Genomic DNA, 57,671 nt, shown 5'->3' with positions numbered 1-57,671 from the left:
CTAAAGGTTTCTTCAGCACCAATTGGTAATTGCATCGGCACAGGATTCGCACCTAAACGATCGATTACCATCTGATTTACATTCAAGAAGTTGGCGCCTGCGCGGTCCATCTTGTTCACAAAGCCCATACGTGGCACACCATACTTATCAGCCTGACGCCAAACTGTTTCTGATTGAGGCTCAACACCACTTACAGAACAAAAGCACGTTACAGCACCATCCAATACACGCAATGAACGCTCTACTTCAATGGTAAAGTCAACGTGTCCCGGAGTATCGATGATATTAATACGATGCTGTGGAAACTGTTGAGCCATCCCGCTCCAGTGAGCTGTAGTTGCTGCTGAAGTAATGGTGATACCACGCTCTTGTTCCTGAGCCATCCAATCCATGGTTGCACCACCATCATGTACTTCACCGATTTTATGAGAAACACCGGTATAGTAGAGAATACGCTCTGTCGTTGTTGTCTTACCCGCATCAATGTGCGCCATAATACCGATATTACGATATCTTTCAATTGGGGTCTTACGTGCCACGTTAATCAACCTTTTATGTTTAAGTCTAAAATAACAAAGGCCCTTAACAGGGCCCATTTCAGATTACCAACGAAAATGTGAGAAAGCTTTGTTCGCTTCAGCCATCCGATGCGTATCTTCTTTTTTCTTAATTGCAGAACCACGGTTCTCTAATGCATCAGAAAGCTCACCAGCTAAACGCAACATCATGCCTTTTTCACTGCGCTTACGAGCCGCTTCAACAACCCAGCGCATCGCAAGAGCCATCTTTCTTTCTGAACGAACTTCAACTGGCACCTGATACGTTGCACCACCAACTCGTCGGGATTTAACCTCAACCATAGGTCCAACATTCTCAAGCGCTTCTTTTAGAAGCTCTGCGTGTGCGCCACCTTTTTTACGATCGACTACGACATCCAATGCACCATAAACGATTTTTTCAGCGACTGCTTTTTTTCCGCTAACCATAATCATGTTAACGAACTTTGTTAATGTAGTATCTCCAAACTTAGGATCTGGTAATACTTGTCTTTTAGGTATTTCTCTTCTTCTTGCCATTCTTACTCTTCCGGTATAAATTTACACTAATTAATTGCGAACGTATGTTAAAGACGACTATTAGCCTTTAGGACGCTTCGCACCGTACTTAGAACGACCTTGTTTACGACCATCAACACCAGAACAATCTAATGAACCACGAACTGTGTGATAACGTACACCAGGCAAATCTTTTACACGACCACCGCGAATTAATATCACGGAGTGTTCTTGCAAGTTGTGACCTTCACCACCGATATAACTAGAAACTTCATATCCATTGGTCAAGCGTACACGTGCAACTTTACGTAGGGCAGAGTTAGGCTTTTTAGGGGTTGTTGTATAAACACGCGTACAGACTCCACGTCTTTGAGGGCAAGCCTCTAAGGCAGGAACATTTGATTTTTTAACTTTATCTTTACGCGGCTTACGCACCAACTGGTTAATAGTAGCCATTAATTCTCACTCCATCTTAAGATTAAAATCTTAATTACTAAAAAATCATGGACATAAATCATCCATGTGTAAGGTTGAGGGATTTTAGTGACCCTCATTCACAATGTCAAGCACAAGTTTATGAAATCATTCAACGAAATTCATGCTTATTCAATTTCACTTGCAGGTAAAGTAATCGAATCTTCGATCGATTCCTCATCATTTACATCTGCTGAATTGCGTGACATAAATGTTGCGAGTTCAATTTGTGTTTTTTCAGCTGCGGCTTTGCGTGCTTTATGATAGGCAAACCCTGTTCCAGCCGGAATCAGTCGCCCAACAATAACATTTTCTTTTAAACCGACCAGCTTATCTTGTTTCCCACTTACTGCTGCTTCAGTCAACACTCGTGTTGTTTCTTGGAAAGAAGCGGCAGAAATGAAGGATTCTGTTGCTAATGATGACTTGGTAATACCCAATAAAACGCGTTGATAGGTTGCTTCAACCCCACCTTCTTGAGCGACCTTTTCATTCATTTCAAGCACACGCGCAAACTCAGCTTGCTCACCTCTTATCAGAGGTGTATCACCCGTTGTTTTAACTTCAACTTTACGAAGCATTTGTCGAACAACAGTTTCAATGTGCTTATCATTAATTTTTACACCTTGTAATCGATAAACATCTTGAACTTCGTCTACGATATATTTTGTTAGGCGTTCAACACCAAGCAGTCTCAGGATATCGTGTGGATTTGGATTTCCATCAACAACAACATCCCCTTTCTCAACACGCTCGCCTTCAAACACATCAACAGAACGCCATTTTGGAATAAGAGTTTCATGTTGCTCACCACTATCTTGCGTTATCACAAGACGCTGCTTACCTTTTGTTTCTTTACCAAAGCTAACAACCCCTGAGACTTCTGCCATAATTGCAGGCTCCTTAGGAACTCTGGCCTCAAACAAGTCAGCTACTCTCGGTAAACCACCCGTAATATCTTTTGTTTTCGAAGACTCCTGTGGAATCCTCGCAAGAATATCACCCGCACCGACTTTTTCCTTCGCATTAACAACTACAACTGAGTTTTCAGGCAAGTAATACATGGCTGGCGTTTGCGTTCCCGGGAAAGGAACAATTTCGCCATTTTCATCGATAATTTGAATGGTTGGACGAACTTCTTTAGTTGCTGAAGATCGTTCTTTCGCACTTTTAACAACATGGGTTGTCAACCCGGTTAGTTCATCTGTATGTTCTTCAACTGCTCCTTCAAAATTACCAAATTGAATGATCCCTTCAGCCTCGGTAATAATTGGATGGGTATGTGCATCCCAAGTTGCAAGAATACTACCAGAAGAAACATCAATACCATCTTTCACATTCAACATAGAACCGTATGGAATTTTATAACGTTCCTTTTCACGACCTAGGGAATCTAGGATTGAAATCTCACCAGATCTTGACGTTACAACAACTTGCTCTTCTGAGTTTTTAATGGTTTTTAAGTTATCAAACTTAACCTTGCCATCATGCTTAACTTCAACTTGGCTTTGCGCGGTTGATGCAGATGCGGTACCACCGATATGGAATGTACGCATGGTTAACTGAGTACCAGGCTCACCAATCGACTGTGCAGCCATAACACCTACTGCTTCACCTAGGTTAACCATATGACCTCTAGCTAGGTCGCGTCCGTAACATTTTTTACAAATACCAAATTTTGTTTCACAAGTGATAGGAGAGCGTACTTTTACAGAATCAATCCCCGATTCGTCAATGATATTGACCAAACGTTCGTCTAACAAGGTATCCTTGGCGACAATCAAATCACCATCCAACGTATAAACGTCTTCTGCAACGGCACGACCCAATATACGCTCTTTTAATTCTTCAACAACATCACCACCTTCTACGTGAGAAGACATCGTAATACTGCTTTCTGTACCGCAATCGTCCTCGGTAACAACAACGTCCTGAGCAACATCAACCAAACGACGGGTTAAATACCCCGAGTTCGCAGTTTTCAATGCTGTATCGGCCAACCCTTTACGAGCACCATGTGTTGAAATAAAGTACTGAAGAACGTTCAAACCTTCACGGAAGTTTGCCGTAATTGGCGTTTCGATGATAGATCCGTCTGGCTTCGCCATCAGACCACGCATCCCACCAAGCTGACGCATCTGTGCAACAGACCCCCTTGCACCGGAATCTGCCATCATATAAACAGAGTTAAAGGAAGTTTGCTTAACGTCATTTCCTTCTGCATCTTTAACAGTTTCAAACTGCAATTCTTCCATCATTGACTTAGTAACTAACTCATTGGTATGCGACCAAATATCAACAACTTTGTTATAACGCTCACCTTCTGTAACTAAACCTTGTGCAAACTGTCTTTGAATTTCAGTAACCTGCTCATCCGCTTTTGAAATAATCCCCGGCTTATCATCAGGAATTAACATATCATCAGAACAGAAAGATAGACCTGCAAGGGTTGACCATTTAAAACCAGCGTACATTAACTGATCTGCAAAAATAACCGTTTCCTTAGGACCTAAAATTCGGTAACAAGCATTCAAAGCTTTTGAGATATTTTTCTTTGTCAGGTTAAGATTAATTAAGTCAAACCCTAATCCTTTTGGCAGAATTCTTAGCAATAATGCACGACCGACTGTCGTCTCAACAATTCCTCGGTTGACAGACTCAATACCTGCATCATCAATAACAGTCTCTTCAACTTTAAGTTTGATGCGTGTATGAATGTGGACGATTTTTGCATCAAGTGCTCTTTGCACTTCCATCCAGTTAGAAAAGGCTTTACCTTCACCAATGGCATTAATTTTTTCACGTGTAATATAGTACAAACCCAGTACAACATCTTGAGATGGCACAATAATTGGATCACCATTTGCTGGTGACAATAGGTTATTAGTCGACATCATTAACGTACGTGCTTCAAGTTGTGCTTCTAATGACAATGGCACATGCACAGCCATTTGGTCACCATCGAAGTCAGCGTTAAATGCAGAACAGACTAAAGGATGTAAGTTAATCGCCTTACCTTCAATTAATACTGGCTCAAACGCTTGAATACCCAGTCTATGAAGTGTTGGAGCACGGTTTAATAAAACTGGATGCTCGCGAATGACTTCATCTAAAACATCCCAGACTTCTGGCAAGCCTTGTTCAACCATTTTTTTAGCGGCTTTGATCGTCGTTGCTAATCCCCGCTTTTGAAGCTTACTAAAGATAAAAGGCTTAAACAGTTCCAATGCCATTTTCTTAGGCAAACCACACTGATGTAATCTTAGCGTCGGACCAACAACAATAACAGAACGTCCTGAATAATCGACACGCTTTCCTAACAGGTTCTGACGGAAACGCCCCTGCTTACCTTTAATCATATCGGCCAAGGATTTTAACTGACGTTTATTGGTTCCTGTAACGGCTCTACCACGGCGACCATTATCTAACATTGAGTCAACTGACTCTTGTAACATACGTTTTTCATTACGAACAATGATGTCAGGCGCCATCAAATCTAATAAGCGCTTCAAACGGTTATTTCGATTGATAACACGACGATACAAGTCATTCAAATCAGAAGTTGCAAAACGACCACCATCTAACGGAACCAGAGGACGTAATTCAGGTGGCAGAACTGGCAATACATCTAAAATCATCCATTCAGGCTTATTGCCAGACTGTAAAAATGAATCCACCAACTTCAATCGCTTAGAAATTTTCTTCTGTTTTGTTTCAGAACTTGTCGCTTCCATCTCTTCTCTAAGCTTGGTAGCCTCAGCATCCAAATCGATTGCCTGCAACATTTTCTTAATGGCTTCAGCACCCATTTGTGCTTCAAATTCATCACCATACTCATCCATCGCATCTAAGTATTCTTCTTCACTTAATAGCTGCCATGGTTCTAAGGGCGTTAAACCTGGATCGACGACCATAAAGGCTTCGAAGTACAAGACAGCTTCAATTTCTTTAAGCGTCATGTCCAACATTAACCCAATCCGTGAGGGCAATGACTTTAGGAACCAGATGTGCGCAACGGAGGTTGCTAGATCAATATGACCCATTCTTTCTCGTCTGACTTTGGACTGTGTAACCTCTACACCACATTTTTCACAAATGACGCCACGATGTTTTAAACGCTTATACTTACCACACAAACATTCATAATCACGGATTGGCCCAAAGATTTTGGCGCAAAATAAGCCATCTCTTTCAGGCTTGAACGTACGATAATTAATGGTTTCTGGCTTTTTAACTTCACCAAATGACCAAGAACGAATTTTTTCAGGTGAAGCAAGGGTGACCTTAATCGTGTCAAACTCACTTGAAACGTTTTGTTTTTTTAGAAAACCTAATAAATCTTTCATTATTCTTGCTCCAACTCAATATCAATCCCTAAGGCACGAATTTCTTTGCGTAATACACTGAATGATTCAGGAATACCCGGCTCCATATATTCATTACCATCGACGATATTTTTATACATTCTTGTTCGTCCGTTCAGATCATCAGATTTAACGGTCAACATCTCTTGTAGTGTAAAGGCTGCGCCATAAGCTTCTAAGGCCCACACTTCCATTTCACCGAATCGTTGCCCACCAAACTGTGCTTTACCGCCTAAAGGCTGCTGAGTAACCAAGCTATAAGGTCCTGTCGAACGGGCATGCATCTTGTCATCAACCAAGTGATTTAACTTAAGATAGTACATATATCCAACGGTGACTGGACGATCAAATTGCTCACCTGTCACACCATCAAACAACACCATTTGACCAGACTCAGGTAAATCAGCTAATCTCAACAAGGCTTTGATTTCGGCTTCAGACGCGCCATCAAACACGGGCGATGCCATTGGAACACCTTTTCGCAAGTTGCTCGCAAGTTCTAAAATCTCATTCTCAGTTAAAGAATCAAAATCGACACTTTGTCCTTGTGTCTCATTGTAGATTTTATGTAAAAACCCTTTGATCGTCTTCACATCCGCTTGCTGCTCTAACATAGCATTTATTTTAGAGCCCAAGCCTTCTGCAGCGAGACCCAAGTGTGTTTCTAAAATCTGACCCACGTTCATCCGTGATGGAACCCCTAATGGGTTCAAACAAATATCGACTGGACGACCTGTTTCATCATAAGGCATATCCTCAACAGGACAAATTCTTGAAATAACACCTTTGTTACCATGACGCCCTGCCATCTTATCACCTGGCTGGATTCGACGCTTGACCGCCACATAGACCTTAACCATTTTAGAAACACCCGGCTGTAAGTCGTCACCTTGTGTTAACTTTTTCTTCTTCTCTTCAAAGGCTGCGTTCAGCTCTTCTTTCTTAGCGGCTAATTGCTTTTCTAGCAACTCTAGTGTTTCTGCAACGGTATCATCCGCAACATTTAATCCAAACCACTTCAAAGAATCCATTGAATCCAAGTAGTCACTCGTAATTTCTGTGCCATCAACCAATGACTTACCAACCAGCATTTGTTTGATACGGTCGAGTGTATCTGACAAGAGAATTTTGTATTGCTCATCGATATCTTTACGGACTTTTTGCAACTCATCTTCTTGAATTGACATAGCACGCGCGTCTTTTTTGACACCTTCACGTGTAAAGACCTGGACATCAATAACCGTTCCCTCAACCCCTTTACTAACTCGTAAAGAAGTATCCTTAACGTCTGATGCTTTTTCTCCAAATATGGCTCTTAACAGCTTTTCTTCTGGCGTCAACTGCGTTTCACCCTTAGGCGTTACTTTACCAACCAGAATATCACCCTGCTTGACTTCCGCACCGACATAAACAATACCAGACTCATCTAAACGTGATAATGCTGCTTCACCTACATTCGGGATATCAGCTGTGACTTCCTCAGGCCCTAGCTTGGTATCACGAGCAAGACACGTCAATTCTTCAATATGAATAGAGGTATAACGATCTTCTTGGACCACTCGCTCTGATACTAAAATCGAATCTTCAAAGTTATAGCCATTCCAAGGCATGAAGGCGATGCGCATATTTTGACCAATGGCCAACTCACCTAAATCTGTCGATGGTCCATCAGCCAAGACATCACCACGATTAACGATATCGCCAGCTTTGACAATCGGTTTTTGATTGATACAGGTATTTTGGTTAGAACGCTGATACTTAATCAAGTTGTAGATATCAACACCCGTCTCACCCGTTGCAATCTCATCCTGATTGGCTCTTACAACAATGCGTGACGCATCTGATGAAACCACCTCTCCACCACGCGAAGCGATCACGGTAACACCGGAATCAATTGCAACTGTCTTCTCAATTCCTGTACCGACTAAAGGCTTATCAGCACGCAAAGTGGGCACCGCTTGACGCTGCATGTTCGATCCCATTAGGGCCCGGTTAGCATCATCATGCTCTAGGAATGGAATCAGTGAAGCGGCAACCGAGACAATTTGCTTAGGAGAAACGTCCATATAGTCAACATCTTTTGATGCCGCTAAAACTGTCTCATTTTTATGACGAGCTGTAACCAGCTCATCTAAAAGATTATTATCTGCATCCATCGCCGCGCTTGCTTGTGCGATGACATGCTGCCCTTCATCAATAGCAGAAACATATTCAACTTCTTCTGTCACCTGCCCATTAATAACTTTTCGATAAGGCGTTTCTAAAAATCCATATTGATTGGTTTTAGCATAAATCGCCAAGGTGTTAATCAGACCAATGTTTGGCCCTTCTGGCGTTTCAATTGGACAAACTCGACCATAATGCGTTGGGTGAACATCACGCACCTCAAACCCTGCACGTTCACGCGTCAAACCGCCTGGCCCTAATGCAGAAACACGTCGCTTATGCGTAATCTCAGACAATGGATTAACTTGATCCATAAACTGAGACAGTTGACTCGAACTAAAGAATTCCTTGATCGCAGCAGAAACAGGCTTCGCATTAATCAAGTCTTGTGGTAATAGGCCATCTGTTTCAGCTTGATTCAATCGTTCTTTAACCGCTCTTTCAACTCGAACGAGACCGACACGGAAAGCATTTTCAGCCATTTCGCCAACCGCTCTGATACGACGATTCCCAAGCGTATCAATATCGTCAATCGTGCTATGACCATTACGAATATTTAACAACTCTCTAACGACATCAATAATATCTTCATTTTCTAGAACCAAACTGCCGTCATTTTCCTCACGACCCAATCTTCTATTTAATTTCATCCGGCCGACGGCAGATAAATCATAGCGTGACTCATCAAAGAACAAGCTATTAAATAACGCCTCAGAAGATTCTTTTGTTGGTGGCTCACCCGGACGCATCATACGATAAATCTCAATCTGGGCTTCTAATTGTGAGGTAGCATGATCAAGGTTCAATGTATCCGAAATATAGGAACCGTTTTCAAGGTCATCAATAAATAACACTCTAAATGATAGATCCTTGATCACTTTGATATTTTCAATCAGCTCTGCGGTCATTACTTCATTAGATCGCGCTACTAATTCACCTGTCGCTTCATTTGTAATACCTGATGACAGTACCTTGCCAACGAGATATTCATCCGGAATAACAATCTCTTTCGCTTTAAACTCTTTCAACTGTTTCAAGTGACGAGCGGTAATTTTCTTTCCAGCTTCGACAACAACTTCTTCACCCACTTTAATGTCGAATGCAGCAGACTGCCCTTTAATTTGCTCAGGCACCAATTTCATAACATAGTTTTTTGATTTGGCTTGATAACTGACCTCAGTATGATCAAAGAACGCATCTAAAATCTCTTCAGTGCTATAACCCATCGCTCTTAAAATAATTGAGACAGGTAACTTACGACGACGATCAATACGAACAAACACACAATCGTTATGATCAAACTCGAAATCTAACCAAGAACCACGGTAAGGGATAATTCGTGCATTAAAAAGGACTTTACCAGATGAGTGTGACTTCCCTTTATCACTATCAAAAATAACCCCAGGAGAACGATGCAACTGAGTCACGATAACGCGCTCTGTACCATTAATTACGAAAGTTCCATTCTCCGTCATCAATGGGAGCTCACCAAGATAGACTTCTTGCTCTTTAACATCTTTTACAGGACGCTTACCGGCTGGTGCATCTTTATCATATAGGACCAAACGCATTTTTACGCGCAAAGGGGACGAGTAAGTCACACCTCGTTGCTTACATTCTTTAACATCAAATTCAGGCTGTCCTAGCGTATAGCTAACATACTCAAGATCAGCTGTACCAGCAACACCATGGATCGGAAAGACCGATGTAAATGCTGCATGCAATCCAGCAACATCACGTGATAGTGGTTTTTTATCCTTTTGCAAAAAATCTTTAAAGGATTCTTTCTGTAAAGACAGAAGATAAGGAACTTCAAGAATAGAAGAACGTGTCGCAAAGTCTTTACGAATACGTTTCTTTTCAGTTAAAGAATAGGCCATCAATTACCCCAACATTATTTTAATAACGGAAAATTTTCTTTTCCAAAAATGCATAAAACTGTAATAACAGTTACAAACGATTGATTACACTTTTACACACTACTATAAACAACAAAAGGCCGACGCAAAAAACGTCAGCCATTGTCATGCTTCAAGAGCTGAGTAAGTAATAATTACTTAACTTCAACCTCAATTCCAGCTTCCTTAAGCTCATTAGCAAGGGCTTCAGCTTCTTCTTTAGAAACACCTTCCTTAAGCGTAAATGGTGCACTTTCAACCGCACTTTTAGCTTCTTTCAAGCCTAGGCCAGTCGCGCCACGAACTGCTTTGATTGCTGCAACCTTGTTAGCACCAGCGCCAGTCAAGATAACATCAAATTCAGTTTGCTCTTCAGCAGCACCGCCTGCATCACCTGCAGGACCTGCAACTGCAACTGCAGCCGCAGAAACACCAAATTTCTCTTCCATTGCTTCTACAAGTTCAACAACTTCCATTACTGACATGTTCGCAACGGCTTCTAAAATATCTTCTTTTGTAATTGCCATTTTGTAATTCCTTAAAAATTAAATTGTTACTATTCTGAATTAAGCTGCTTCAGCTTCTTTTTGGTCCTTAACAGCGACCAAACCACGAGCCAACTTGGCAACAGGTTCTTTCATAACATAAAGCAACTTACTAAGCGCTTCATCATATGTAGGTAATGCCGCAACCGCATTAAGCTGACTTGCATCCATTACACCTTCACCAATAGACAAGGACTTAACTACCAAAGCTTCATTGTCTTTCGCAAAATCTTTAAAGACTCTTGCTGCATTCCCAAGCTCTTCACCAGAGAAAGCAAAAACAAGTGGCCCAACAAAAGTGTCAGCCATATCTTCAAACTTAGTTCCAGCAACTGCACGTCGAACCAATGTATTTTTTACAACACGAACGGTTACGTTTGCTGCTCGAGCATTTGCACGAAGCTCAGTTAATTGTGCCACTGTCAACCCGCGATACTCAGCCGCTACCATTGAACCAGCTTCTGAAACAAGCGCAGAAACCTCTTCAACAACGGCTTTCTTATCATTGATATTGAGTGCCATATAACCTCCAATACGGTTTGAAATCAATCAAACCAACCATCTACGTAGGCTTAAATCTATTAAGAATACCACATCAGTATTCGCCTACGGTCTGCGATGGGCGCGCTCACATAAGTACAACTTAATTCAAGGCAACCCGATTCGCACTTTACGGCTTAACCGTAAAATTCAATTTACAATGACGACTGATCTAAAACCAAACCTGGACCCATCGTGCTTGAGATAGAAACTTTTTTCATATAAGTTCCTTTTGCAGCAGATGGTTTTGCTTTATTTAGATCATCAATCAAAGCATTCAAATTTTCTTTTAATTTTTCTGGGTCAAACGACACCTTTCCAATTGACGCATGAACGATGCCCGCTTTATCTGCACGGAAACGAACCTGACCAGATTTTGCTTTTTGGATTGCACCAACAACATCAGGTGTTACAGTCCCTGTCTTAGGGTTTGGCATCAGACCACGAGGACCTAACACTTGACCTAACATACCAACGACTCGCATAGCATCAGGAGACGCGATAACAACATCAAAATCCATCATGCCACCCTTAACTTCAGCAGCAAGCTCATCCATACCAACAAAATCCGCACCAGCTGCCTTAGCTGCTTCTGCATTGGCATCACCTGTAAACACCGCAATACGAACATCTTTACCGGTACCGTTTGGCATAACGCTCGCACCACGCACCACTTGATCCGACTTACGAGGGTCAATACCAAGCTTAATAGCTACATCAACAGACTCTGAAAATTTCGCTGTCGCCAATTCAGATACCAATTTAAACCCTTCAATTGCATCATACGCTTTTAGGGAATCGACTTTCTCGGCAATCATTTTTTGTTTTTTAGTTAATTTCGCCATCTTTATCACCCTTCTACCGTTAGACCCATGCTGCGTGCAGAGCCAGCAATAATATTGACTGCCGCATCTAAATCGTTCGCATTTAAATCCGCCATCTTCACATTCGCAATTTCTTCTAACTGAGCGCGTGTAACGGTTCCAACTTTATTCAAATTAGGAACACCAGAACCTTTTTGAATACCAGCAGCCTTTTTCAGCAAAATTGATGCTGGCGGAGTCTTAGTAATAAAGGTAAAACTACGATCATTAAAAACCGTAATTACAACAGGGATTGGCAAACCTTTTTCCATAGACTGTGTTTGCGCATTAAACGCCTTACAGAATTCCATGATATTAACACCATGCTGACCTAACGCAGGACCAACTGGTGGACTAGGATTTGCATTTCCAGCAGGAACCTGCAACTTAATATAGGCTTGAATCTTCTTTGCCATTGTTTTCTCCTTATGGGTATAACGTCTCGCGACTTCCCAGGGGTTTAAAAACGCTTACTGTCCGTAAGCTCTCATTAACTTTTTTCGACTTGGGTAAACTCTAACTCAACCGGAGTAGATCTACCAAAAATCAATACTGATACTTGTAGCTTGTTTTTATCATAGTCAACTTCTTCAACAACCGCTTCAAAGTCATTAAAGGGACCATCAATAACACGAACCATTTCGCCTGGCTCGTAAATAACTTTAGGCTTAGGCTTATCAACCCCTTCTTCAACCTTCTGCAGAATGCGATCTACTTCACGCTTTGAGATAGGTGCCGGACGATCTGAAGTCCCGCCAATAAACCCCATAACCTGAGGGACACTTTTCACCAAATGCCAAGTATCATCATTCAACTCCATCTCAACCAGGACATAACCAGGAAAAAACTTTCTTTCAGAGGTTCTTTTTTTACCATCACGAATTTCAACAACTTCTTCAGACGGAACTAGGATCTTACCAAAGGCATCTGCTAAACCTGCACGCTCAACATACTCTTCTATCCCCTTCTTGACCTTATTCTCATATCCGGAATAGGCATGAACGACATACCATCTTTGAGCCATACTAACCACCCTGCCCTGTTAATAATTGAACCGCCCACAAAAAGAACATATCAACCAACCATAAAAAGATACTCATAATAATGACGACAACAAACACAATCAACGTCATTTGCACGGTTTCAGGGCGAGTTGGCCAAATAACCTGCTTAACTTCCTTTTTTGCATGAGAGACATACTGAAACCACGCACTACCCTTTTCTGTCTGATAAAACACAAAAGCAGAGACTGCTACACCCGCCAACACACCCAGCACTCTAATGACTGCATGCGCATCTGCGTAATAATAATATCCAATAAAGCTTGCAATCAGGATTGCCACTGCCATAAACAGCTTTAGCGTTTCTAATAAACTGGTACTTGTTGAATTATCTGCTTTATGACTCATAACTACTTAATATCTAAAATAAAAACGACCCGTTTAACAAACGAGCCGTAAAGAATTTGGCAGGGGTAGAGGGACTCGAACCCCCAACACCCGGATTTGGAATCCGGTGCTCTACCAATTGGAGCTATACCCCTAAGAAAGAAACATTTAATGTTTCAGCACTCGAAAAAAAAGGGGATTATACAATCCCCTTTTTTATTTAGCAAGTGCTATTTGAGTTATTCTATTACTCAAGGATTTTTGCAACAACACCCGCACCAACTGTACGACCACCTTCACGAATCGCGAAGCGTAGACCTTCGTTCATGGCGATTGGGTTGATTAGGGTAACTGTCATTTGAACGTTATCACCAGGCATAACCATTTCTGTTCCTGCTGGTAGTTCACATGCACCTGTTACATCCGTTGTACGGAAGTAGAACTGTGGACGGTAACCTTGGAAGAATGGTGTGTGACGACCACCTTCATCTTTTGACAGTACATATACTTCAGCTTCGAACTTGGTATGTGGCGTCACAGTACCTTTATGAGCAAGTACTTGTCCACGTTCGATATCTTCACGCTTAGTACCACGTAATAAGATACCAACGTTATCCCCTGCTTCACCTTGATCTAGAAGCTTACGGAACATTTCTACACCGGTTACAGTTGTCGTAGTCGTTGGACGAATACCGACGATTTCGATTTCTTCACCAACTTTGATCACACCAGTTTCAACACGACCGGTTGCAACCGTACCACGACCTTGGATTGAGAAGATATCTTCTACTGGCATTAGGAATGGCTTGTCAGTTTCACGCTCTGGAGTAGGAATGTACTCATCTAGCGCTTCAATTAGACGACCGATTGCTGGTTCACCAATATCTGACTGATCACCTTCGATAGCTTTTAGAGCTGAGCCCATGATAACTGGCGTATCATCACCTGGGAAGTCATAAGCGTCTAGTAGTTCGCGAACTTCCATTTCAACCAACTCTAGTAACTCTTCATCATCAACCATGTCAGCCTTGTTTAGGAAAACAACGATGTAAGGCACACCAACCTGACGTGATAGTAGGATGTGCTCACGCGTTTGTGGCATTGGGCCATCTGCTGCTGAACATACTAGGATTGCACCATCCATTTGTGCCGCACCGGTAATCATGTTTTTAACATAGTCGGCGTGACCTGGGCAGTCAACGTGTGCATAGTGACGAGTTTCTGATTCATACTCTACGTGTGCTGTAGAGATAGTGATACCACGCTCACGCTCTTCTGGTGCGTTATCAATAGAGGCATAATCTTTAGCTAAACCACCAAATTTCTTGCCTTGTACAATCGTTAATGCCGCTGTAAGAGTTGTTTTACCATGGTCTACGTGACCAATCGTACCAACGTTTACGTGCGGCTTACTACGTTCAAACTTTTCTTTTGCCATGATGCAAACTCCGTTAAAAACAGCGACAGACTTCGATTAGCCACGCCCGCCATGATGAAATAAATGGAGCTCTCAATCGGAATCGAACCGATGACCTCATCCTTACCATGGATGCGCTCTACCTACTGAGCTATGAGAGCAAATATTAAAAAGGCCCTCACTACTAATTTGTCCTAAAACAAAATAACAAAGAGAGCCTAGAATTGGAGCGGGTAGGGGGAATCGAACCCCCCTCATCGGCTTGGAAGGCCGAGGTAATAGCCAATATACGATACCCGCATAATGTAAAACAAATTGAATGGTGGAGGGTAGTAGATTCGAACTACTGAAGGCGTTGCCAGCAGATTTACAGTCTGCCCCCTTTGGCCGCTCGGGAAACCCTCCCAATCAAATTGATGGGCGTATTTTAATTGAAAATCCCTTAGTGTCAAGCAAAAATCCGTTTTTTTATCAATTCCCCTCCCAGACGAATCCAATAAGGATTCAGTTCCCGGATTTCTGTAAATTTCCTTATCCAGCCACCCAACAAATTCACTTTTACCTTACAATGTGTTTTCTTCACATTTACCTGAATTAGAAAGTTCAATATTTTATGCAAACGCATTGTGACCTAACACAACTTCACAATATCTATCAAGACGATGCCATTGTCGCCATTCATAAACCAGCAGGATTGTTGGTTCATCCTTCTGCGATTGATCGACATGAAACCCAATTTGCCGTCAACTTAACGGAAGACCTGATTCAACAGCGTGTTTACCCAGTTCACCGCTTGGACAAAGCCACCTCTGGCATCTTATTATTTGCACTCAGCTCGGCGTATGCACGCCACCTAAGCGAACAATTCCTGTCACACCAGATTCAAAAAAACTATCTGGCAATCTGCCGTGGATGGATAGCCGATTCAGGCGTAATCGATCATGCGTTGAAATATAAAATTGACCCGATTGCCGAACCCAATAAAAAACCCAAGCCACCGCAAATGGCGATCACACATTATCAATGCATGGCCACTTGCGAAGTCGATCATGCAATCGGGCGTTATCCAAGTCAACGCTACAGCCTAGTTAAACTGCGCCCAAAAACCGGTCGAAAGCACCAGCTTCGCCGGCACCTAAACCATATTAACCACCCCATTATTGGCGATGTTCAATACGGCGACCGCCATCACAATCATTTTTTTAATGAATTGCACTCCTACCATCGCCTCTACCTTGCGGCCACAGCGTTAAACTTTACGCACCCAGAAACCCAACACCCCATAGAGTTAACTAGCCCACTAGAAACCTCTTTTCAAAACACCTTAAATGCCTTGGACTGGCAGCCAAAATGACCAGGCCTGGCCATTTTTAACCGAATATCGCCACCTATCGCTAAGCTTGTATAATAAGATGAAACACAACACGAGGAAAGCCATGACAGACTGGACTGCAAACCTTCAATTTGATCAATCTCATATTTGGCATCCTTATGCCAAAATGCCCAACCCGATTCAACCATTGGCCGTCACCAAAACACAAGGCTCAATCATAACGCTTAGTAATGGGCAAGAATTGGTTGATGGCATGAGTTCTTGGTGGGCGGCGCTTCATGGCTATAATCACCCTCGTATTCAAAAAGCCATGATTGAACAAATTGAAACGCTGCCCCATATTATGTTCGGTGGCTTAACCCATGAACCGGCAATTGAGTTAGCAAAACGGTTGATCAAACTGACACCGGAACCATTACAAAAAGTCTTTTTTACTGACTCTGGCTCTGTGGCCATGGAAGTGGCGATTAAAATGGCGCTGCAATATTGGATCAGTTTAAGCCAGCCACAGAAGCATAAGTTACTGGCACTCAAACATGGTTACCACGGTGATACCTTTGCCACTATGGCAATTTGCGATCCTGACAACGGCATGCACACCCTGTTTGCGGACAACCTAACCCCGCATTTTTTTGCCCCTGCCCCTCGGATGGGGTTCGATATTGACTCTGACAATCAAGATATTGATGCGTTTAAAAAGGTGCTTGAACAACATCACCATGAGATCGCTGCTGTCACCTTAGAGCCGATCGTACAAGGCGCTGGAGGCATGCGTTTTTATCGACCGGACTACTTACGTCAAGTTCGACAGCTTTGTGATGACTATGATGTCTTGCTCATTGCGGATGAGATTGCCACCGGATTTGGCCGAACAGGCAAATTATTTGCCTGTGAGTGGGCCAATATCTGCCCAGACATTATGGCACTGGGTAAAACCCTAACGGGTGGCCATATCACCCTAGCCGCGACCTTAGCGACAGAACAGGTCAGTCAAACGATTAGCGAAGGCAACCCGGGGTTGTTAATGCACGGCCCCACCTATATGGCTAATCCGCTGGCTTGCCGAGCAGCCGCGACCAATATTGATGTTCTCCTTGACTCGCCTTGGCAAACCAATATTGCTCAAATCGAACAGCAGCTACAGCAAACACTGTTGCCATTGAAATCGGTTAATGGGGTAAAAGATACACGGGTACTTGGAGCTATTGGCGTGATTGAACTGGAACGATCTGATTTAGGCGAGACCATTCAACGACTGGCTGTCGCCGAAAATATTTGGATTCGTCCTTTTGGCAAGTTAATTTACACCATGCCGGCATACAATATTCCACCGACCCAGCTCAACCAACTCACCACCGGTATCTGCAAAGCCGTCACTCAAGCATTGGCTGACATAAACTAGACAACAGAAACGTGTCAACTGGGTAGCGAATCACATATAAAATGACCAGGCCTGGTCATTTTTGTTGCGCCTGCTCAAGCTCTGCTTCCAAACGCTTACGCTCCTCTATCCAAGCTTTCTCTGCAAAATCCACATTCATACAATCATAACAATGTCGTTTAAATATCCCCAGCTTGGCCAGTAACCAATGCAACTTACAGCCCAAGCACCAGCCAAACGTGGCCTCTAACCACATCAACCCAAAACACACCCACACCAATAGCGGAATGAAAAACGGCATCCAATTCGACGTGGTCGGCAATAATTCCATCCCGCTGACGCCATTTACAAATCGCGCAAAACTATCAGGATTAAAAAAGAGTAAACACGATGAAATCAATAGCGCCCCAATTAGCCAAGCAAACCGTTTGGGTTTTAGCGGTTCCCATTTGGGCGGAATATTTCTTGTTAGATAGGTTGCAAGATGTACTGTCGGTGATAAATAGGCCGTCTTAATAAACATACCGGACAACATTTCAAACAGTCCGTAAAACAGCACCCAAGTCGGCACCGTATAATCGAATGCAGTCTTATAAGCTTGCACAGTAAAAATGACTCGAAGATCTTCAGTCAGCTCAAAGGTTTCTTCCATTGGACCATTCGTAAACACGGTCCATGTCGACGCATTCACGGTTGTCAGTAATACCGTAATCATATAGACCGGTAACAACAACATCAGGCCGGCTCTTAAGCGAACCGCGTGATGGTTAATAAACACCACGTCTTCTGTTCGATCTCTAAACCACAAATACTTAAAGTGATAACGCATCCAACTCTCCTTTTCTGGGTGCATTCTTGCCATTTATTTTTCGACAAACTGCTGCTATTTTAATCGACTCCATTCCTCCGCGCAGCGTGATTGATTCAAATCCACAATTGATTCCCATTTTAGTTTGACTATAGATTCATTCATCTCATCAATATATTCACTTTTCAATCAGCGTTAGGATACACTTTCAATTTCAACAGCCTCAGCATGAGTAACCAATAATGGATGATTTCAGTGACTTCTTAGACTTGCTTAAAGCCTTAATCAGGCAACCCAGCGTTGTCGGAGCGGAACATGCTTTTTTTCGAGTATTGCAACGAGAACTTGAAGAAAGGGGTGCAAAGGTGACCTGGTATGAGGGCTTACTGGTTGCTCAGGGCTCACAACCGGATAGTTGTCATTTTTCTAGTCACATTGATCGTCATGGTTTAGTTTGCACTGGGCCAAATGAGTTTCAATTTGCTGCCTTTGTTGCTGGAAAAGTGACCAACTTGCTCGGCAATGATGTGGGTAACGAACTCAAACTCACTCTAATGAATCGCTTTGAGAATACCCCTGTACTGGCTTATGAACCTTGGTCAGGTGCTTATCGTGGGTCTGGCACCATTAATAATGCCTATATCTGTGAATTTCGCCAAAATCTAATTTTTGAAGTCGATGGCTTGGAACACTTGGTAGCTGGCACCCCGGTTGGCTTTCAGGACCGATTGCGAACTGACGACACCTTCTTATCCGGTCAATTGGATAATGTGTTAACCGCTGCAATGTTGGTACACCTATTTAGTCGAGGCTATCAAGGTACCGCCTTTTTTACCGCTGAAGAAGAGTCCGGTGGCAGTTGGCGCTATTTACTTGAATGGTATCGCCGATTTGGAGAATCCACCAACAACTTGTATGTACTAGACACCAGTCCCTATCGCAACCGAGAAGAAGCTGATAAACAGTCGGTTGTGCTTCGCAATAGAGATGAGCATGCCCATTTTCACCCTGAAACCACCCAAGCGGTGGCACGCATCTGTGCGGAGCAAGGCATTTCTTTTAGCTTTAAAGATCTATACATTGAGCAACTCAATCAACAAAGCCTCAACCCTGACACCCCCAGATTAGGGTTAGGTCGAACAGAACTCGGTCGCATCACAGCCAACGCCGATGGACTGGTTCACGGCACCACCATTCAAATTCCGACCACGGGCTATCACACCATGAATGAAACCGCATCGATCACTTCGGTCAAGGCGTTTATGAAACTGATTGAGCAACTGGCAAACAGGGCGATTGATTAAAGCCAACGTCGCCAGCGAAAATAGCCCAACTGAAGAACCAACAGCAACGCCATACCCGAGACGACGTACCAAAACCCACTGGCATTTTCGGTACCTGGCATCCCGCCGACATTGATTCCAAATAACCCGGTAAAGAATCCCAACGGTAGAAAGATTGCCGTAATCACGGATAACACATATAACCGACTATTTAACTCTTCTGAAATTCGGTTCTGCAGTTCTTCTTGAGCGATTATAGCCCTTTCCCGTAATAGCTCTAAGTCCTCTAAATGTCGTGTTATCCGATCCACCACTTCTCGAAGCTGAACCTTCTCACTGCCGGTTAACCAGGCGAGCTTTTCCATTGAGAATGCCGATAGCGCTTCTTTTTGTGGCGCAATATAGCGCCGCATAGCCATGACATGACGACGGTACTCGCTCAATTCTGATCGCAACGTCACTTGACGAGAATCAATCACCAACTCCTCAAGTTCTGCCATTTGCTCATCAAAATCGCCGAGTACCTTACCTATCTTTGATGTCATATTGGATGCCAATTCCACTAGAATTTCCGCCGTGGTGCGGGGGCCTTGACCTCTCTCTAAGGCCTGCACCATTTCTCTGACAGCCAACAATTGCCGGTTCCTGGTTGAAATCAGTCGATGTTCGTCTCGCCACAAACGCAATGCAACCATATCATCTGGGTCTGATTGCGGGTTCAAGTTCACCCCGCGCCATGCAATAAACACCCCGTTTTCCTGCGGGCTAAATCTAGGGCGTGAACCACCACTTAACAGCGTCTCAATAATAGCCTCATCCAATTGATCTTGGCTTTGAAACCACGTTTTTACATCTGCGGTAGCATAATCAAAGTGCAGCCATAATTCACCGTCTTCAGGGCGCCACTGCTCAACAGCCGACCAAGGCAATGATTGAGCACCCCCTTGACCATCAAGCAATAATGCATGAATCAACCCATTCATAGCGCCTCCTTTGGTGAAGGATTAGAGCGTAATAATCTCGAAATCGTGCGACATCTCAACCGAGGCTTCGAGCATTTTTGAAACCGAGCAATATTTTTCCGCCGACAGATTCACCGCTCGTTCGACTTTCTTCGGATTTAGATCCTGTCCCGTTACTATAAAATGGACATGAATTTTGGTAAAGACTTTCGGCACGGTTTCGGAACGCTTAGATGTAATGTCGACCTGACAGTCTTCAACCGCTTGTTTGGCTTTCTGCAACATCATAATCACATCAATACTGGTACAACCGCCCAACCCCAGCAAGACCAGCTCCATCGGACGAGCGCCTTTATTTTCACCCCCGACCTCCGGCGCTGCATCCATTAAAATGGAATGCCCACTTTCTGTCGTTCCCTCAAATGATAATCCGCCCTGCCATTTTACCTGTGTGGTCATATTCTCTTCCTTATTCGTCTTCTGGGTGTTCGATTAAATCTTCAACGACCACCACCTTAGGCTTTGGATAATAGTTAAATTCCGAAGCAGATGCAATGGTATAAGCCCCCATTTGTTTAGCAATCAATATATCGCCCACCGCCAAATCAGGGAGTTCGATATCTTCATCGACCACGTCAATGCTGTCACAAGTTGGCCCTGCCAAAACACTGGGATAAAAATCACCGGTTGGGTCAAACGGCTTTAAAGGGGCTACCGGATATTTCGCATGATCATACATCTGGCCACTAAAGGCACCATATACCCCATCGTCCAAATAATACCAAGTACGTGCACCGCGTTTAGCTTTGCCAACCACACTAACCACTTCTATCATTGACGGCGCGGAAATAAACCGTCCAGGTTCGGCAAACACCTTGATCGACTTGGGCAAGACAGATAACGCCTCCACAATCGGCGCGCAAAAGTCTTCAATCGGCATGACTGGCCCCTGATAGGACACGGGGAAACTGCCGCCTATGTCCAACCATTTCCAATGGACGTGCCGCATTTCTTTCATCGCCGCCGCTGATGCTTGAATGGCATTGACCTGCGCAAAAGGCGACAATGACTGAGATCCAACATGAAATGACAAGCCAGACACCGTTAAACCATTTTCCACCGCCAAATTGACCAGGCCTGGTAATTCTTCCAGCGCAGAACCAAATTTTCGAGACAAATCCACCGTCGCATCCTGACTTCGGAAACTGACGCGTATCATCAGTTCCACTTCGTCTTTATAAGGAATAAACTTCAACACCTCGTCAGGGTTGTCTACCACAAAACGACGACAGCCAAATTCCAATGCATGACGAATTTCACGGTCTTTCTTAATCGGATGGGTATGAATGCATTGATCTCCCACAATCCCAAGCCCTTTCACCAAGTCTACTTCACCAGAAGTTGCTAGATCGAAACTGCCTCCTAGCTTCTTCAATCGACGAATGACGGCTGGATGGGAAAAAGACTTCACCGCATAAAATAACTCAACCCCTGGCAATGCTTTCTGTAGAGCGCAATATTGATACTCAATTTCCTGCAAATCTAACACCAAAAACGGCGTCTCATGCGCTTTCAATAAATCCCTTAAGGTCGAACGGTCAAATTGCTCTAATTCGTCCGGGTGTGTTTGTTCTGCAAAATGCTGGACAAGTTCTGCTGTATTCAATGTATTTTTTGCTCCAAAAGACGGTTGCCTGAAAGTAAAAGTGTGATTTTAAGACTGCATCGCGTCTTGTACATATTTGGGAAGTGCAAAAGCACCAAGGTGAAGCTCTGGCGTATAAAAGCGCGTTTGAATCCCCGCAGCATCATAACGAGACTGAATCACTGCCAATGGTTGTTGTTTTAATGCCGCCTGATCGGTTGCCCAAGCAAATGTCATTATCCCTCCGACATAGGTGGGTACCGCCGCCGCATAGAAGCTGGCTTGTTGAAATAAAGGCGTCAATCGCTTAAAGGTCGTAAACACTTCATCGGTTTGCATAAAGCTGACCCCATTTTGTGCTACAAACACACCGCCGGGGTTTAAACAGCGCTGAATCCCTTGGTAAAAACGCGACGTAAATAACACTTCTCCAGGGCCAATCGGATCGGTGGAATCTGAAATAATCACGTCAAACTGCTCAGCACAGTCAGTGACAAAGTCAACCCCATCCGCAATCACAATATTGGCTTTTGGATCCTCAAATGCGCCAGCTGAATGATTCGGCAAATACTGAACACACATATCAATCACCTGTTGATCAATTTCTACCTGGGTCACCGACTCGACGCAGGAATGCTTCAGTACCTCTCGTAAAATACCTCCATCGCCTCCGCCAATAATCAGCACCTTTTTGGCATGGCCATGCGCCAGCATCGGCACATGTGTCATCATCTCATGATAGATAAACTCATCTTTTTCAGTCGTTTGAATCACGCCATCCAATGCCATTACAGTGCCCCATTGATCATTTTTAAAAATAACCAAATGCTGGTGCCCTGTATCCACTTCAAACAACACTTCGTCAATAACAAATTGCTGCCCCCAACTAGGGTAAAGTGTTTCTAGATACTTTTTTGCTGTTTGCGTACTAGCTGACATCAACCACTTCTCCTCTCATTAGGTTATCGACTTGAACCTGAGTCGGGGTAAAGGCGGCTTGTAATACAGCAATCGCCTTTTCAGGTTCAGAGTCACCGCACATAAACACATCAAATGCTGCGTAATTGCGTTCAGGCCAACTATGGACACTAATATGAGATTCTGCCAATACCGCCACCCCCGAAATACCACCATTTGGCGTAAAGTGGTGCAAATGAATATGTAATAAAGTGGCTTTGGCACTTTCAACCGCCTCACGTAGGGCTTTTTCCATTCGTGGTAAATCATCTAAATGAGATGCGCCCCAAAAATCGGCAATTAAATGGGTTCCGGCAAAGGTTTTGCCATCACGGCAAATAAAATGGTCCAGGGTTTGATCTTCAACTGCTTGATCATGAGTAGGCCAGCTATCATCAATCACAGTGGTTTTTTCAATCACTTCAAAATGGTCGTTACCCGTGACCAGGACGTTTTCTGAATTAGGCATTAAGAGGTACCTTATAAAACACCCGCAGAAAAGAAATGCATACGGATGAATGATTAATAATAGTTCACAAACAAAGGCATAGTTTGATGAACCCCAACCACCTTTCATTTCATAACGTTAGGTGAGGAAATAACCATTTTTCTTTTGGAAAAAAGGACAGCGTATTATTCCGCTTTTTTTGAACAATGCAAGTCTTTTTTATAAAAATATTTAATCTTTAATTGATTGATATAACAGAATAAATTTAACAATTTCGTAAATGATCTTTGTATTAGACCCCGCGTCCAGGCTTTTCAGTGCTATTGAAATAGCTCAGCCAACTTTTCACCAGGGTTGTCAGCGCGCATAAAGGCTTCACCGACCAGGAAACTGTTGACATGATGGGCGCGCATAGTCGCCACATCTTTTGGCGTTAAAATGCCACTTTCCGTAATCACGATTCGGTCATCATCAATCATATCCAACATTCGAATCGTCGTTTCTAATGAAACATCAAACGTATGGAGGTCACGGTTATTAATGCCAATCATCGGTAATGGCAAACGTAAAGCCCGTTCCATCTCAGCTTCATTATGCACCTCAACCAACACATCCATTCCCAGCTGCATTGAGGTTTCTGTTAGCTCGTACAACTGAGCATCACCAATGGCTGCTGCAATCAATAAGATGCAGTCGGCACCGATGACCCGAGCTTCATACACTTGATAATCATCGACAATAAAGTCTTTACGAATAATCGGTAAGTCCACAGCAGCACGAACCGCTTGTAAGTATTCATTTGACCCCTGAAAGAAGTCCTGGTCAGTCAATACCGATAAACACGCCGCGCCATGGGCTTGATAACTCTGTGCAATTTCAACCGGATTAAAAGGATCACGTAAAACACCCTTACTGGGCGAAGCTTTTTTGATTTCCGCGATCACCGCTGATTGGCCTTGATCCAATTTCGCTTGCAAAGCATCAGCGAAACCACGCGTCGGAGAGGTCGTCATCATCAACGCCTTCTGCTTCATTTCGCGCAAGGGGGTTTTTTCACAGTTTTGCTGTATTTCTTCTAGCTTGCGAAAAATAATCTTCTTAAGAATATCTGGCGTCTGATTCATGGTTTGTCTCTAGTCAAATAAATGCCATAGAAAACACCCAGGCCTGGGCGTTTTGCTATTTAAATTGGTTGGTTAGGTTAATAAAGTCAGCAAAAAGCTGTTTGGCTGAGCCATCAGCAATCACCGCACGAGCCTTGGCGACCCCATCTTGATAGGTTGGTGCTAGGCCTGCCACATAAATGGAAGCACCAGCATTCAAGCTGACAATATCAACTGCTGCAGGGTGTTGATTATCAAAAACAGCTTGAATAATCTCCAAACTGTCTGCCGAAGATTGAATTTGTAAGGCGGTTAAATCCGCATGATGTATCTCAAAGTCTGCCGGATTAATTTGCCATTCGGTAATCTGACCCTCTTTAAGTTCAACAACCTGTGTCACACTGGCAATACTGATCTCATCCAAGCCATCTTCCGCATGTACTACCATCACGTGTCGAGAACCCAGGTTTGATAATACCTCGGCAAAAGGTCTTAGCAAAGCGGCATCATAAACGCCTAACACCTGTGCGGGTGCCTGTGCTGGATTCGTCAAAGGTCCCAACTGATTAAAAATGGTTCTGACGCCGATTTCACGGCGTACACCAATCACATGCTTCATCGCACTGTGATGCGCCGGCGCAAACATAAAACCAACCCCAACTTGTTCCACACATTGGCTAACCTGATCGGGGGTTAAGTTGAGATTGACACCCGCTTGTTCCAGTAAATCGGCACTACCAGACTGACTGGATACCGAACGATTACCATGCTTAGCAACCTTTGCCCCCGCAGCGGCGGAAACAAAAGCCGATGCAGTAGAAATATTAAAGGTATTGGCGCCATCTCCGCCTGTGCCGCAAGTATCAACTAAGTGGGTTTTCTGTTCAATATGAACAGGCGTTGCTAAGGATCGCATCACCGATGCTGCGGCACTGACCTCTGTCACTGTTTCACCTTTCGCTCGAAGCGCAATTAGAATCGCCGCAATTTGTGCCGGCGTGGCAGAACCTGACATAAGTTCTTGCATAACGGCTTGCATTTGTTCAGCGGTAAAATCTTCACGTCTTAATAATTGTTCTAAAGCTTCTCGTAATGACATGTTCAATCCTAACAGTTAGCGAGCGCGCACAGCTTATTGCTCTAAAAAGTTTTTCAACATTGCATGACCCTGTTCGGTCAAAATGGATTCTGGATGAAATTGCACCCCTTCAATCGGCAAGGTTTTATGTCTCACCCCCATAATCTCATCTTGATCGCCGTTTTCAGTTTGCGTCCAAGCGGTCACTTCCAAGCAGTCTGGCAAACTCGATTGTTCTATTACTAACGAATGATAGCGAGTGGTCTCTACAGGGTTCGGCAACCCTTTAAAAACTCCCAAATTGTGATGATATACCGGGGACGTTTTACCATGCATCACTTGTTTGGCGCGAATAATCTGACCGCCAAAAGCCTGGCCGATGCTTTGGTGCCCTAAACACACACCTAAAATCGGAATTTTACCCGCAAAATGCTGGATTGCAGCAATCGATATCCCCGCCTCATTCGGGGTACAAGGGCCGGGTGAAATCACCAAGTAATCTGGTGCAAGCATTTCAATGGTTTCGATATTAATTTGGTCATTGCGATGGACATGGACATCCTGACCCAACTCACCAAAATATTGCACTAAGTTATAGGTAAACGAATCGTAATTATCAATCATTAACAACATGTTATTTTATTTTCCCTTGGCCATTAACGATGTCCGACATCTGGATTGTCGGTCTTTAATCCATTTGTCACAAACTCTGCAGCCTTAAAGATTGCACGGCCTTTATTCATCGTTTCATCCCATTCCAGTTGCGGATTCGAATCTGCAACCACTCCGGCACCGGCCTGAACAAATAAACGACCCTCTTTAATCACGGCGGTACGAATAGCAATTGCCGTATCCATATTGCCATGCCACCCTAAATACCCAACCGCTCCAGCATAAACGCCACGTTTGACCGGTTCCAATTCATCAATAATTTCCATTGCCCGAATTTTTGGCGCGCCGGAAACGGTTCCGGCGGGGAAGGTCGCTCTTAATACATCTAGTGCCGACATTCCAGGCTTGGCTTGACCATTCACATTGGAAACAATGTGCATGACGTGAGAATAGCGTTCAACGATCATCTTCTCCGTCAACTCAACGCTTCCAACTTGGGCTATTCGCCCAACATCATTACGCCCTAAATCAATCAACATCAAATGTTCAGCTAATTCTTTAGGATCTGATAGGAGATCAGCTTCCAACGCTTGATCTTTTTCTGGCGTCAGACCTCGACGACGGGTTCCGGCAATCGGTCGAACCGTCACCTTATTGTCCTCCAGGCGAACGAGTATTTCAGGAGAAGACCCCACGATTTGTAAATCGCCTAAATCTAAAAAGAACATATAAGGGGAAGGATTCAGATAGCGCAAAGCACGGTAAAGATCAATTGGCGAAGCATTAAAATCAACTGCCATTTGCTGTGAAATGACCACCTGCATCGCATCGCCGGCTAAAATATACTCTTTAATTTTTGCCACGGCCGCTTTAAATGCCTCTTCCCCAAAGCTCGATTCAAAATCTTGTTCGGTCAAGGTCTCTTCTTGGGGAAGATCATTAGGCACCAACATCGGTTGATTAATCATTTCTGCAATCTCGGCTACGCGCGCTTCTGCCTTAGCAAGTGCATCCTGCTGCGATAGATCCGCGTGAACAATCACATGAACCTGGCCACTAAGATTATCAAATACCACGATTTCTTCTGATACTAAAAGCTGAATATCAGCGGCCTCTATATCATCCCTTTCAGGTTGCGAATCTTGAAGTCTTGGCTCAATATAGCGAATTGTATCATAACCAAAATAGCCCACTAACCCGCCTGTAAAAGCAGGTAATCCAGGCTGCTGATACACTTTAAACCGAGATTGAAAAGCCGCAACCCACGCCAAAGGATCGTCGGTCATTTGTTGCTCTAATAATTGCTCACCATCAAACAAAGAAACTTGATGACCAATAATTTCTAGTCGCTTTTGACACGGCAATCCAATAATGGAATAACGTCCCCATTTATCACCACCCTGTACCGACTCAAACAAATAACTATTTGGCTGGTTCGCCACCTTATGGTACACACTTAAGGGTGTGTCATAATCGGATAAGATGGTGCGCATGACTGGCGCGGTTTGGTAACCTTGCTGATGAAGTTGGGTAAAGTGCTGCTGTGTCATGGGCGTCTCGTTTTTAACGTGCGCTTAGATTCAACGCGGATATAGCGATTGAGTCGAAAGTATTGATAGACACCGGAGAATGAACACCAAAACGGTCGCGTCAGCACCGTTAAAAAGGCTCTAAGAAACGATATCATTCTGGTGATTCTCCTTACACTCGTGGGATTAGCCGTTTAGGGTTTCGCCACTAAATAGTTTGGCAGTTCCATAAAAGAATCCATGACCGCATCGGGCTCATAGTCACGAATATCTTCACCATGATTATAACCATACGTCATACAAAAGATGTGAAAGCTTGCTGCTCTCGCCGCTTTCACGTCTGAACGAGAATCGCCAATCATTAAGGCATTCTCAGGAGATACACCTAATTGTTCAGCAGCAAATAATAACGGCATTGGATGGGGTTTTTTCTCAGCACAGGTATCGCCCGAAACAACCACTTCGAAATATTCATACAACCCCTTATCTTTTAATAAAGGAACCGTAAAGGCCTCAGCCTTATTGGTGACACAAGCAACGCGATAACCTTGTGCTTTCATCCATTCAATCCCTTCAACCACGCCATCGTATACACGACTTCGTTGTGAGGTATTCTCTTTATATAAATCTAAGAAAATGGGATAGGCTTTTTCCATTAACTGCGGATCAGGCATACCCTCTACTGAGTTGATTAGCGCTCTTTCGGTCAATCGTTGAACGCCATTGCCTACCCAATTTCTGACCGCTGCTTCGCCACGCACTGGCATATCCAGTTGCTTCATCATTTCATCAACGCAATAGGCTAGATCTGGAACACTATCAATCAAGGTTCCATCTAAATCGATTAAAACAAAGCCTGGATGAATTTTTTGCTGAGTCATTACTAATTTCCATATTGTTCGGCTGGTCAGCCATATCAAGGTCATGCCTAGAACGCAAAACGCCAGCTTTGACTGGCGTTTATCGCGTCGCGACTACAATGTCAGATTGAGCTTAAGCCTTAGCCAGCTCTTCACGCATCTGTTGAATAACCGTATCATATCGGTTGGCATCTGCGGCATTAGCCTTACCAAAAATTCCCGAACCAGAAACAAACGTATCACAGCCCGCAGCCGCCACTTCAGCAATATTTTCAACCTTAACACCACCGTCAATTTCCAAACGGATATCGCGTCCAGATGCATCAATCATTTGTCTGACCGCTTTCAGTTTTTCTAATGCCTGTGGAATAAAAGCTTGTCCACCAAAGCCTGGGTTAACTGACATGATTAAAATCATGTCGATCTTATCCATTACATGCTCAAGATAGTTTAAAGAGGTGGCTGGATTAAATACCAAGCCAGCTTTACAGCCTTCAGCCTGAATTAACTGCAAAGAGCGATCAACATGTTCAGATGCTTCCGGATGGAATGTAATATAGTCAGCACCGGCCGAAGCGAAATCGGGAATAATTCGATCAACAGGCTTGACCATCAAGTGAACGTCAATCGGGGCTTTCACACCCTCTTTATCCATGAAGTTTTTTAACGATTCACACACCAAAGGCCCGATGGTTAAGTTCGGAACATAGTGATTATCCATCACATCAAAATGCACAACATCTGCACCAGAAGCTATCACATCTTTTACATCTTTACCTAATTGTGCAAAATCCGCAGACAATATCGAAGGTGCAATCCAATTTTCTTTTTTAGACATTTATAATCCCCATTAAATCAATTCAAAATATTGACAGCATTTTAACAGAGACCTTTGTATAATTGGAAACAAATTATCTGTCCATCATCTTGTTTAGCATCTTGCGTGAGATTGGCCGCAATACAAATTATTACCTTAGGATATGTTTATATGCACCCACTATTCGAATCCAGCCTCACGAGTCTTCCGTTAATCAATAAGGGCAAGGTTCGCGACTTATATGACATTGATGATAACCATCTTCTAATTGTCACGACTGATCGAATCTCTGCTTTTGATGTCGTACTCCCCACACCCATTTCTGGAAAAGGCCGGATCCTTACAGAAACAGCTCAATTTTGGATGCATAAGGCCGAATCCATCCTTCCCAACCAATTAGCAACCGATCTAAAGTTGGCCGATATTTTAACGCCAGAAGAGTTATTACAGCTCGACGGTCGAGGAATGATTGTTAAAAAATTAAAACCCCTTCCCGTTGAGGCCATCGTTCGAGGGTATTTGGTAGGATCTGGTTGGAAGGAATATAAAAAGAAACAAACTGTGTGTGGTATCAATCTTCCTAAAGGGCTTAAAAAAGCCGAAAAATTACCTGAGCCCTTATTTACCCCTTCAACCAAAGCTGAAGTTGGTGAACATGATGAAAACATCTCTTTTGAAGAAGTCGTTTCGCTCATTGGTCAGGAAAGAGCCGAAAAGGTCCGCGATTTAAGTTTGGCCCTCTACAAAATGGCTGCTGATTTTGCTATTGAAAGAGGCATTATCATTGCTGACACTAAATTCGAATTTGGTGAAGATGAAGCCGGTACCATTCACCTGATTGACGAAGCTTTAACCCCCGATAGCTCGAGATTTTGGCCAGTTAGCAGCTATCAAGTGGGGAAAAACCCACCCAGTTTTGACAAGCAATATATTCGTGACTATCTCGAGTCACTAGACTGGGACAAAACGGCACCCGGACCTGAATTACCAGACGAAGTAATTGAAATGACATTCCAAAAGTATCAGGAAGCGCAATCACGACTAATGGACAATCCATAACATGAACACTGCTAGCCCTTTTACCGCTTTATTTGATCAACTAAAAACCACCCTTCCAGGTGGTTTTTTTGTAACCGGAACCGATACCGATATCGGCAAAACCTATGTCAGTTGTCAATTAGCCAATGCCTTGCAACAAAATCAACCAGGCCTGGTTATTTCTGCTCGCAAACCCATCGCTTCTGGAGCTCTAAGAGATCACAACGATACACTGTATTCTGAAGATGCTTTACAGCTTCAACAAGCAACGGGAAACCATGAAACCCTAGTCGAAATCTGTCACTATTTATTTGAAGAGCCAATTTCACCGGCAAGAGCCATTCAACAAGCAATCAACCAAGGTGGTGAACGCATTTGTATCCAGAACTTGGTTAGTGCCTGCCGTGTTCCAACAAATCATTTTGCATTAGTCGAAGGGGCTGGCGGCATTTATTCTCCGCTTGCTATAGATGGGCTTAATATCGATCTTGCCACCGCATTGCAACTACCCGTTATCTTAGTGGTCGGCAATAAGCTCGGGTGTCTGAATCATGCTTTACTGTCAATAAGCGCCATTGAAAATGCTGGGCTGAAGCTACTTCACATTTTTGTTAACAATCTATCTGACCATGCTGACCCTAATACGCTTAACGACTTGCAAAATCTGACCGTCTACCCGATTTCCCAAATCCCTTTTCAAACTCTATAACTTTCTTTAGGCATAAAAAAACCCGAGACAAAGCTCGGGCTCTTCGGTAAGGCTCAGTGTAATTTATCTTACTTTCTGATCCAATGAACCATTAGCATAACGCGCCTGCATTTCTTCAAGTCCTAATGCCTTGATTTTACCAGCATGACCCGCACAACCAAATGCTTCAAAACGTGCTTTACAGATTTCCATCATCGCGTTTTCTGCTGCATTGTAGAATTTACGAGGATCGAAGTTAGAAGTGTTTTCAGCAAGGTGCTTACGGATTGCACCAGTAGATGCCATACGTAAATCAGTATCGATGTTTACTTTACGCACACCGTACTTGATACCTTCAACGATTGCTTCAACAGGTACACCGTAAGTTTGACCCATATCACCACCGTAGTTATTGATGATCTCTAACCACTCTTCTGGAACAGAAGAAGAACCGTGCATTACGATGTGAGTGTCAGGAATACGCTCATGGATTTTCTTGATTTGGTCAATCTTAAGAACATCGTCAGATGGCTTAGAAGTAAACTTATAAGCACCGTGAGAAGTACCAACAGCTACTGCTAGAGCATCAACGTTAGTATCTTTAACGAACTGTGCCGCCTCTTCAGGATCAGTTAATAGAGAAGAGTGATCTAGAACTTCATCAGAACCATGTCCATCTTCTTCACCCATCTTACCAGTTTCAAGAGAACCTAGGCACCCTAGTTCACCTTCAACAGAAACACCACCAGCGTGAGCGATCTTTACAACTTCAGCCGTGATACCAGCATTGTATTCATAAGAAGCTGGAGTTTTCATATCTGCTTCTAAAGAACCATCCATCATTACTGATGTAAAACCAGACTGGATTGCACGTAGACATACGCCAACGTCAGAACCGTGATCCTGGTGCATTACAACAGGAACGTTAGGGAACATTTCAACCGCAGCAGCGATCATGTGACGCAGCATTGGCTCACCAGCGTACTTACGTGCACCAGCAGAACCCTGAAGGATTACTGGAGAATCTACAGCGTCAGCAGCGCGCATGATTGCACGAACTTGTTCCATATTGTTTACGTTAAACGCAGGCATACCAAAATTATTTTCTGCTGCGTAGTCCATTAATTCACGAAGTGTAATCATCGCCATGTGCGTGACTCCTCTATTAGTTTAAAAAATAAAAATCGTTTCAGTTTTGACCAATTCAATGATTGATTTAACTGCTTGCTCAAACATTCTGCAAAGAGTACTGACTATCATCAGTAACTCTTTGGATTCATTATCAACTGTTAAGGGACCTTAACAATTTCCATTTGATTGGTTCCGCCCATCAAGCCACGTGACTGTCCACGTGTTACCACCACCAAGTCGCCAGCTTTAGTCACGCCTTTTGCCTTTAATTCAAGGAGGATTTGGTCTTGAACTTCTTCATCTGATAAGCCGGTATAATCAACCGTTGTCGGATAAACACCGCGATATAGTGTTACTTTCCGACGCGTATCCAGATGGGGTGTCAGGGCAATAATTGGAATGCCGGAACTGATACGCGACATCAATAATGGCGTATTTCCAGATTCAGTCAACGCTGCAATGCAAGTCACGCCAAAATGGTTAGCGGCATACATGGCTGACATCGCAATGGTTTCATCCACCGCAGTAAAGGACTCATCAATACGATGGGTTGATTCACGGGTACTTCTGGATTTTTCAGCTTCTCTCGCTATTTCGGCCATAGTTTTGATGACCAAACTTGGAGAGTGACCTGTTGCAGTTTCGCCGGATAACATGACTGCATCGGTTCCATCCATGACCGCATTCGCAACATCAAACACTTCTGCACGTGTCGGAATCGCATTTTCAATCATGGTTTCCATCATCTGCGTTGCGGTAATAGTAATGCGGTTGAGTTGACGTGCACGCTTAATCATTTTCTTTTGCAGAGCTGGGAGCTGGGCATCCCCAACTTCAACCCCTAAATCTCCGCGTGCAATCATAATGACATCAGATGCAAGGATAATACTGTCGAGCGTGAAATCATCATTCACGGCTTCGGCACGTTCGACTTTTGACACAATGCTACAAACCAATCCGGCTTTTTCCGCTAAGGAACGACAATACTCAACATCTTCCGCACTTCTTGGGAACGAAAGCGCTAAATAGTCACACTGGATTTGGGCGGCCGTTAAGATATCTTCCTTATCTTTCTCTGTCAATGCTGCAGCAGATAAACCACCGCCTTGCAAATTAATACCTTTATTGTTTGATAATTTACCGCCAACAACAACGGTACAAATAACGCGCTCGCCGACAACTTCATCGACATCCAATACCACGCGACCATCATCAAGCAATAAACGATTCCCAGCTTTCACATCATAAGGCAGGCTCTTATAGGTCAACCCGACCTCATTCTGATTTCCCGCTAGTGGATCAACATTATTGTCCAATGCAAATTGATCACCAGGCATCAAGAAAATGCTGTCATCCGCAAAACGTGCGATGCGTATTTTTGGCCCTTGTAAATCAACTAAAACCCCAACCTCTCTATCGAGTTTTGCGGCAATTTCTCTAACTTGACTTGCTCTTGCAATATGTTCTTCTGGGTTGCCATGCGACATATTGATGCGGACAACATCAACGCCAGCCTCAATAATTTTCTTTAGCTCCCCTTCTCTATCGGTAGCGGGACCTAAAGTAGCAACAATTTTTGTTCTTCTTAAACCTGATGGCATGTTATTTTTTTGACCTTTTAAGTTTTAGCGATAGAAAGCAAGACGTCTCGCAAAATAAATTCCAAATCAAATTCATTTACCGAGGCATCCTTTACTCTTTCAAACCGCCCATTTCACATAGTATTAAAAAATTTAAAAGGTCAGGTAATCTAGATTACCTGACCCTCTCATTTGAGTTTTATTTTGTTGCGGCTTTTTCAAGCATCTCAACAGCAGGTAAAGTTTTTCCTTCTAGGAACTCAAGGAAAGCCCCACCACCGGTTGAAATGTAAGAAACCTTATCCGCGATATCATATTTGTCAATTGCAGCAAGGGTATCACCACCGCCTGCAATTGAAAAAGCGTTTGATTCTGCAATCGCCATTGAAATCGCTTTGGTGCCTCCACCAAACTGATCGAATTCAAATACACCGACAGGACCGTTCCAAACAACCGTACCGGCATTCTTAATGATTGCAGCCAATTCCGCCGCAGAATCTGGACCGATATCAAAAATCATATCGTCATCACAAACTTCTGAGACATTCTTCGTTTCTGCAGCAGCAGACTCAGAAAACTCTTTACCACAAACAACATCAGATGCCAGTGGAATCGCTGCACCACGTGCTTCCATGATTTCGTTCAGTTTCTTACAAGTGGGCACCAAGTCTGATTCAGATAACGACTTACCGACATTGTGACCTGCCGCTTCAATAAAGGTATTGGCGATACCACCACCCACAACGAGTTGATCTACTTTTTCAGAAAGCGATTCTAGCACGGTTAGCTTAGTGGAAACTTTAGAACCACCAACAATCGCAACCATTGGGCGAGCAGGATTATTTAAAGCCTTACCTAGTGCATCTAACTCAGCCGCCAATAAAGGACCAGCACAAGCCGTATCAGCAAATGCGCCGGCACCATGAGTTGAAGCCTGTGCACGGTGAGCCGTACCAAATGCATCCATTACATAGACATCACAAAGCGCTGCATATTGCTTAGAAAGAGTCTCGTCATTTTTCTTTTCGCCGACATTGAAACGTACGTTTTCTAATAGAACAACTTCACCTTCTGCGACTTCAAAATTTCCATCTAGGTAATCTTTAATCACACGCACTTCTTTTCCAAGCTTTTCACTTAAGTTTGCTGCAACAGGCGCTAAAGAGAAAACTTCTTCATAGTTCCCTTCAGTTGGACGACCCAGGTGAGACATCAGCATTACCTTAGCACCGGCCTCAGCAGCCATTTTGATAGTTGGTAAGGATGCACGAATACGTGCATCAGACGTTACCTTTCCATCTTTAACAGGCACATTCAAATCTTCACGGATTAGAACGCGCTTACCAGCCAAGTCTAAATCTGACATTTTAATAACAGACATATTGAGTCCTCTTTAAAGTTTAAAAAACACTGAACCAGTGTAGAAAAAATAAAATTTTCTTTTCAGTACTTCATGAAATACGGATAAGAAAATCCATTTGGAGGCTAATACAAGCCTCCAAATGAAAAATTCAGATACTCCTCAAAAATGAGAAGCGACAGAATTATTTACCAACGTGCTCAACAACACGCATCATATTGCAAGTATAACCATATTCATTGTCATACCAAGCAACGACCTTCACAAAAGTTGGATCTAGTGCGATACCGGCTTTTGCATCAAAGATTGATGGGTGAGAATCACCACGGAAGTCAGTTGAAACATTCGCTTCTTCGGTATAGCCTAGAACACCAGCCATTTCGCCTTCAGATGCTGCTTTCATTGCTGCGCAGATTTCATCCATAGAGGCTTCTTTTTCTAGCTCAACAGTCAAATCAACAACAGAAACGTCAGAAGTAGGTACACGGAAAGCCATACCAGTTAATTTGCCATTTAATGCTGGCAGTACTTTACCAACCGCTTTTGCAGCACCGGTTGAAGAAGGAATAATATTCTCAAGAATACCACGACCACCACGCCAATCTTTCATAGAAGGACCATCAACGGTTTTTTGAGTTGCAGTTGCCGCATGAACAGTTGTCATTAGACCACGCTTAATACCGAAGTTGTCGTTTAGAACTTTAGCAACAGGTGCTAAACCGTTCGTGGTACAAGAAGCGGCAGAAACGATGGCTTGACCAGCATATTCGTTATGGTTAACACCATAAACAAACATAGGCGTTGCATCCTTAGAAGGCGCTGATTGAACAACTTTCTTCGCACCTGCGTCTAAATGCGCCTGACAAGATTCTTCAGTCAAGAAGAAACCAGTACATTCGATAACAAGGTCAGCACCTACATCAGACCAAGCTAGGTCAGCAGGGTTACGCTCAGCAGTAATACGGATAGTCTTACCATTAACAATTAAGTTACCGTCTTTAACTTCAACAGTTCCATCAAAACGACCATGAACAGAATCATACTTCAGCATATACGCTAAGTATTCAGGATCAAGCAAGTCATTGATTGCAACAACTTCAATGTTTTTAAAATCTTTTGCTGCAGCACGGAAAGCCATACGTCCGATACGACCAAAACCGTTAATACCTACTTTAATTGTCATATTATTTTCTCCTAAACAATAAAAACCAGCCCCGAAACGACCAGGCCTGGCAATTCATAAAAATTTAATTACTTGCCTAATACTGCGTTTGCAGTTGCAACAACGTTCTCAACGGTAAAGCCGAATTCTTTAAACAATTCGCCAGCAGGTGCGGATTCACCAAAAGAAGACATACAAACAACGTCACCATCGGTTCCAACATACTTATACCATGACTGAGCTACACCCGCTTCAATCGCAACGCGCTTCACGCCTGGGATCAATACGGAATCTTTATAGGCTTGATCTTGAGTATCAAATGCACAACTGGATGGCATTGAAACCACACGCACATTTGCATCCATAGCAGCAGCTGCATCAACAGCCAAGCCAACTTCTGAACCGGTCGCAATTAAGATGATATCTGGCGTGCCATTACAGTCCTTAAGAACATAACCACCTTTCTCGATATTTTTAACTTGCTCAGCCGTTCTTTCCATAGGCGTCAGATTTTGACGAGAAAAGACCAATGCAGTCGGAGCGTTTCCACGCATCATGGCAACTTTCCAAGATACAGCAGACTCAATAGCGTCACAACCACGCCAAGTTTGGAAGTTTGGAATGACACGCATTGTTGCCAACTGCTCAACAGGCTGATGCGTTGGGCCATCTTCACCCAAACCAATTGAATCATGGGTATAAACATAGATAGTGCCGATCTTCATTAAGGCTGACATGCGCAATGCGTTACGCATGAATTCCATAAACATAAAGAAGGTTGCGCCATAAACTTTGAAGCCACCATGAAGAACCATACCGTTCATCATGTGCGCCATACCAAACTCACGAACACCCCATGATAGGTAGTTACCATTTGCATTAGCAGGCGTTACTTTGACCGTTCCTGACCAATTAGTTAGGTTAGAACCGGTTAAGTCAGCTGAACCACCAAACATTTCTGGCAATAATGGACCCATTGCTTCAATGGCATTTTGAGAGGCTTTACGTGAAGCGATATTTGGCATATCCGCTTGCGTTTGAGCAATAAACTTATCCATTTCCACTTCAAAGTTAGCTGGCAAATCACCCGCCATACGACGTTCAAATTCAGCTGCATCTTCAGGGAATTCTGCACGATAAGCTTCAAACTTCTGATTCCAATCCGCTTCATCTTGTGCGCCTTTTGCCTTGTGATCCCAACCTTCATACACTTCTTCAGGAACAACAAACGGCTCATGATTCCAACCCAGATTTTCACGGGTTAGTTTAATTTCTTCATCACCTAATGGAGCACCATGACAGTCATGCGTTCCACACAAGTTAGGTGAACCAAAACCGATAGTCGTACGGGTACAAATCAGCGTTGGCTTATCATTAACAGACTTAGCTTCACGGATCGCTTTATCGACCGCTTCGGCATCGTGACCATCAACATCACGAATAACTTGCCAGTTGTATGACTCAAAACGGCCCGCAACGTCACGCTCCATCCAGTCACCAATGTGACCATCAATCGAAATATCATTATCATCCCAGAAAGCGATCAACTTGCCTAAACCAAGCGTACCAGCCATGGCAGCTGCTTCATGAGACAAACCTTCCATTAAACAACCATCACCCATAAAGACATAAGTGTAGTGGTTTACGATGTCATGATTTTGTTTGTTAAATTGCGCCGCCAAAGTCCGCTCAGCAATCGCCATCCCGACTGCATTGGTAATCCCTTGCCCTAAAGGACCTGTCGTGGTTTCAATCCCATCGGCATACCCATATTCAGGGTGACCTGCTGTCTTAGCATGTAATTGACGGAAACTTTTAATGTCTTCCATGCTGAGATCAAATCCGGTAAGGTGCAACAGTGAATAAATCAACATTGACCCATGGCCATTTGACAATACAAAACGATCACGATCCGCCCATTTTGCATTGGTTGGATTGAACTTCATGTGATCATTCCATAATACTTCAGCAATATCAGCCATTCCCATTGGGGCGCCTGGGTGACCAGATTTGGCTTTTTGGACTGCATCCATGCTCAAAGCACGAATTGCATTTGCAAGTTCTCTACGAGTTGGCATTAGCAACTTCCCTCAAGTTATAAAAAATTCGGATATTTTTTTCTCGTTTTTGGGTCATTTTATTTTTTTTAAAAACGGAAAAAGGTTAAATTTGGACGCTTATTCTCTCTTAAAATCATCAAATCATCAAGTTTTCTTATTCATCCATCATCAACTTAACGGCTTTACATTGTTGCTATTTTCCACTGAAAGCTGATAAAGACCTGCTTTGACCACTTTATTTGTTTAAGATGACAAACAGATAAAATTTTTAAGACGGGCGTTCAACCGTCACCAAAACAGATTGACTCATTCACTAACCATGAGTCGTTTGTGCTTCGCCTCCCTGCCGCCACTTTTCATAAAACGACAAGATCGCAGGGATAACTAATAAAATTAACAAGGTTGAAAAAGCCAAGCCAAAGGCAATAGATGCGGCCATTGGAATTAAAAACTGCGCTTGCAATGATGTCTCAAACAAGAGCGGCAACAGCCCCGCAATCGTTGTCAGTGACGTTAATAGCACAGCGCGAACCCGTTGCACTGAAGCTTCCTCTAATGCCTGGTTTACAGCCATGCCCTCCTCTCGAAGGCGCTTGTAGAAACTCACCAATATAATGGAGTCATTGACCACTATCCCCGCCAGTCCAAAAAAGCCAAACAAGGATAGAATCGTCATATCAATCCCTAACAACCAGTGTCCAGCCAAGGCCCCAACCAGTCCAAATGGAATGGCCAACATCACCACCAATGGCCAAGCGTAAGAAGCGAACACCCAAGCCAAGACAATATAGATAATGGACAACCCAATAAATAATCCAATTTTCATATCCGCCATTGTATCGGCTTGGCGTGCATTTTGGCCCTCTAAACTATATTGAACACCATACTCGTCAACCAACGACTTCAAGGTGGTCGCCTTGAGCTGCTCCAAAATCCGATTCGCATTATTTAAATTCTTATCAACCTCACCCAATACCGTCACTGCCAAACGACCATCCACATGACGCATCACATCAAATCCACGTTGAGTCTTCCAGGTGGCCACTGAACTCAAGGGAAGCCGTTTTCCAGAAGGAGAAACCACTTGCATTCGGCTTAAGCTGGATAAAGTTGCTTGCTCTGAGCGAGGCAACTGCAACCGCACCTCAACCTCATCTTCTTCATCTGTAAAAATTTGGACTAAACGTCCAGAATAAGCATCCGACAATTGTCGAGCTAAACTCGCATAGCTAAACCCTAGCGCTTTGCCTTCTGGCGTTAATTCATATACCAACTGGTCCCGCCCATAAGGCAAATCGTCTCGAACACCGGATACGCCTGGAATTTGTCTCAACACTTCTTGCAATGCCAACGCTGCTTGCTTGAGCACTCTTGGTTCTGCCCCCCAAATCCGCACATCGACATCACTGCCCGGCGGACCCATTCTAGGCGATTCAATGGTTAGCACTTCTAACCCTGGAACGCGCCCTGCCTTCTGCTGCCATAATCGAATAAAGGCTTCATTACGCGTCTGTCGCTCATCAGGCTCCATTAACTCTATGTTAATACTACTAAAACTGGCCCCTTTTTCACGAGCCCCTTCGTTATAATGAACAACCGCTACTTCAACAATACCCGGCTCTAACTCAGCCTCCGTTTCTAGCATGGCTTGATACAAATGTTCAACATAATGCGAACTCACTTCAGAAGGCGTTCCAGCGACAAACCGAGCTTCTGCAACCAGTCGAGTCGATTCCGGTGATGGGAAAAATACAAAAGATAAACGACCACCCGCTAATAGGCCTATCACGACAATCATTGCCGCCATCGTACTTGCCACTGCAATTGCTCTATGGGTTAACACCCACCGAACCACCCGCCGAAACTGCACATTTCGCCAATGATCAATCGCACCATCTAGTCGGTTTCGCAAGCTGCCTTTTTTTGGAGGTTCAACCTTTTTTAGCGCGTTGCGTAAGTGGCCAGGCAAAATAACAAAACTTTCAATCAAAGATGCGAAAATGACCGAAATAATAACCAATGGTATGGCAAACAAAATATTGCCCATTTCATTACCAATCATCATCAAAGGCAGAAAAGCGCCCACCGTCGTAATCGAAGACGCCGTCACTGGCGCAAGCATACGATGCGCGCCGCCTTCTGCTGCTTCCAAAGCTGGCTCACCCATTTCATGATGCGCTAATGCATCTTCTCCCACCACGATCGCATCATCAACAATAATCCCCAGTGCCATAATCAACCCAAACAAGCTGATCATATTAATACTGCCTCCGGCGAGATACATAATCATTAAAGTCGCCATAAACGACACTGGAATACCAACGGCAACCCAAAAGGCAACTCGCCCATTCATGAACAAATACAAAATCAGCACAACTAGGATCAATCCGCTAACCCCATTATTGACCAACAACATAATCCGCTGATTCACCAATGACCAAGTTTCGTTATAGACCTGAAATCGAACCCCTTCAGGCAATTGGGGCTGAGCTTTCGCTAACCAAGCCTGCATGATTTCAGAAGACTCTAAGGTATCACCAGCCTCAGACCGCATCAATTGCATTTCAATTGCTGGATGTCCCTCTACAAACAACTTGGCAGCGTTCTTTTTAGCACGCCTTTCAATGTGAGCGATATCCGCCAGTTCGACCTTTTCTGTATCGGTAACTTGAATGGTTAGGTTGGCAAAGCCCTGCTCATCTCTACCCTGTTGAATCGTGCGCATATCCTGTGCATTGTCCGCATCCCCTACCGTTCCCATCGGCAAATCCCGGCTCATCCCTGCCACCTTAGCGCCAATTTCGTCAAAAGACAGACCTAACGTCTCTAGCTGATATTGTGGTATCTCAATTGCCATTTCCTCGATTGGCAATCCTTTCAAATCGACCTTATCAATTCCAGCATCCAACAACTCCCTTTCAAAATGCCTAGCGAGCGGCCTGAGTTCATCCAGAGTTGCCTGCTCACCGATCAACAAAACCCGCGCTATCGATTCATAACGCACAATCCGTTCAATAACCGGTTTCTCGGCATCTTGCGGTAAGTTTCTTAACTCTCCAACCCGTTGACTAATTTGATCCAATGCCTCAATCATATTGGTGCCTTCTTCAAACTTTAAAGACACGACTGACACCCCCAAAGAGGAAGTTGACGACATTTCGTCCAAATTATCTAGGTTCCGCAATACGCGTTCGACTGGCTCAGTAATGGAGGACTCAACATCTTCAGCATTGGCCGCTGGCCAAACCACTCTAACCGTTGCATAGTCCAATTCAAAATTCGGAAAAAACTGTACATTTAACTTTAGTAAAGCCACCACACCAGCTAAAAGCATGATGAGCATTAACAAGTTAGCTGCAACCTTATGGCGGGCAAACAGACCAATAAACCCTCTCGATTGAAAGCGTTGATGTTGTGGGTGATAACCGGGAAAATCGCCTTGATGAGATTCAGGGCGCAATAAATTCTGATGATCTAATTCCGTATCTTGTTGAGACATTATTCAATCACCATCACACTTAAACCCGTCATGGCATTTGGCAAATGCGTTGTTAATAACTGCTCCCCCGCCTGCAAATCCCCTTGCAACAAAGCATGCATCACACCGTCAATTTTGGTCTCTCCAACCACCTTAATTTGACGTTTTTGCAAATGCCCTTGTTCAATCACATAGACGCGTTCCCGTCCATATACCGCTGTTAATGGGACGGGAAAAACATCTTGAACCGGACTTTGATAAAATTGTACATCTATCATATCTCCAGGCCGTAAAACGCCCAATGCGGCAGGTAACGCAAAAAAGGCATCCACACCACTGGTTTCAGACTCTCCTGCTAAACGATTTAAAGGTAACTGATAGTGATGGCCTTGCATTTCGAACACTGCATACATAGGCCGGCTCGACTGCAAACTATCGTATACTGAACGGCGTTCCGTACTCGGCAATTTAGCGCGTAACTCCAGGCTATCGAGTGGATAAAATCGTAATAAAGCAGCACCTTGAGATACCTGACTGCCCTCAGCCACCAAAACTTCGGCAATACGGCCTTTAAAGTCGGCTTTCAGCTGCCCCCGCTCCAAATTAACTCGGCGCTGCATCAGGGTTGCTTTAGCCTTTGCTAAGCGTGCTTCCAATTGTGATTGTTTTGCTTGATGCTGTGCCACCGTCAACTGCGCCGCAGCAACCACTTGTTCCTGACGGATCAATACCGCCTTAGCCTGATCCAGTACTGCTTGCGAAGCTAAATCTTTTTTTAATAATCGGCTACTACGCTCGACTTCTCGACTGTTTAAGGCCATTAATCGTGTCTCAAATGCAAGTCGTTTCCGATCATTCTCAAATGCCAATTTCTCCAGTTTAAGCTGCTGCGCGATATCATCAACATCGGCTTGCGCAATCGCTAAAGGCAAGTTCAAATCCGTGTCTGCCATCGCCACGATCAGTGCACCGGGTTCAAAGTGCTCACCCGACTTTAGGGGCAATCTTTCAACCACGCCGGAAACCGGAGCCACAACCGCTACCATCTTTGTTGACTCAACCTTGCCATACAAGGTATGCATCGGCGCTAGCGTCTGCAATGTTAGTGTCTGAGCCTGCACCGCCCAACGCTTTTGGGTTATTTCAACCGGAGGCTGAACAGGTTTAGTGGCTTTTAAAAACGCAAAAACCCCCATTGCACCAGCAATAATTAACAGAGGATACAACCATTTTTTTATATTTTTTGGAAAAGCCATTTTTAATTTAACCTTTAAACCCCATTAAACAATGTTGCCAAACAACATAATACCCATCAATAAATAACCACCAGTGCACATTAAAACAACTTTTTTTGCTAACAGTATGACGAAAAAACGAATTTCAATAAGGTCTCATTGCTGTTCAATTCGGTGTTTCACTTTGCTTCGCGTTCATATCCCATTGATGGTGATCTGGATCCCCTTGCAAACTCACCGGTTCTTGATGAATTAAAATATCCGCATTTGGAAATCGCTGTTTGAGTATCTCGGTAACTTCTTCTGAAATCGCATGAGACTGCAATAAGCTAAAATCATCATCCAGTTCCAAATCCAACTGTATAAATATCGTCGGACCGGATTGAAAGGTTCGCAAATCATTAAACCCGGATACCTTCGGGTGCACCATCACCAATTCTGCAATCTCTTGACGAGTCTCATCAGGCAACTCACGATCTAACAGTTGGTTCGCTGACAGCTTTGCCAGCTTAAGTGCCTCCCAGCCGATCCAAAGACCGATCATCATCCCCAGTATCGAATCCAACCAAACAAAGGCGGCCAGCAACAAGCCGACCATTACCGCAAAATTCGCCCCCAAATCCGACAAATAATGTAACGAATCCGCTTTGATTGCCGTTGATGCTGTTTGACGAATCACATAACGCTGAAAGGCAACCAGCACCAGCGTTAATATCATCGAAAACAGCATCACCATCACACCCGTTTCAGGTTCGTTCATTGCCACCGGATACACCAGCCGTTCCAACGCGTGCATAATCAAATAAAAGGCCGACCCAGCGATAAAAACACTCTGTGCAAGCGAAGCAAGTGGCTCAGCCTTGCCATGTCCTAGCCGGTGTTCACTGTCAGCGGGTATTTGAGCTATGCGTACCGCTAACAAAATCATCACAGACGCAATCACATCCATTGCCGAATCCAGCATAGAGGCCATTACCCCAACTGACCCTGTTGTCCACCAGGCATAAGATTTAACACCTAATAAAGTCACCGCGACCGCAACTGATACATAGGTAGCCAAACGGGTTAGTTTCATTCTTTGTTCCATGCTCATCCTTGCCAAAATGACCAGGCCTGGTCATTTTTAATTGATTTATCTATATTTCGCCAAAAAATCCTTCACCAATTGCAAACGCGCATGCTCTATCGCTTCGCCAATGGCTGGTCCAGAAAGCCCTTGCGCTAAAATCGCTTTTCGATCAACATGATTGGCAGTATCTGCAACCGCTAACCAGAAATCTCTTTGAGGATAAGGAGTGTGTTCAAAGCCTAATCGCCCTTTTGCATCGGCCTCACAGGCAATTAATAACAACGCAAACGTTTTTGGGTCTTTCAATGCATGACAAGCCTTTAACACTTTAAGCATCGTACTGGCTTTCAGGTGAGGCCGACCTTCTGAATTGAGCCCTTGATGAATCAAGCCATGGTAAGCCGTTACCTGCTCGGCAAATACTTGCCATTTTTTCGGAATACGATAACGTTCAGCCAAAGCCGAGACCAGCGGCACACCAGCCTGATCATGACCTGCATGCTTTGGCCATAACGCTTTGGGCGTAAGCCCCTTACCCAAATCATGCATTAAGGCAGCCCAACGAACCATGCCCGCATCCGATAAGTTTGCTGCTGCGTCCAACACCATCAAACTGTGGACCCAAACATCTCCTTCTGGATGATATTGAACAGGCTGCTCAACGCCTTTTAAAGCGGCTATTTCGGGAAAGAGCAGTGACAAGGCGCCAACCGAATCTAACCGTGCAAAAAATTGACTTGGCATATTGGTTTGCAACGCCTTAACCACTTCTTGCCAGACTCGCTCTGGCGTGAGCGCTGACAACTCACCAGAGTTAACCATATCACACATCAATTGATGCGTTTCAGGCGCCACCACAAATCCAAAGGGGGCTAATTTAGCCGCAAATCGACAAACCCGTAACACTCTTAAAGGATCTTCACTAAACGCGCCTGAAACGTGACGCAATTTTTTGGCCGCCAAATCCTGCTGACCGCCATAAGGGTCAATAAGATTGCCTTGCTCATCTTCGGCCATGGCATTGATGGTTAAGTCTCGCCGAGATAAATCTGCTTCTAACGTGATACTGGGATCGAATTGCACATCAAACCCATGATAGCCCAAACCCGACTTGCGCTCTGTTCGTGCCAGCGCATATTCTTCTTGGGTATCAGGATGTAAAAAGACCGGAAAGCCTTTCCCAACTTGACGAAAGCCTTGTGCAAGCAATTGTTCGGGGATCGCACCAACCACCACCCAATCACGATCATAAACTGCCATACCCAGCAATCTATCTCTCACCGCGCCGCCAACCAAATAGGTTTTCATAGTGAGCTCCTTTCGTAGGCTTAGTTTACTATCATCATAAACCAAAAAAACCGTCTAAAAAGACGGTTTTGCGTTCTGCTACAAACGTTTATTTTGCAATCGTTTCAAGCCAACTCTTCTAAATTGCGGCCTGCTGCTTGACGAAATTGATTATAACGTTCACGTTGATGCGTCGTTAATACATAAAGTGCCAAAGCTTGCTCTACACTCATTGGCTCAAAACCAAACTGCGAGGAAAAATCAGTATCAGAAATTAAGTCTGTCTGCAATAACGACATTTGAACGCTAGAAACCGACTTAATCGGTGCCAGCGCGCCTAAAAAGCTCATAAACTTTGCGTTCAATCGACACATCGGAAAAACAATCGCATCCTCTTTTTCCATCATTTCCTTAACGCGATTGGCCAGTTCTTTTAAGGTCATTCGCTCTTCACCAACAACCGATATTTTTTTGCCGAAAGCATCAACATTATCAATACAAGCGACCACTGCTTTTGCAAAATCTTGTATCGCCAAAGGTTGAACCTGCTTTGCACTATTGGCGACAGGCAAAACGGGCATTAACTCTAATTGACGTTTGAAACAAGAAACCACTTCATCATTCGCCCCCAATAAAACCCCAGCGCGCAGAATGGTGGTCTGAGCTGTCGCAATCGTATGCATAATCGCATCGGCTTCGCCTAGGTGATACCCCCACTGGTTGGTCGCATCACCAGCATCCGCACCGATCTGAGATAGCGAGATGACACGTTTTACATGCGCCGTTTCAGCTGCTTTTTTGATTTGCTGATGCACGGCAACGTAATCACTTTCATCAACCGCTTCTGTTTTAAGGGTTAGGTCGGCCAAGCAATTCACCACCAATCCGACATTTTTAAAAACCTTTCCCAGCGTTTCAGAGGACAACAAATCATCCATCTGAACCAGTTTCGTTTTTGGGAACAATAAATAATCTCTAAAACGTTCCGGACGACGCACCACAACACTGACTTCATATCCATGCTTAGATAATTCATTCACCACGGCGCGCCCGATAAACCCCGTTCCGCCAAGTATCACTGCTTTATTGTTCATCATATTCACTTTCCAATTTGATTGACCAACCGCTAAGAATAATGAAGTTTGTTTGCAAGGTCAAGCAAATGACACCCTGTCTAACAGGCTATTTGCTAAAATAACCAATACTGACAAACAAGGATCGGATTATGACAGCATTTCAACCGCTAAAGGTATCAACCTTTAAAAGCCCCAAAAAGGCCGAATTATTTTTATTTGTGCCAGAGCAAGATGGACTCGAAAAACTACCCCAAGAACTTTTAGTGATGTTCGGTGAGCCCGAGCACGTTATTGACTTCGAACTGCATCCGGAAAGAAAGCTCCCTAGAACGAATACAACAGAACTCCACGAAGCCTTAACCACCAAAGGCTACTACATTCAAATGCCGCCCTCAGAAGTTGAAAAATTCGGGGAAATGCCACCGCCACCACCACATCTCGATAATATTTTTTAGCCCTTCACGCCATTCAAAAATAAAATACCCGATTATTTTAGTCGGGTATTGATAAATCCCTCAACTTCGATAGAATAGAACGGTTTTTTAATCAAACTGATGATTCGCTGTTTGCCTGCAAACAGGTGATATTTGAGACCCTAAAGAAAGGATATACTATTATGGCTTTTACGCTTCCAGACCTTCCCTATGATTATGATGCTTTAGAAGTATCCATTGATGCTCGTACTATGGAAATCCACCATACCAAGCATCACAACACCTACGTAACTAACTTAAATAACGCCGTCGCTGATACGCCGAATGCCGACAAATCGCTTACTGAGTTAATCGCTAATGCAGGACAACTATCTCCTGCCATTCGCAACAATGGTGGTGGCCACTGGAACCATACTTTCTTTTGGAATGTCATGACTGGCGACAGCATGGGGACTCCTTCAGGTGCACTTGCAGAAGACATTAACAGCACCTTCGGTGGCCTAGATGCCATGAAAGAAAAATTTAACACGGCTGGTGCAACCCGATTTGGTTCTGGTTGGGCATGGCTAACCGTTTCTGCAGAGGGTAAACTTGAAATTTCATCAACCCCAAATCAAGATAATCCTTTGATGGATGTTGCTGAAGTCAAAGGCACACCGATTCTAGGCCTAGATGTTTGGGAACATGCTTATTATCTTCGTTATCAAAACCTTCGCCCTGCTTATATGCAAGCTTGGTGGGATGTTGTTAACTGGGATAAAGTTTCCGAACTTTATACTGCTGCCAAAGCTTAATAGGCGCCCGGTGCTCAAAAGAGCTCTTACTGCACCTATAAAAAATCCCGCCTGAGCGGGATTTTTTATAGGATACGATTCTTCTAAAAACTAGTCAGCGTGATTTGCCTTAAACTGCTTCACTGTCGCTTCTGGCTTAACCTTGTTATTACTTTTATTTAACACATAAACCACTGTAGCACCTTTTGGACCTGCGCCAATCTCAGTGTAATGATAAGTGTCAATACCTGTTTTTAGGTAATCTGAAAAGTCTTGCCAATTGCCAAATACATAGAAACGATTTCTTTCTTCATTATAAACTTCAGCGTAAAAATCAGAAGCGGGCGCCAACTCTCCCTTTAACATTTGTTCTGCTGGGTTGGTTGGCTTTTTCTTATCCGCCTTAGTTAACCCAAAAGAACGGGTCATGCCATTGGTTCCCGCACCGATATAGGTCTTCCGGAACGTGGATTCACCCACTTTTAAAAAGGACTTATACTCATCAGCATCATAAAAGATATTCTCTCTACCGTCAGCATAAGCAACATACATATCATTGTTATCAGAATTGGGTGCAACGACTGTCTTATGGATCGCCTTCTGCTCAGACGAAGCCACCTTTTCAGGTGACGATGCACAACCGGCCATAATTGAAGCAACAGACAAGGTAATTAATAATTTTTTCATAGTATTTTCTCTTTTTACACTAAATGACAACACAGTCATATTAGAGGGTTTAAGTAACACCTAAATGAAGTAAAAATGACAAAAAAATGACATTACTCACTTAATCACAAATTCCCGCGCCATTCCCCTAATTTCTCGCCGAGAAATTGGTACTTTTTTAGTCATAGCGAACAAAATTTCAGTATGATAGAGCCTATCAAAAAACAATAAGATTAGACCTATGACGTCTCATAAAAACCGTTGCACGCTCGGCATTTTTCTCAGCCCAACACTATCCGTTCTTGACGTAACTGGCGACTGCCAGGCCTTGTTAGGGTATAGCGAAGCGGCATTGACAGAACTCGCTGAAGGCATCACACCTTTAGTGCATGTTGATGATATTCCCTTGATAACGGAATTAGTACAAAATGTGTCAGCGAAGGACAATACTTTTCATCTACGCCTGCGTCATGCGAAAACCCAGCGCATCGAAATATTTAAAGCGCGATTACACCCAAGCAAAGACTCAGATAACGACAAGCGATTACTCAAATTACAAACCGTTAAAAGTCTATTCAAAGCTGATGAAAGCCTTTGCCAGCATCAAGCGTTTCAAGCGATGATGAACAATGCCGCCTGTGAACTGGTCTGTTTCAAAGACACCAACCATGTTTATATAGCGGCAAGTGAAAACTTAGCGTCAATGACCGCAAATGACATCCATTGGCCCGAGATAGCGGGCCTAACGAGCTATGACCTTTTTCCTGAAGCCATCGCAGACAAAGAGTACCTACAAGAACAGGCGGTTTTCACAGGGAAGACAGTTGCTCAAGAATTACATCATTTTGACTTTGAACACGAAACGCTTTCGCTCGATAGTCGCAAATACCCCATTACCGATTCAGAAGGTCACTTAACTGGACTCTTTGGCATTGCCTATATCATTACCGATCACATCAATACCCAACAAGCATTGGCAACCGAAAAGAATCACTTTAGAACACTCTTAAATAGTATTGCCGACTTGATCTGGTTTAAAGATGCTAGCGGCCACTTTCAGTCATGCAACCCTGCCTTTGAGGCATTTATTGGTCTGGCTGAAGCTGACATTGCCGGAAAAACCAATGATGAACTTTTACCGACAACCGTTGCGGATGCGCTAAATAAATACGACAAAATTGCACTCAGTGCAAAAAGACCGATTAAACGAGAAACTTGGTTGCCTTCTGCGGACAGCGAACATGAGGTTCTCCTCTCCATTACCCAAACGACCCTTTTAGATACTGAGGGTGAAATCTATGGCATCCTTGGCGTTGCACATGACATTACCCAGCACTGGGAAGACGAACAGCACCTAGCGGAAAGTCAAATGCTACTTGAAAAAGCGCAAAGTGTTGGTCAAATTGGTAGCTGGACATTGGAAGTCGCCGATAATCTTTTGTGCTGGTCAAATGAAACCTACCGAATCTTTGGAATGGAGCCTGGTTCGCCTATTGATCTAGACGCATTTTTTGAACTCATCCACCCAGATGACCGTGACTTGGTTCAATCCACCTGGGATAAAGCGGTTCGCAAACGAACACTTTACGAAGTTGAGCACCGCATTCTCGTCAATGGCAAAATTCGTTGGTTACAAGAAAACTGCGAATTCAGCTTTGATCATAGCGGGAATTTACTCCGTGCGCTCGGCACCGTTCAAGATATTACTGAACGCAAAGAACATTACCAACAACTACAGTATCTTGCTCATTTTGATGCCCTCACCAATCTACCTAACCGAGTGTTACTCGCCGATCGTCTTCACCTAGCCATGAACCAAGCACTCAGACGCGATTCACAATTGGCCGTGGTTTACTTGGATTTAGACGGATTTAAAGAAGTCAACGACGAATATGGACATGAAGTTGGAGACCGCCTGCTGACCAAAATAGCTCAACGCATGAAACATGCTTTACGGGAAGGGGATACCCTTGCTCGGTTAGGTGGTGATGAATTTGTGGCCGTTTTGGTGGATGTGCAAACGCCACAAGTGAGCGAAATGATTTTTGAACGTTTACTGCAAGCGGCATACAAGCCCGTTATTGATGGAGAACATGTTTTAAGAGTGTCGGCCAGCTTAGGCGCCACCTACTACCCACAAGTTGAAGAAATCGATGCCGACCAACTGCTACGTCAGGCAGACCAAGCCATGTACCAAGCCAAACTGGCAGGCAAGAATTGTTTTCACTTATTTGACACCCAAAAGGATCGATTGCTACGCAACTACAATGCCGATATCACCAGCATCAGTAGCGCCTTGTCAAACGATGAATTTGTCCTTTATTATCAACCTAAAGTCAATATGAAGTCAGGTGAGGTCATTGGCGTTGAAGCACTCATTCGCTGGCAGCACCCGCAACAAGGTCTTCTATCACCCATCGATTTCTTACCCATCATTGCGGGACATGAATTGTCTATTAACCTTGGAAACTGGGTCATCAAAACCGCCATGCAACAAATTGAGCACTGGAAGTCGATCGATATTCACCTGCCAATTAGTGTCAATATTGATGCACTTCATCTCGAATCCCCAAACTTCGTCAGCCACCTAAAAACTTTGCTAGAAAGCCATCCGAATATTAGTCATGGCGACCTGGAATTGGAAGTATTGGAAAGTAGTGCTCTTGACAACTTAACCCACGTCTCCAATGTCATTGAATCTTGCCATGAATTAGGGATTGGCTTTGCATTAGATGACTTTGGTACAGGGTATTCTTCACTGATTTATTTGAAACGTCTACCAGCCAATTTGATTAAAATTGATCAAGGGTTCGTACGAGATATGCTAGAAGACCCAGAAGATCTGGCGATTATTCAAGGCGTACTCGGATTATCAAATGCCTTTGGCCGCAATACCATTGCCGAGGGAGTTGAAACCATTTTGCATGGTGAGCGTCTGTTAAAGTTGGGCTGCTTATTAGGACAAGGTTACGGCATCGCCCGCCCCATGCCAGCGGATGAAATTGAAGCTTGGTTGAAAACATGGCGCCCACATGCATCTTGGATCTAATGCAACAAAGTAAAAAGGGATTGACTGGCTCTTTTTGAACTGGATGAACTATGCTATTACTGTTTACCCTTATTTTACTCGTGGTATTACTATCACGTTTTTTTGAACAAAGCTTTAAAATCCCCTTTGCGCTAACCGCCATTGTCTCTGCTTACTTAGCCAATATGGTGTTTGACCTATCCGCATTTGGCGAACACTTTCCCGATATCGTCTACTTAATGCTCCCGATTATCTTGATTCCGGATGTACTCGGCGTTTCACGCTCAGAACTCAGACACAACCTGTCGGCAATCATTTACCTCTCGGTTTTCGCGGTATTAATTTCGATTGCTCTAGCCATCATAGCAACCCTGCTGCTCACCCCAGAGCAGCAATTCACTATGGGTATGTTATTGGCACTCTTCACGCCATTGATGGCAACGGATGTGGTGTCCGTTTCGGCTATTTTTGCAAAATTTAAATTGCCTGAAAAACTCAAACTCTATGCCGAAGGCGAAAGTCTGTTTAACGACATCACCGCAATGATTATTTTCTTCTTTATTGCGCTCCCCCTTATCGAAGGGCAAACATTGCAAACCTCAAGTTTACACCTTGTTCTAGGCAAGCTATTTATTGAATCGATTTTAATTGGTTTAACCGCAGGCATGTTAGGCTATTATGCGTTTAAATTTTTTACCGATAATGTTGAACAGTTTCTCACGCTGTATATTATGGCCAGTCTGGCTTTTATTGTGGGTGAACACCTGCAAGTCTCTGGAATGTTAGGCGTGGTCGTCACCATTTTATTGTTCAAATATTTATTTGATAAAGAAGGCCAGTACAAGAAAATCAACACCTCGGTACTCACCCAATTTTTAAACACTGAAAGTACTTCGGATGGCAACTTTCGAGCCTATCGCAAAGAAGCCCATTATCTAGGGCTGTTTGCCAATGGCGTCATCTTTATTGCCATTGCCAATGTGGTCGATTTAAACCTGCTCTGGCAATACCACCTACCTATCTTAGTGGTATTCGCACTCACCACTCTGATTCGATTCCTTGTCGTGACCCCCCTTATTTGGTGGAAAATACACCCTTTTCGCTGGGCAGGCGTACTCACTTTTGCGGGTATGAAAGGCGGCTTGGCCATTATTATGGTGTTTGCCCTACCCGATAATTTCAGTTACAAAGAAGCCTTTATGTCAATCGTGGTCGGTGTTGTCATCCTATCCATGTTTGTTAACACGGCTCTCCTCGTCCTGTTTTTGCGACTGAATAATGAAGCCTTTGCGCTGGACAAAGCCGATGACCACAATACCTTATCGGGCGAAGAAGCCAAACAGCAACTAAAAAAATTACTGCAAAAAGATGCCCAATCACAAGCCTATAACGCTTTGGTGTTTGAAGAGCTCATTGAAAAGGAAATGGCACGTTCACAACGCTATCACGCCCCTTTTGCCCTGCTGGCATTTGAAAGCGATAAAGCCGACTTAACGGGGCAGATCATTTTACCCATGCTACGCAAATCGGACTATTTTGGCCGCTTAAACCAACAACGGTTTTGCATTCTTGCCACTCATTCCGATATCGATAGTGCCATGATTATTGCCCAAAAGTTGCGAAAACGGCTTGAGAGTAAACAAGTCAGCATTGCCGAATATACCCCAGGCGACAACCTTGAATTACTGTACGAAAAATTAGAGGCCGGCTTTAAAACGGATAAAGCCATTGCCATTGAAGTTTAAGAAAACGATTAGGAGAAGACTATGGTCAGTTTAACCACCCCTATTTGTGAATTTAATCAAGCCGCTATCGACTTCGATCTACCGGGCGTTGATGGACAGAACTGGACGCTAGAGAAGGCCAAAGGGCCTAACGGCTTGCTGATTATGTTTATTTGTAATCACTGCCCTTATGTCAAAGCCATACAACCTCGCCTGGCCAAGGATGCACGAATTTTACAAAACGAATTTGGCATCCATAGCATTGCTATTATGTCGAATGATCCCACCGAGTATGCTGAAGATTCATTTGAACAAATGAAAGTGGTTTCTGATCAATTCGACTTTCCGTTCCCTTATGTCTTAGACGAAACGCAGCAGGTTGCCAAGGCCTATGGCGCGGTTTGTACCCCCGACTTTTTTGGTTACAATGCTGATTTAGCACTGCAATATCGAGGTCGACTCGATGCGTCTAACAAAGAAACCGCGCCCGAAAGCGTGCGTCGAGACCTGCTCGAAGCCATGAAGCAAGTTGCCCTAACAGGAAAAGGCCCAACCGAGCAAATTCCCTCAATCGGCTGCTCCATTAAATGGAAAGAATGACAGCGTTCTTTTGACCAGGCCTGGGGACCTTTAGCGGCAAGTGCAACGATTATGTATAATATTTGCACCGGTATTAAACAAGGAATGAAAATGCAAAAAAACATCCATTTATTCTGTGTCGCTTGCGCACTCTTAATGCCCTCAATCCTATTTGCGGAAGCCACCGAGCTGGCTCCTATTACGGTCAGCGATCAGGTCATGAGCGGTGAGTCGACCAATCAAGCGCCGAAAATTACCCCTTCAACTTCAACGCTTGATACCGAAGCCTCTCAAATACAACTCAATATTACCGAGCTTAAAGGGGTGGCTGGCACTCAAGGCGATCCATTGGGTGCTGTTAAAACTTTACCGGGCGTGGTCACTGCCAGTGGCGGCAAGGGGCGCAGTTCTGGTTTCTTTGTTCGCGGTTCCAATGCCAATGAAAATCTCACCTGGATTGACGGTCTACCTGTTGGTTATATCTATCATGTTGGCGGATTCTATTCCATCTTAAATCCAGACCTCATTGACAACTTCAAAACCTATCTTGGTGGTTTTGGTGTGGAATATGGTGACCGCTTGGGTGGCGTGGTGGACGTGCGTACGCGTGCGCCCAACCAAGAGAAACTGAGCCAGAGCTATCAGGTTGGTTTTTATGATTCCTCGGCACGCATTGAAGGCCCGATGTCGGAAAACAGTTCTGGTTACTTCGCCGTTCGCCGCAGCTACATTGATTTACTACTGCCCACAACCGGCAAGCTAGGCAATTCTGACAACACCTACACCCAATTCCCACAGTTCTGGGATTTACAAGCCAAGTACCGCTATGAACTCAATGCCGGCCATCTTGAATTGTCGATGTTCAGTGCCAATGATGCGCTAAAAATCAATTTAACCGACCCGAAGGATGTCAATAAAGATCCTGCTTTGGCAGGAGAACTTGCCAGTGATACGGCTTTCCAAACCTATGGACTTAACTGGACTCAGCGACTGACGGCGTCGCTACAGCAGACGCTTCGAGTTGGACAGCTGAACACCTTTAATCGCTTTCAAATTGGCACTCAACAAGCTTCCGACCCGAACCCTGGGGCGCCTTATCAATTCAAACAGCAAGGAGATACTCGTTTCATTCTTCCCAAGTGGCAACTGACAGAAGGTATGAATCTCTGGCAAATGGGCGTCGATTATTATCAATACCGCTTTAACCTCACTGGCTACATCACCAATCCATGCCGAGAAGGACAGCCTGACTGCTCGCTGACCGAAAGCGCTGCACAAGATATTGGCCAAACCTTTGATGGCGAACAGCTTGCCGGTTACATTAACTTAAATCGCCCGATTACGGATCGACTGTATGGAAAATTTGGCTTGCGAATGAGCCAATATGACTATGGTCGCAATCCATACCAACAACTGTCACCACGTATAACGCTCGAATATGACCTAAACACACAAAATCTCCTCACCGCCAGCTGGGGGCAGTATGCACAAGTCCCGCAAGGCAATGAAATTTCAAAGACATTAGGTAATCCTGACTTGGTCATGACGCAAGCCGAGCACCGTATTTTAGGGATCAAAACACAGTGGAGCAACGCTTGGTCGTCACAAGTCGAAATTTATCAAAAGCCCATGCGCAAACTGGTGGTGTCACGACCCAGCCCAGAAAACTTTGCCAATGAAGGTGAAGGCCAAGCGCAAGGATTAGATATTCTTCTCAAGCGACAATGGCAAAATGGGGCTTATGGTTGGTTAAGTTATAGTTACTTAGAATCAACGCGCTCTGACCGTAATGCGCCCACTGCGGATCGACTTTTTGATGGTGACCAGCCCCACACGTTAAATATGGTATGGGCACAGCCTTTTAGCGGTAGCTGGTCTAATTGGACTTGGGGATTGAGTTTAAAGGTGCAATCGGGTCAGCCGTATACCGAAGTCATAGGGCGTGAATATGTTGCAATTCCCAATACCCAAGCCACCTGTTCTGCGTCAGCACCGGATAGCGCCCGATGTTATTGGAATCCAATCTATGGCAAAACCAATGGCAAACGTTTGCCCTTTCAGACACGGTTAGACCTGTCAATGGAACGTAATTATCAATACCAAGGTTGGGATTTGGATGTTCGATTTGAACTGATCAATATTACCAGCGCGTTTTATGCAGACGGCAATACCATTGGTTATGAATATGAAGAAGATTACGCCAACTATGCCAACCCAGATACCGTCAGCGGCCTGCCATTTTTACCGTCGTTCAGTATTCGCGGCAACTTTTAAACGGCTAAAACGGACCAGGCCTGGTTATTTTCAGCTCGATGACGTGCTCTTATTTTGCTGGCAATAGACTTCAAACGCATCAATGGGCAGGGGTTTAGAAAATAGAAATCCTTGCGCATAGTGACAGCCTGCCTGACGTAAATAATCTGCTTGATGCTCTGTTTCAACCCCTTCGGCAATGATATTTTTCTTTAGGCTCTCACTCATACGGATAATGGTTTCAATAAAAATCGCCCCACTTTCCGATTGATAATCATCAATAAAGGCTTTATCGATTTTAATCTGATCAACATAGAATTTTTTAAGATAAGACAAGGACGAAAAGCCGGTACCAAAGTCATCTAACGAAATGGATACCCCAAGCTGACGAAGCTCGTCAATAATCCCGGTATTACGCTCATTCTGTTCTAAAAACAAATACTCTGTAATTTCCAAGTCGACATTACTCGGATTAATCTCGTAGAGACTCATCAGTTCTTTAAAATTCTCTAAAAAACTATCTTCCAACAGTTGTTTGGTCGCGACATTAATGGACAGCACAAAATTCGGACATTGCGTTTGCCACAGCTGCAATTGTTTTAACGCCGTCTCCAACACCCATTGACCTAATTCAACGATAAAACCGTTCTCCTCAGCCAATGGAATAAATTCGACTGGAGAAATCATTTCGCCATCCGGCCGAATCCAACGAATTAAAGCTTCAGCACCAATGACCTGTTTGGTATTGAGATCAATTTTTGGTTGATAAAACAAGCTGTATTCATCATTTAACACCGCCTGGCGCATTTCTTTATCTAAATAAATATTTTTCTGAACGCGCTCATTAAGCTCATGAGAATAAAAGTGATAACGCGATTTCCCCTCACGTTTCGCTTGGAACATGGCAATGTCAGCTTTTTGCATTAATGAGACATAATCATCGCCATCCTTCGGATAAAAGGACACGCCAATACTACTGTTCATATGAATATTCAGTTCACCCGCCAAATCAGCGTTCTTAAGCCCTCTTTGTAATTCATCAATTTCAGCACCCAGCGTTTCAAGTGTTTCAAAGTGTTTTAAAATAATAACAAACTCATCACCCCCCACTCGTGCGATAAAGTCGTGGCTGCGTACTTCAGATACCAATACTCTTGAGGCTTCACGAATCACTTGATCGCCAATATCGTGGCCAAGCGAATCGTTCACCGCTTTAAAATCGTCAAAATCTAAAAATAAAAACGCAAATTGACTATGGGTTTTTTCAGAATCGGCAATCGTTTGCTTTAAGTACTCCTGCAAAGCCTGACGATTAGAAAGCCCACTCAGCGAATCCGTGCGCGCATTCCGATAGAGAGTCTTCTGTTCATCATCCAACCGCTTAAAGGTATTCATCATTGAATAGCGAATGGATTCAATTTCTTTTAACCGCTGTTTAGGGGGAATTCGGTCATGATAATAAGCAAACTGCCTCAAGCGTCGCAATGGAGTGACTAAATAGCGATGCATCAGGATTGCGATCAA

At 43.8% G+C, this 57,671-nt stretch carries 47 protein-coding genes and 4 tRNA genes (1 of these 51 running past the window's edge); 11 read left to right on the top strand and 40 right to left on the bottom strand.

Annotation, left to right across the window (positions count from 1 at the left end):
- The 16 genes from fusA to CYQ88_RS08050 all read right to left on the bottom strand — a co-directional run.
- A protein-coding gene (gene fusA, locus CYQ88_RS08125; RefSeq protein ID WP_101840860.1) for an elongation factor G crosses the window boundary here: on the bottom strand, positions 1-539 show its 5' portion. The gene continues 1,564 nt to the left of window position 1, outside the view; only the first 539 of its 2,103 coding nucleotides appear in the window; the start codon lies at positions 537-539; its stop codon lies beyond the left edge, outside the window.
- Between the two features lie 63 nt (positions 540-602).
- On the bottom strand, positions 603-1,076 hold the full coding sequence (gene rpsG / locus CYQ88_RS08120; protein WP_101840859.1) for a 30S ribosomal protein S7: 474 nt from the start codon (positions 1,074-1,076) through the stop codon (positions 603-605).
- A gap of 60 nt (positions 1,077-1,136) precedes the next feature.
- Positions 1,137-1,511, bottom strand: coding sequence for a 30S ribosomal protein S12 (rpsL, locus tag CYQ88_RS08115; RefSeq protein WP_101840858.1), 375 nt, complete (start codon positions 1,509-1,511; stop codon positions 1,137-1,139).
- A 146-nt stretch (positions 1,512-1,657) separates the two neighbouring features.
- Positions 1,658-5,875 carry a DNA-directed RNA polymerase subunit beta' gene (gene rpoC / locus CYQ88_RS08110; RefSeq protein ID WP_101840857.1) on the bottom strand — a complete coding sequence of 1,406 codons (4,218 nt, stop codon included), beginning with the start codon at positions 5,873-5,875 and terminating at the stop codon, positions 1,658-1,660.
- The gene (rpoB, locus tag CYQ88_RS08105) at positions 5,875-9,939 is read right to left on the bottom strand and encodes a DNA-directed RNA polymerase subunit beta (RefSeq protein WP_101840856.1); all 4,065 of its coding nucleotides are present in this window, start codon (positions 9,937-9,939) and stop codon (positions 5,875-5,877) included. Before rpoB ends, rpoC begins: the two co-directional genes overlap by 1 nt.
- Positions 9,940-10,112: 173 nt before the next feature.
- Entirely contained in the window at positions 10,113-10,484 is a 372-nt protein-coding gene (rplL, locus tag CYQ88_RS08100) for a 50S ribosomal protein L7/L12 (RefSeq protein ID WP_101840855.1), read from the bottom strand.
- A gap of 39 nt (positions 10,485-10,523) precedes the next feature.
- Positions 10,524-11,024, bottom strand: a complete 501-nt coding sequence (gene rplJ, locus CYQ88_RS08095; protein ID WP_101840854.1) for a 50S ribosomal protein L10 — start codon at positions 11,022-11,024, stop codon at positions 10,524-10,526.
- Positions 11,025-11,197: 173 nt separating this feature from the next.
- On the bottom strand, positions 11,198-11,887 hold the full coding sequence (gene rplA / locus CYQ88_RS08090) for a 50S ribosomal protein L1 (RefSeq protein WP_101840853.1): 690 nt from the start codon (positions 11,885-11,887) through the stop codon (positions 11,198-11,200).
- A 5-nt stretch (positions 11,888-11,892) separates the two neighbouring features.
- Positions 11,893-12,321 carry a 50S ribosomal protein L11 gene (rplK, locus tag CYQ88_RS08085; RefSeq protein ID WP_101840852.1) on the bottom strand — a complete coding sequence of 143 codons (429 nt, stop codon included), beginning with the start codon at positions 12,319-12,321 and terminating at the stop codon, positions 11,893-11,895.
- Between the two features lie 74 nt (positions 12,322-12,395).
- A complete protein-coding gene (gene nusG, locus CYQ88_RS08080; protein WP_101840851.1) occupies positions 12,396-12,929 on the bottom strand; it encodes a transcription termination/antitermination protein NusG in 534 nt (177 codons plus the stop codon).
- 1 nt (position 12,930) lies between these two features.
- Complete coding sequence (secE, locus tag CYQ88_RS08075) at positions 12,931-13,314, bottom strand: preprotein translocase subunit SecE (RefSeq protein ID WP_101840850.1); 384 nt, start codon at positions 13,312-13,314, stop codon at positions 12,931-12,933.
- Positions 13,315-13,371: 57 nt separating this feature from the next.
- A tRNA-Trp gene (locus CYQ88_RS08070) sits at positions 13,372-13,448 on the bottom strand.
- A 92-nt stretch (positions 13,449-13,540) separates the two neighbouring features.
- Complete coding sequence (gene tuf, locus CYQ88_RS08065; protein ID WP_101840849.1) at positions 13,541-14,731, bottom strand: elongation factor Tu; 1,191 nt, start codon at positions 14,729-14,731, stop codon at positions 13,541-13,543.
- A gap of 64 nt (positions 14,732-14,795) precedes the next feature.
- Positions 14,796-14,871, bottom strand: a tRNA-Thr gene (locus CYQ88_RS08060).
- Between the two features lie 64 nt (positions 14,872-14,935).
- Positions 14,936-15,010 (bottom strand) — tRNA-Gly (locus CYQ88_RS08055).
- 20 nt (positions 15,011-15,030) lie between these two features.
- A tRNA-Tyr gene (locus CYQ88_RS08050) sits at positions 15,031-15,115 on the bottom strand.
- A gap of 208 nt (positions 15,116-15,323) precedes the next feature.
- Here CYQ88_RS08050 and CYQ88_RS08045 point away from each other — a divergent pair.
- Positions 15,324-16,064 carry a pseudouridine synthase gene (locus CYQ88_RS08045; RefSeq protein WP_101840848.1) on the top strand — a complete coding sequence of 247 codons (741 nt, stop codon included), beginning with the start codon at positions 15,324-15,326 and terminating at the stop codon, positions 16,062-16,064.
- An 82-nt stretch (positions 16,065-16,146) separates the two neighbouring features.
- A complete protein-coding gene (gene bioA, locus CYQ88_RS08040) occupies positions 16,147-17,445 on the top strand; it encodes an adenosylmethionine--8-amino-7-oxononanoate transaminase (RefSeq protein ID WP_101840847.1) in 1,299 nt (432 codons plus the stop codon).
- 55 nt (positions 17,446-17,500) lie between these two features.
- Here the strand turns inward: bioA and CYQ88_RS08035 are convergent, their stop codons facing one another.
- Entirely contained in the window at positions 17,501-18,286 is a 786-nt protein-coding gene (locus tag CYQ88_RS08035) for a DUF4395 family protein (protein WP_233188845.1), read from the bottom strand.
- A 188-nt stretch (positions 18,287-18,474) separates the two neighbouring features.
- On the opposite strand from CYQ88_RS08035, the gene CYQ88_RS08030 reads away from it, so the two are divergent.
- Positions 18,475-19,536, top strand: a complete 1,062-nt coding sequence (locus tag CYQ88_RS08030; protein ID WP_101840845.1) for a peptidase M42 — start codon at positions 18,475-18,477, stop codon at positions 19,534-19,536.
- Here CYQ88_RS08030 and CYQ88_RS08025 read toward each other — a convergent pair.
- The 11 genes from CYQ88_RS08025 to rpe form a co-directional block, all read right to left on the bottom strand.
- On the bottom strand, positions 19,533-20,498 hold the full coding sequence (locus tag CYQ88_RS08025) for a zinc transporter ZntB (protein ID WP_101840844.1): 966 nt from the start codon (positions 20,496-20,498) through the stop codon (positions 19,533-19,535). The genes CYQ88_RS08030 and CYQ88_RS08025 overlap by 4 nt on opposite strands.
- Positions 20,499-20,519: 21 nt before the next feature.
- Positions 20,520-20,936 (bottom strand): OsmC family protein, encoded by a 417-nt coding sequence (locus CYQ88_RS08020; protein WP_101840843.1) that lies wholly within the window; start codon positions 20,934-20,936, stop codon positions 20,520-20,522.
- Between the two features lie 10 nt (positions 20,937-20,946).
- A complete protein-coding gene (locus tag CYQ88_RS08015; protein ID WP_101840842.1) occupies positions 20,947-22,143 on the bottom strand; it encodes a type III PLP-dependent enzyme in 1,197 nt (398 codons plus the stop codon).
- Between the two features lie 48 nt (positions 22,144-22,191).
- Entirely contained in the window at positions 22,192-23,061 is an 870-nt protein-coding gene (gene speE / locus CYQ88_RS08010; RefSeq protein ID WP_101840841.1) for a polyamine aminopropyltransferase, read from the bottom strand.
- Complete coding sequence (gene speD, locus CYQ88_RS08005) at positions 23,051-23,548, bottom strand: adenosylmethionine decarboxylase (RefSeq protein ID WP_101840840.1); 498 nt, start codon at positions 23,546-23,548, stop codon at positions 23,051-23,053. Before speD ends, speE begins: the two co-directional genes overlap by 11 nt.
- Positions 23,549-23,847: 299 nt before the next feature.
- The gene (trpC, locus tag CYQ88_RS08000; RefSeq protein WP_101840839.1) at positions 23,848-24,651 is read right to left on the bottom strand and encodes an indole-3-glycerol phosphate synthase TrpC; all 804 of its coding nucleotides are present in this window, start codon (positions 24,649-24,651) and stop codon (positions 23,848-23,850) included.
- 55 nt (positions 24,652-24,706) lie between these two features.
- Positions 24,707-25,729, bottom strand: coding sequence for an anthranilate phosphoribosyltransferase (gene trpD / locus CYQ88_RS07995; protein ID WP_101840838.1), 1,023 nt, complete (start codon positions 25,727-25,729; stop codon positions 24,707-24,709).
- A gap of 33 nt (positions 25,730-25,762) precedes the next feature.
- Complete coding sequence (locus tag CYQ88_RS07990) at positions 25,763-26,341, bottom strand: aminodeoxychorismate/anthranilate synthase component II (protein WP_101840837.1); 579 nt, start codon at positions 26,339-26,341, stop codon at positions 25,763-25,765.
- A 23-nt stretch (positions 26,342-26,364) separates the two neighbouring features.
- Positions 26,365-27,870, bottom strand: coding sequence for an anthranilate synthase component I (gene trpE / locus CYQ88_RS07985; protein ID WP_101840836.1), 1,506 nt, complete (start codon positions 27,868-27,870; stop codon positions 26,365-26,367).
- 173 nt (positions 27,871-28,043) lie between these two features.
- Complete coding sequence (locus CYQ88_RS07980; protein WP_101840835.1) at positions 28,044-28,730, bottom strand: phosphoglycolate phosphatase; 687 nt, start codon at positions 28,728-28,730, stop codon at positions 28,044-28,046.
- A gap of 112 nt (positions 28,731-28,842) precedes the next feature.
- Complete coding sequence (gene rpe, locus CYQ88_RS07975) at positions 28,843-29,547, bottom strand: ribulose-phosphate 3-epimerase (RefSeq protein ID WP_101840834.1); 705 nt, start codon at positions 29,545-29,547, stop codon at positions 28,843-28,845.
- Positions 29,548-29,697: 150 nt separating this feature from the next.
- Here rpe and CYQ88_RS07970 point away from each other — a divergent pair, with 150 nt between their 5' ends.
- Positions 29,698-30,585: a phosphoribosylaminoimidazolesuccinocarboxamide synthase gene (locus CYQ88_RS07970; RefSeq protein ID WP_101840833.1), complete on the top strand. Its 888-nt coding sequence runs from the start codon at positions 29,698-29,700 to the stop codon at positions 30,583-30,585.
- Position 30,586: 1 nt separating this feature from the next.
- Entirely contained in the window at positions 30,587-31,273 is a 687-nt protein-coding gene (gene bioD / locus CYQ88_RS07965) for a dethiobiotin synthase (RefSeq protein WP_101840832.1), read from the top strand.
- Between the two features lie 63 nt (positions 31,274-31,336).
- Here bioD and fba read toward each other — a convergent pair whose 3' ends face one another.
- The 10 genes from fba to CYQ88_RS07915 form a co-directional block, all read right to left on the bottom strand.
- Positions 31,337-32,401 carry a class II fructose-bisphosphate aldolase gene (fba, locus tag CYQ88_RS07960; RefSeq protein WP_101840831.1) on the bottom strand — a complete coding sequence of 355 codons (1,065 nt, stop codon included), beginning with the start codon at positions 32,399-32,401 and terminating at the stop codon, positions 31,337-31,339.
- A 140-nt stretch (positions 32,402-32,541) separates the two neighbouring features.
- Positions 32,542-33,984, bottom strand: coding sequence for a pyruvate kinase (pyk, locus tag CYQ88_RS07955; protein ID WP_101840830.1), 1,443 nt, complete (start codon positions 33,982-33,984; stop codon positions 32,542-32,544).
- A 178-nt stretch (positions 33,985-34,162) separates the two neighbouring features.
- Entirely contained in the window at positions 34,163-35,344 is a 1,182-nt protein-coding gene (locus CYQ88_RS07950) for a phosphoglycerate kinase (RefSeq protein WP_101840829.1), read from the bottom strand.
- Positions 35,345-35,507: 163 nt separating this feature from the next.
- Complete coding sequence (gene gap / locus CYQ88_RS07945) at positions 35,508-36,506, bottom strand: type I glyceraldehyde-3-phosphate dehydrogenase (RefSeq protein WP_101840828.1); 999 nt, start codon at positions 36,504-36,506, stop codon at positions 35,508-35,510.
- A gap of 68 nt (positions 36,507-36,574) precedes the next feature.
- A complete protein-coding gene (gene tkt, locus CYQ88_RS07940) occupies positions 36,575-38,563 on the bottom strand; it encodes a transketolase (RefSeq protein ID WP_101840827.1) in 1,989 nt (662 codons plus the stop codon).
- A gap of 295 nt (positions 38,564-38,858) precedes the next feature.
- On the bottom strand, positions 38,859-42,044 hold the full coding sequence (locus tag CYQ88_RS07935) for an efflux RND transporter permease subunit (RefSeq protein WP_101840826.1): 3,186 nt from the start codon (positions 42,042-42,044) through the stop codon (positions 38,859-38,861).
- Positions 42,044-43,279: an efflux RND transporter periplasmic adaptor subunit gene (locus CYQ88_RS07930; protein WP_101840825.1), complete on the bottom strand. Its 1,236-nt coding sequence runs from the start codon at positions 43,277-43,279 to the stop codon at positions 42,044-42,046. Before CYQ88_RS07930 ends, CYQ88_RS07935 begins: the two co-directional genes overlap by 1 nt.
- 145 nt (positions 43,280-43,424) lie before the next feature.
- On the bottom strand, positions 43,425-44,333 hold the full coding sequence (locus CYQ88_RS07925; protein WP_233188844.1) for a cation diffusion facilitator family transporter: 909 nt from the start codon (positions 44,331-44,333) through the stop codon (positions 43,425-43,427).
- Positions 44,334-44,390: 57 nt separating this feature from the next.
- Entirely contained in the window at positions 44,391-45,635 is a 1,245-nt protein-coding gene (locus tag CYQ88_RS07920) for a multifunctional CCA addition/repair protein (RefSeq protein ID WP_101840823.1), read from the bottom strand.
- Positions 45,636-45,739: 104 nt separating this feature from the next.
- Entirely contained in the window at positions 45,740-46,711 is a 972-nt protein-coding gene (locus CYQ88_RS07915; protein WP_101840822.1) for an NAD(P)H-binding protein, read from the bottom strand.
- 128 nt (positions 46,712-46,839) lie between these two features.
- Between CYQ88_RS07915 and CYQ88_RS07910 the strand changes: the two genes are divergently transcribed.
- A complete protein-coding gene (locus CYQ88_RS07910) occupies positions 46,840-47,145 on the top strand; it encodes a YcgL domain-containing protein (RefSeq protein ID WP_101840821.1) in 306 nt (101 codons plus the stop codon).
- Positions 47,146-47,306: 161 nt separating this feature from the next.
- On the top strand, positions 47,307-47,918 hold the full coding sequence (locus CYQ88_RS07905; protein ID WP_101840820.1) for a superoxide dismutase: 612 nt from the start codon (positions 47,307-47,309) through the stop codon (positions 47,916-47,918).
- 90 nt (positions 47,919-48,008) lie between these two features.
- Here the strand turns inward: CYQ88_RS07905 and CYQ88_RS07900 are convergent, their stop codons facing one another.
- The gene (locus CYQ88_RS07900; protein WP_101840819.1) at positions 48,009-48,584 is read right to left on the bottom strand and encodes a hypothetical protein; all 576 of its coding nucleotides are present in this window, start codon (positions 48,582-48,584) and stop codon (positions 48,009-48,011) included.
- Positions 48,585-48,804: 220 nt separating this feature from the next.
- Here CYQ88_RS07900 and CYQ88_RS07895 point away from each other — a divergent pair, with 220 nt between their 5' ends.
- The 4 genes from CYQ88_RS07895 (at position 48,805) to CYQ88_RS07880 (ending at position 56,168) form a co-directional block, all read left to right on the top strand.
- A complete protein-coding gene (locus tag CYQ88_RS07895) occupies positions 48,805-51,612 on the top strand; it encodes an EAL domain-containing protein (protein ID WP_101840818.1) in 2,808 nt (935 codons plus the stop codon).
- Positions 51,613-51,662: 50 nt separating this feature from the next.
- Positions 51,663-53,336 (top strand): cation:proton antiporter, encoded by a 1,674-nt coding sequence (locus CYQ88_RS07890; RefSeq protein WP_101840817.1) that lies wholly within the window; start codon positions 51,663-51,665, stop codon positions 53,334-53,336.
- Between the two features lie 21 nt (positions 53,337-53,357).
- Complete coding sequence (locus CYQ88_RS07885; RefSeq protein ID WP_101840816.1) at positions 53,358-53,915, top strand: thioredoxin family protein; 558 nt, start codon at positions 53,358-53,360, stop codon at positions 53,913-53,915.
- A gap of 90 nt (positions 53,916-54,005) precedes the next feature.
- On the top strand, positions 54,006-56,168 hold the full coding sequence (locus CYQ88_RS07880) for a TonB-dependent siderophore receptor (RefSeq protein WP_158236030.1): 2,163 nt from the start codon (positions 54,006-54,008) through the stop codon (positions 56,166-56,168).
- A 30-nt stretch (positions 56,169-56,198) separates the two neighbouring features.
- Here CYQ88_RS07880 and CYQ88_RS07875 read toward each other — a convergent pair.
- Positions 56,199-57,671, bottom strand: a 1,473-nt coding sequence (locus tag CYQ88_RS07875) for a bifunctional diguanylate cyclase/phosphodiesterase (protein WP_143483777.1), incomplete at its 5' end; no start/stop codon positions are given.

Origin of the sequence: Hydrogenovibrio sp. SC-1, from assembly GCF_002848135.1 — a bacterium.
GTDB lineage: Bacteria > Pseudomonadota > Gammaproteobacteria > Thiomicrospirales > Thiomicrospiraceae > Hydrogenovibrio.
The sequence above is the reverse complement of the archived record's forward strand: the minus strand, read 5'-3'. Positions and strand labels throughout refer to the sequence as shown.

Excerpts from the sequence above, each read along its gene's own strand:
- rpsG (WP_101840859.1), bottom strand. The coding sequence starts at position 1,076 with ATGGCAAGAAGAAGAGAAATACCTAAAAGACAAGTATTACCAGATCCT.
- rpsL (WP_101840858.1), bottom strand. The coding sequence starts at position 1,511 with ATGGCTACTATTAACCAGTTGGTGCGTAAGCCGCGTAAAGATAAAGTT.
- rpoC (WP_101840857.1), bottom strand. The coding sequence starts at position 5,875 with ATGAAAGATTTATTAGGTTTTCTAAAAAAACAAAACGTTTCAAGTGAG.
- rpoB (WP_101840856.1), bottom strand. The coding sequence starts at position 9,939 with ATGGCCTATTCTTTAACTGAAAAGAAACGTATTCGTAAAGACTTTGCG.
- rplL (WP_101840855.1), bottom strand. The coding sequence starts at position 10,484 with ATGGCAATTACAAAAGAAGATATTTTAGAAGCCGTTGCGAACATGTCA.
- rplJ (WP_101840854.1), bottom strand. The coding sequence starts at position 11,024 with ATGGCACTCAATATCAATGATAAGAAAGCCGTTGTTGAAGAGGTTTCT.
- rplA (WP_101840853.1), bottom strand. The coding sequence starts at position 11,887 with ATGGCGAAATTAACTAAAAAACAAAAAATGATTGCCGAGAAAGTCGAT.
- rplK (WP_101840852.1), bottom strand. The coding sequence starts at position 12,321 with ATGGCAAAGAAGATTCAAGCCTATATTAAGTTGCAGGTTCCTGCTGGA.
- nusG (WP_101840851.1), bottom strand. The coding sequence starts at position 12,929 with ATGGCTCAAAGATGGTATGTCGTTCATGCCTATTCCGGATATGAGAAT.
- secE (WP_101840850.1), bottom strand. The coding sequence starts at position 13,314 with ATGAGTCATAAAGCAGATAATTCAACAAGTACCAGTTTATTAGAAACG.
- tuf (WP_101840849.1), bottom strand. The coding sequence starts at position 14,731 with ATGGCAAAAGAAAAGTTTGAACGTAGTAAGCCGCACGTAAACGTTGGT.
- CYQ88_RS08045 (WP_101840848.1), top strand. The coding sequence starts at position 15,324 with ATGCAAACGCATTGTGACCTAACACAACTTCACAATATCTATCAAGAC.
- bioA (WP_101840847.1), top strand. The coding sequence starts at position 16,147 with ATGACAGACTGGACTGCAAACCTTCAATTTGATCAATCTCATATTTGG.
- CYQ88_RS08035 (WP_233188845.1), bottom strand. The coding sequence starts at position 18,286 with ATGGCAAGAATGCACCCAGAAAAGGAGAGTTGGATGCGTTATCACTTT.
- CYQ88_RS08030 (WP_101840845.1), top strand. The coding sequence starts at position 18,475 with ATGGATGATTTCAGTGACTTCTTAGACTTGCTTAAAGCCTTAATCAGG.
- CYQ88_RS08025 (WP_101840844.1), bottom strand. The coding sequence starts at position 20,498 with ATGAATGGGTTGATTCATGCATTATTGCTTGATGGTCAAGGGGGTGCT.
- CYQ88_RS08020 (WP_101840843.1), bottom strand. The coding sequence starts at position 20,936 with ATGACCACACAGGTAAAATGGCAGGGCGGATTATCATTTGAGGGAACG.
- speE (WP_101840841.1), bottom strand. The coding sequence starts at position 23,061 with ATGTCAGCTAGTACGCAAACAGCAAAAAAGTATCTAGAAACACTTTAC.
- speD (WP_101840840.1), bottom strand. The coding sequence starts at position 23,548 with ATGCCTAATTCAGAAAACGTCCTGGTCACGGGTAACGACCATTTTGAA.
- trpC (WP_101840839.1), bottom strand. The coding sequence starts at position 24,651 with ATGAATCAGACGCCAGATATTCTTAAGAAGATTATTTTTCGCAAGCTA.
- trpD (WP_101840838.1), bottom strand. The coding sequence starts at position 25,729 with ATGTCATTACGAGAAGCTTTAGAACAATTATTAAGACGTGAAGATTTT.
- CYQ88_RS07990 (WP_101840837.1), bottom strand. The coding sequence starts at position 26,341 with ATGTTGTTAATGATTGATAATTACGATTCGTTTACCTATAACTTAGTG.
- trpE (WP_101840836.1), bottom strand. The coding sequence starts at position 27,870 with ATGACACAGCAGCACTTTACCCAACTTCATCAGCAAGGTTACCAAACC.
- CYQ88_RS07980 (WP_101840835.1), bottom strand. The coding sequence starts at position 28,730 with ATGACTCAGCAAAAAATTCATCCAGGCTTTGTTTTAATCGATTTAGAT.
- rpe (WP_101840834.1), bottom strand. The coding sequence starts at position 29,547 with ATGTCTAAAAAAGAAAATTGGATTGCACCTTCGATATTGTCTGCGGAT.
- CYQ88_RS07970 (WP_101840833.1), top strand. The coding sequence starts at position 29,698 with ATGCACCCACTATTCGAATCCAGCCTCACGAGTCTTCCGTTAATCAAT.
- bioD (WP_101840832.1), top strand. The coding sequence starts at position 30,587 with ATGAACACTGCTAGCCCTTTTACCGCTTTATTTGATCAACTAAAAACC.
- fba (WP_101840831.1), bottom strand. The coding sequence starts at position 32,401 with ATGGCGATGATTACACTTCGTGAATTAATGGACTACGCAGCAGAAAAT.
- pyk (WP_101840830.1), bottom strand. The coding sequence starts at position 33,984 with ATGCCATCAGGTTTAAGAAGAACAAAAATTGTTGCTACTTTAGGTCCC.
- CYQ88_RS07950 (WP_101840829.1), bottom strand. The coding sequence starts at position 35,344 with ATGTCTGTTATTAAAATGTCAGATTTAGACTTGGCTGGTAAGCGCGTT.
- gap (WP_101840828.1), bottom strand. The coding sequence starts at position 36,506 with ATGACAATTAAAGTAGGTATTAACGGTTTTGGTCGTATCGGACGTATG.
- tkt (WP_101840827.1), bottom strand. The coding sequence starts at position 38,563 with ATGCCAACTCGTAGAGAACTTGCAAATGCAATTCGTGCTTTGAGCATG.
- CYQ88_RS07935 (WP_101840826.1), bottom strand. The coding sequence starts at position 42,044 with ATGTCTCAACAAGATACGGAATTAGATCATCAGAATTTATTGCGCCCT.
- CYQ88_RS07930 (WP_101840825.1), bottom strand. The coding sequence starts at position 43,279 with ATGGCTTTTCCAAAAAATATAAAAAAATGGTTGTATCCTCTGTTAATT.
- CYQ88_RS07925 (WP_233188844.1), bottom strand. The coding sequence starts at position 44,333 with ATGAAACTAACCCGTTTGGCTACCTATGTATCAGTTGCGGTCGCGGTG.
- CYQ88_RS07920 (WP_101840823.1), bottom strand. The coding sequence starts at position 45,635 with ATGAAAACCTATTTGGTTGGCGGCGCGGTGAGAGATAGATTGCTGGGT.
- CYQ88_RS07915 (WP_101840822.1), bottom strand. The coding sequence starts at position 46,711 with ATGATGAACAATAAAGCAGTGATACTTGGCGGAACGGGGTTTATCGGG.
- CYQ88_RS07910 (WP_101840821.1), top strand. The coding sequence starts at position 46,840 with ATGACAGCATTTCAACCGCTAAAGGTATCAACCTTTAAAAGCCCCAAA.
- CYQ88_RS07905 (WP_101840820.1), top strand. The coding sequence starts at position 47,307 with ATGGCTTTTACGCTTCCAGACCTTCCCTATGATTATGATGCTTTAGAA.
- CYQ88_RS07900 (WP_101840819.1), bottom strand. The coding sequence starts at position 48,584 with ATGAAAAAATTATTAATTACCTTGTCTGTTGCTTCAATTATGGCCGGT.
- CYQ88_RS07895 (WP_101840818.1), top strand. The coding sequence starts at position 48,805 with ATGACGTCTCATAAAAACCGTTGCACGCTCGGCATTTTTCTCAGCCCA.
- CYQ88_RS07890 (WP_101840817.1), top strand. The coding sequence starts at position 51,663 with ATGCTATTACTGTTTACCCTTATTTTACTCGTGGTATTACTATCACGT.
- CYQ88_RS07885 (WP_101840816.1), top strand. The coding sequence starts at position 53,358 with ATGGTCAGTTTAACCACCCCTATTTGTGAATTTAATCAAGCCGCTATC.
- CYQ88_RS07880 (WP_158236030.1), top strand. The coding sequence starts at position 54,006 with ATGCAAAAAAACATCCATTTATTCTGTGTCGCTTGCGCACTCTTAATG.